Source organism: Streptomyces sp. NPDC045026 (assembly GCF_056432625.1).
Genome location: NZ_JBWKIS010000034.1, coordinates 1 through 55,689, shown reverse-complemented (window position 1 = coordinate 55,689; position 55,689 = coordinate 1). Strand labels below are relative to the sequence as shown.

Below are 55,689 nucleotides of genomic sequence, written 5' to 3'. Positions count from 1 at the left end.
ACCTGATCGAGGAGTTCGGGCGACGGCTCGGCGTCGTACTGGAAGGCGCGCACATGCGCGTACAGGATGCGCCACGCCGACCACACGTCCTCCTCGCCGGGTGACCTGAAGGCGAGCCCGAAGGCCTGGGCGGCGAGTCCGAGATCCTCCGCGTCCGGTGCCAGCAGGTGGATGCGGTAGCTGAGTTCACCGGCCTCGGCGCACAGCGCCGGGGTGTCCGGGTCGTCGGCGGACATCGCGGCGAGCGTGTCGAGGAGGGTGTCGCGCTCGGCACGCAGAACTTCGGCGGTCACTTCGTCGTCGGCCACGGCACGTTCTTTCGGGGAGCGTTCTTCCGGGAGCGTTCTTCCGGGAGGTGTTCTTTCAGGGGGCGAGCTGTACGTAGTACGGCTGGAGCAGCGAGTTGAGCCACTCCCTGCCGTCGTCGGTGGAGAAGTCGACGGCGTCCTCCTCGACCGTGTGCAGCGGGCCGTCCGGGCAGCGGTCGCCGAACAGGACGACGGTGCGGTCGGCGGGCTCCCGCTTGGACGACCAGACGAGGCCCTGCGCCCAGGGTGCTGTGTGCAGGCGGATCCAGTGGGCCCAGTCGCGGGTGTACGCGTAGTCGTGGGACTCGGTGTGCACCAGCCAGCTGTCCTGGTGCACGGCCGCGAGTTCCTGCGCGGACAGCAGCGGTACGACGGCGACGTCCGCGGTCAGCCGGACGGTGCTGAGGCGGCGCCCCTCGACGGCCGCGCGGGGCAGCAGGCGCGGCCCGCCCGACGGGTCGAAGGGCAGGGAGCGCAGCAGCGTCTCGCAGACGGCGGCGGCGGGGGTGAGGCCGGCGTACAGGTAGCCGTACGGGTCGCAGGACGTGCCGTCGAAGCGGCCGCCTCCGTAGAGGCAGTGCGCCGGCCGCGGGTTGAAGTCGCGGGCGGCGCGGTGGGATCCGTGGACGCGGTACAGGAGGGTGCCGCGGGTGAAGACGGCCTTGCCGGGGGTTCCGGTCATGGTGTCGGGCGGACGGTAGTTGGGCACTGCGGTTACTCACCCTCCATCAGGAACCGCGCGGTGTCGGCGAGTTGCCGGTCGCGCCCGGAGCCGAGCAGGGCGGCGGGGCTCGTGCCGCCGAGCCAGCTGTTGGCGGAGAGCCACCAGTCGGCGGCGCCCCACGGGTCGCGGTCGGCGGTGAGGACGGCGTTCACTTCGAGGACGACCAGCCAGGGCAGGGTGTCCTCGGAGAACTGGAACCGGGGAAGCCGGAGTTGGCCGCCCGCGCCGCGCAGCCGGATCAGCTCGGGCGCGAAGGGGGAACCGCCGCCCTGCAGCACGGCCTCGGCGTCGAGCGCGGGCTCGGCGAGCAGCCGCCTGCGTACGGGGCCGAGGACGGGGCCGACCATGCGGTGGCCGTCGCTGAGCAGAACGGCAAGGTCATCGGCGGCGTAGCCGTGCACGGTGAGGCCGGGGCCGGTGAGTTCGGATGCGGTGGGGTCGGGCCGGGTGAGGGTGGCGTCGGGGGCGAGCCGGGCCGTCTGCTCCGTGCCGAACTCGGCGGGAATCTCCTGGGCGAGCAGTTCGGCGGCCGCTCGGGCGGCGGCGTCCCCGGCGGGCCCGCTCCCGGTGCTGTGGCCGGCGTCCGGGCGTCGCACCGCGGCCAGCAGCTCGGCCAGCCGGTCGCGCGCGTCGGGGCCGATCCGAGCCGCCACCCGGTCCCAGCGCGAGGCGGCCGCCGCCAGTACGGCGTACGGGTTCATCGGGGCTCCCTGTCGTCGGCCGGTCGGTCGAGGAGGCGTTCCAGCAGGTCCGCGCGGGCGTGGCGGCGCACGACGAAGTGCACGTCCCACTCGGCGTCGCGCGCCAGTTCCGCCTCCACCGCCGCCCATACCGCGCCGAAGCTCTCCAGCGGGGTGAGGCCGCCGCGGCCGGCGCCGAGGAGGGGCAGGCAGAGGGAGCGCAGGGGCGGGTCGTGCCGCGCGGACTCCTGGGCGAGCAGGGCGAAGGCGCGGGCGACCCCCCGGGTCACGTCGGCGGGCTGGACGTCGTAGTCGTTCGTGCCGGGCCTCGGGACAGCCACCGCGACGTGGTAGATGCGGCGCACGCCCTGCGCGGTGAGGGCGCCCGACGACGTGGTGGCGACGGTGCCGGGGTGGGCGGCCCGCGCGGGCACCCCGTGCCGGTCGGCCCACTGCCGCAACTCGTCGTGGACGTGGTCCTCCACGAGTCCCCCGGCCGGGTCCCGGCGCGCGCCCGCGCGGCGCAGTGTCGCCGAGACGGACGACTTGTAGGGCGCGGGCAGCGTGAAGTACGTGTTGGTGGGCGAGACCACGACGTCCACGTCCCGCAGGAGGTCCACGGAGTGGACGTGCAGGGTGACGGGGACGGTGCGGTGGTGAACGCGCGGCCGCAGCACGCGGTGCGCGGCCGGGAAGCCGCCCTCGGCAGCGTCGGGTTCCGCTGCCGGTAAGGGAATTGCGGACGTTCCTGTGGCCGCCACGGCAACTATCTGCTCGGCGACCTGTCCGAGCACCATCAGCTCGTGGTGCTTGCGGAATCGTTCGACGCTCACCCCGTAGACCTGCGCGGCCCGCCGGCGCCGGTCGGCGGCCGGCCAGTCGCGGGTGCCCTGGGCGAGGCCGAGGCTGTACTCGGCGGCGGTCTGCAGGGTGCCGCCGCCCATGCGGGAGACAGCGAGCCGCAGCACCCGTTCCACAGGTCCCCCGGGCAACTCGCCGTCTCCCTCCGGAAGTTCACGGGAGACCTCGGCGAGTGCCGGCACATCGAGCTCACGCAGTCTGACGACTCCGGCTCGTCGCACCTTCCGTACCTCCGCGAGGACCGATCCGTGATCGGGCAGGTGGGGTCGCGGCGGCATGGCGATCAGCATCGCACCGGCGCCACGGGCCCCACAAGCCCGTTTCCGTTGTTCCATTGGACCGCGCCCTGCGGGCGCGGTCCGGTCGGAAACGGGTCGCTTGCGGGTTGTCGCGTGCGGGTTGCCGTGCGGACGGCCTGGTCCGGACGGAGGACCCTAGACGAACAGGCTCACGACGCCTGCCACCGCGAATCCCGCGACGGACAGGACCGATTCGAGGACCGTCCACGTCTTGAGGGTGTCGCGTTCCGAGATGCCGAAGTATTTCGCGACCATCCAGAAGCCGCCGTCGTTGACGTGCGAGGCGAAGATGGAACCCGCCGAGATGGCCATGATGACGAGGGCCGTGAACGGCTGGGAGTAGTGGCCCGCCTCGATGAGGGGCAGGACGATGCCCGCCGTCGTGACGATCGCGACCGTGGCCGAGCCCTGGGCGACGCGCAGGACCAGGGAGATCAGGTAGGCGAGGACGATGACGGGCAGACCCACGTCGTTGAACGTGTCGGAGAGGGCCTGGGCGACGCCGCTGCCCTTGAGGACCGCGCCGAAGATGCCGCCCGCGCCGACCACCAGGAGGATGTTGGCGACCGGCTTCAGGGAAGCCGTGGACACCGTCTCCAGGGACTTGCGGGACCAGCCGCGGCGGATGCCCAGCAGGTAGTAGGCCAGGAGCAGGGCGATCGTCAGGGCGACGAAGGGGTGGCCGAAGAACTCGATGACCGAGCGGACCGTGGAGGGGTCGAGGGCGATCGAGGAGAACGTGGCCAGGAGGATCAGGACGAGCGGGGTGCCGATGATCGCCAGGACGGTGCCGAGCGGGACCGGGCTCTCGGTCGGCTTCACGCCGGCCTTGCGCTGCTCCTCGATGAGCGCGGCCTTCGCCTCGTCGGCGGCCTCGACCATGTCCTGCGGGACGGGCACGAAGATGCGCTTGCCGATCCACGCGGACCAGGCCCAGGCGGCGAGCACGGCGGGGATGCCGCAGATGATGCCCATGAGGATGACCCAGCCGAGCTGCACGTGGAGCAGTCCGGCGGCGGCGACGGGGCCGGGGTGCGGGGGCAGGAACGCGTGGGTCATCGACAGGCCGGCGAGCAGCGGCATGGCGTAGAGGACGATCGACTTGCCGCCGCGCTTGGCGGCCGCGTAGACGATCGGCGCGAGGACGAAGATGCCGACGTCGAAGAAGACCGGGATACCGAAGATGAGGCCGGTGAGGCCCATGGCGAGGGGGGCGCGCTTCTCGCCGAAGAGGTTCAGGAGGCGGGACGCCAACACCTCGGCGCCGCCGGAGACTTCGAGCACCGCGCCGAGCATGGTGCCGAGTCCGATGATGATCGCCACGTGGCCGAGGGTGCCGCCCATGCCGGACTCGATGAGGGAGACGGCGTCGGACTTCTGGACGGTGCCGAAGAGTTCGGTGACGGAGAGGCCGGCCGCGAGGCCGACGGCTATGGAGACCGTCAGGAGGGCCAGGAAGGGCTGGAGCCTGACCTTGATGATCAGGAAGAGCAGCAGGACGATGCCGAGCGCGGCGCAGGTGAGCAGGCCCGCGGTGCCGCCGATGATCGTCAGGAGGCCGCCGGTGTGGGGTGGCGCTGGGGCGGGGGCGGTCGCGGCGAGCGGTATGAGGGACATGAGGGGGGACCTCGTAATTCCATGAAACTTTCAGGATCAGGGCAGGGGGGATCGCGGTGCGGCGCCCGGGGGGTGGGCGCCGCACCGTGACGACGTACGGGTTACGGGTGTCGCGGAAGCGTCAGCTCAGGACGGCGAGCGCGTCGATCTCGATGAGGAGGCCCTTGGGGAGACCGACGTAGACGGTGGTGCGGGCGGAGGCGGGGGCCTTGAGGCCCTGCTCCTCGAAGTACGCGTTGTAGATCGCGTTCATCTCGGCGAAGTGGTCGACGTCCGTGAGGTAGACGCGCATCATCATGACGTCGTCCCAGGTGGCGCCGCCCTCTTCGAGGATCGCCTTGACGTTGGCGAAGGTCTGGAGGGTCTGCTCACGCAGGGTCGGGCCCGCGGGGGTGGGGGCCTGGCCCTCGACGGCCGGCAGGAAGCCGACCTGGCCCGCGACCTGAAGGATGTTGCCCTTCTTGACACCGTGCGAGAACTTCGCGGGCGGGGTCGTGTGCGTGGCGGGGGTGAGCGCGGTCTTCTCGGTCATCGTGAAGTGACTTCCTTTGTGGGGGCTTCTTTGCCGGCGGCCTTGGTGGGGGCCTCTTTGGAGACGGGTACGGCTCCGGAGTACTCCCTGCTGATGGCGTCGGCCGTGCGGCGCACCAGGGGGAGCAGGGTGAGGAGTTCCTCGGCGGTGACGACCACGTTCGGTGCGGAGACCGACATGGCGGCGACGACGCGCCCGTCAGCGCCCCGGATGGGCGCTCCGATGCAGTTGATGGACTCCTCGTGGCCACCGAGGTCGGTGGCCCAGCCCTGTTCGCGGACGACGGCGAGTTCCTTGAGGAACGCGCCGGCGTTCGGGGTCGAACGGGCCGTGTACGTGGGGTAGTCGAGCTTCTCTGCGATGGCGCGGCGCTCGGCTTCGGAGAGGTCGGCGAGGAGGAGCTTGGCGACGGCGGCGACCGTGATGGCCACCGGCTTCCCGATGCGCGAGTACATGCGGACCGGGTAGCGGCTCTCCACCTTGTCGATGTAGAGGACCTCGTTCTCCTCGTACACGGCGAGGTGGACCGTGTGGCCGCACTTCTCGTTGAGCGCGGTGAGGTGGGGGTGGGCGATCTCGCGGACGTCGAGGTTCTCAACGGCTTCCTGGGCGAGGGCGAACAGGCGCGCGCCGAGGCGGTAGCGCTGGTCGGACTGGCGGTAGACCAGGCCGTGTTCGTGGAGGGTGCGCAGCAGGCGCAGGGCCGTGGACTTGTGGACGCCGAGGCGGTCGGCGACCTGGCCCAGGTCGGCGGGCCCCTCGGCGAGCAGCGGCAGGATGCTCAGTGCTCGGTCGACTGTCTGGCTCATGGCGTACGTACCTCCTCCGCGGCCCCTTCGGCGGTCCAGCCGGGGCCGAGGTGCAGTGTCCCCCAGGAGGCGTCGTCGAGGTCGGCGAGCCGGTCGGCGTGGGCGCGGCTCGGGGGTGCGGCGAGGTCGCCGGGGGTGGTGAGGGCGGCGGCGGCCATGAGGTGGCCGTGGCGCAGGCGGGCGGGTACGGGCAGGCCGCGCAGGGCGCCGGAGAGGTAGCCGGCGGCGAAGGCGTCGCCGGCGCCGACGGCGGCGACGACGTCCACGCGGGGGGCGGGCTCGGTGTGGCGTACGCCGTGTTCGTCGTAGGCGACCGCGCCGTCGGCGCCGCGCTTGACGACAAGGGTCGCGGGTTCGGGGAGGGCGGCGCGGATGGCGTCGGGGCCGCCGGTGATGCCCCAGGCGTCCTCGGCCTCGTCCTCGCCGACGAAGACGAGGTCGGCGCCGCGGGCCAGGTCGAGCAGGACGCGGGCGTCGTCGGGGCGGGGCCACAGGCCGGGGCGGTGGTTGACGTCGAAGGAGACGACGGGCCGGCCGGCGGGGATGCGGGCGGTGAGGTCCGCGGTGAGGTCGAGACAGCCGGCGGAGAGCGCGGGCGTGATCCCGGACAGGTGCAGGACGCGGCCGGAGCGGATCGCGGCCAGGTCCATGTTCTGGCTGCTCATCGCGGAGGCGGCGGATCCGGCGCGGTAGTAGGCGACCTCGTGGGCGTCGGTGGCGCGGTCGCCCGCGGTGCGGAAGTAGATGCCGGTGGGGCGGGCGGGGTCGCGGCGTACGGCGGAGGTGTCGACGCCGTACGCGGCGATGGTGTCGACCAGGTGGTCGCCGAAGCCGTCGGCGCCGACGCGGCTGACCCAGCGGACGGTGTGCCCGGCGGCGGCGAGCACGCACGCCACGTTGGACTCGGCTCCGCCGATGCCGCGGTCGAAGGACGGTACGTCGGCGAGGCGCCCGGGTACGGAGGGCACGAAGGTGACCATGGACTCGCCGAGCGTGATGACATCCACGGGTGCGTGGTGCGCGGGGGCGGCAGGTCCGGTGGCGGTCACGGTGCTTCGGGCTCCTCGGGGGATCTGGGCTCATGCCCGGGAGGGTCAACAGCTCCGTTGACCCGGCGTTGGCTCGGATGTTAGACAGCAGTAAGCGACATACGCAATGACCGTTGCATTATTTGCAACGGCCTTCTTACGAGGAGGCTCCATGGCCGCCGACAGCGCCGTCAACGCCGCAGCCCGTCTCAGGGATCTGGATCTCGAGCGGGTCGACCACCGCTTCAAGGGGCTGCCCCCGGACGCGGACGGCCTGACCGTCGGCGAACTCGCGGCCGAGCGCCGCAACCTCTTCACCGGCGGCTTCACGACCCCGGTCCTCGCCCTCTCCGCCGAGCGCCTCGAGCACAACCTCGCGCTCATGGAGACATACGCCACTCGCCACGGCCTGGCCTTCGCGCCGCACGGCAAGACGTCGATGGCACCGCAGCTCTTCCACCGCCAGATCGAGCACGGCGCGTGGGGCATCACCCTCGCCGTCCCGCACCAGGTGCGGGTCGCCCGCGCCTTCGGCATCCAGCGGATCTTCCTCGCGAACGAGCTCGTCGACCCGGCGGCCCTGCGCTGGCTCGCGGGCGAACTCGACAGCGACCCCGACTTCCGCTTCATCTGTTACGTCGACTCGGTGCGCGCCGTCGAGCTGATGGACGCCGCCCTCGCCGAGGCGGGGGCCACGCGGCCGGTCGACCTGGTCGTGGAGCTCGGTGCGGGCGACGGCGCGCGCACGGGCGTACGGACCGAGGCCGAGTGCTTCGACATCGCCAACGCGGTCGCCGCGGCGGACACGCTGCGCCTGGTCGGGTTCGCCGGTTACGAGGGCGAGGTGCCGGGCGCGTCGCCCGAGGCCGTGGGAGCGTGGCTGCGCCGCCTGACCGCGCTCGTCGTCGAGTTCGACAAGGCGAACCGTTTCGCGGACCTGGACGAGATCGTGGTCAGCGCGGGCGGCAGCGCCTGGTTCGACACGGTGGCGGAGGTGTTCGCCGAACTGCCCGAACTCTCGGCGCCGGTACTGAAGCTGCTGCGCTCGGGCGCGTACATCTCGCACGACGACGGCCACTACAAGCACCTCACGCCGTTCAACCGCGTCCCGGAGGAGGGTGCCCTGCACCCGGCGTTCCGGCTGTGGGCGCAGGTCGTGTCGCGCCCGACGGCAGAGCAGGCGTTCACGAACGCGGGCAAGCGCGACGCGGCGTACGACCTGGACCTGCCCGAGGCTCAGGTCGTACGGGACGCCCGTACGGGCGAGGTGCGCGAGGCCACCGGCGTGACGGTGACGGGGCTTTCCGACCAGCACGGCTGGGTGCGCACGGAGGGGGGCGAGGACCTGGCGGTGGGCGACTGGCTCGGCATGGGCCTGTCGCACCCGTGCACGTCCTTCGACAAGTGGCAGCTGATTCCTCTCGTCGAGGCGGACGGCACGGTCGTGGACTACGTCCGGACGTACTTCTAAGTCTTCTGCGGCTCCGTGGGGCTGGTCGCGCAGTTCCCCGCGCCCCTGAGATGCGCACTTCGTGCGGCATCTCATCGGGGAAGGCTGCGCGCAGCGCATGCCTTCAGGGGCGCGGGGCCCTATCCATCAGCGGCTCCGCCGCGGGGCGCGGCCAGCCCCCACGCACCCGCACCCGAACAACCGCACCCAAGAGAGGCACCCCCATGGACCTGGTCATCCGCGAAGCGCACGTCATCGACGGCTCCGGAGGTGCCTCCTACCGCGCCGACGTCGGCATCCAGGACGGCCGCGTCACCACGATCCACCGGGAGGGGGCCGGAGGCCCCCGCCCCTCGGCCCGGCGAACGCTGGAAGCGTCCGGTCTCGCCCTGTCCCCCGGCTTCATCGACATGCACGCCCACAGCGACCTGGCGCTGCTGCGCGACCCGGACCACAGCGCGAAGGCCGCGCAGGGCGTCACGCTCGAAGTCCTCGGCCAGGACGGCCTCTCGTACGCGCCCGTCGACGACCGCACCCTCGCCGAGGTCCGCCGCGCGATCACCGGCTGGAACGGTGACGGATCCGACATCGACTTCGACTGGCGCACGGTCGGCGAGTACCTGGACCGCCTCGACCGCGGCATCGCGGTCAACGCCGCGTACCTGATCCCGCAGGGCACCGTCCGGATGTACGCGGTCGGCTGGGACGACCGGGACGCGACGCCCGAGGAGCTCGACCTCATGCGCCGGCTCGTCGCCGAGGGCATGGAGCAGGGCGCCGTCGGCATGTCGTCCGGCCTCACCTACACGCCCGGCATGTACGCGAAGGACGCCGAACTCACCGAACTGTGCCGGGTGGTGGCCTCGTACGACGGTTACTACTGTCCGCACCACCGCTCGTACGGCGCCGGGGCGCTCGACGCGTACCGGGAGATGGTGGAGCTCACCCGGGAGGCGGGCTGCCCCCTCCATCTCGCGCACGCCACCATGAACTTCGGCGTGAACAAGGGCAAGGCGCCCGACCTGATCTCCCTGCTCGACGCCGCGCTCGCCGACGGCGCCGACATCTCGCTCGACACGTACCCGTACACGCCCGGCAGCACGACGCTCGTCGCGATGCTGCCGAGCTGGGCGAGCGAGGGCGGCCCCGACGAGATCATGAAGCGGCTGCAGGACGACGCGACCGCCGAGAAGATCCGGCACCACATGGAGGTCATCGGGGCGGACGGCTGCCACGGTGTGCCCATCGAGTGGGACGCGATCGAGATCTCCGGCGTGTCCGACCCGGGGCTCGCGTCCTGCGTCGGCAAGACGGTCCAGGAGTCGGCCGACGCGCGCGGCGAGGCGCCGTGGGTGACGGCGCGCCGTCTGCTCATCAACGACAAGCTGGGCTCGACGATCCTCCAGCACGTCGGCCACGAGGAGAACGTGCGGGCGATCATGCAGCACCCCGTGCACACGGGCGGCAGCGACGGCATCCTCCAGGGCTTCAAGCCGCACCCGCGCGCGTACGGCACGTTCCCGCACTACCTCGGCCGCTACGTGCGTGAGCTCGGCATCATGTCGCTGGAGGAGACGGTCGCCCACCTCACGTCGCGTCCCGCGGCCCGGCTGCGCCTGCCCGACCGCGGCCTGGTCCGCGAGGGCTACCGCGCCGACCTGGTCCTCTTCGACCCGGAGACGGTCGCGGCGGGCTCCACCTTCGAGGCCCCGCGCACGCTGCCCGTGGGCATCCCGCACGTCCTGATCGACGGGAAGTTCGTGATGGAGGACGGGCGCCGCACGGACGTGCTCGCGGGCCGTTCGGTGCGCCGGACGCCGTCAGCCTCCTGAACCGGCCGGCGTGATCCGGACCCGGTGCTCACCGGGTCCGGAACTCACCGTCAGGACACGGGACTCGGCGTCCCAGGACGTCACGGAAACGGACCCGGAACCGCCCGCGATGCGGCCCCCGTCCGGGAAGTACCGCGCGGGCAGATACAACTGCGTCCCGCTCCCGCTCCCGCCACCGCCTCGCCAACTCACCTTGAGTGTCCGGGACTTGGCGTCCCATCCGTAGGCCAGAGGGGTGCCCGCGACGGCGAGCGGTGCGGGCCGGTCGAGCACGGCCGCCAGCTTCGTCGCGCGCAGCGCCCCGCTCTTCGTCCGCTCCCACGGGGACCAGGTGCCGGGGTCGCTGGACCAGTACGCGGTCCCGGCGCCCAACTCGTCGGCGATGCGCCGCACTTCGCGTACGTACTCCAAGGCGCCCGGCAGTGTCGCGTCCAGGCCGTACTCGCCGATGACGACCGGCGCGTTCAGTCGCCGCGCCGTCCGCTCGGTCTGCGCCCGCCACGACCCGAGCGTCCGCTTCACCCACGCCTTGGTGTCCCCGCTGTAGCCGCCGCCGAGGTCCATGGGCAGCGGGTAGAGGTGCGGGGTGTACGCGATCCGGGCCTTCTCGCCGTCGCCGCGCGGGTCCTTCAGATACGGAAGCCCGCTGGGCAGGCCCCAGTTGGTGCTGACGGCCTCCGGTTCGACGAAGATCCAGGAGTCGCGGTCGACGCCCCGGATCGCGGTGATCGTGCGCCGGTAGAGGGCGGCCAGCGGGCCCGCCTCGAAGGCCGGGCCCTGGACGGAGCCGCCCCAGGGCTCGTTCATCAGGTCGTAGCCGATGACGGCCGGGTCGTCCGCGAACCGCTCGGCGACGTGCGCCCACGCCTGCGCGTACCGGGCGCGCAGGTCCCGGCTCGCCTCCTTCGTCCCCCAGAAGTGGTCGAAGGCGCGCAGCGTGCCCGGCTCGACGTACTTGAGCTCCCACTGCTCCTGTTCGGTGACCCCGAGCCCGTCGGTCTCGGTGGCCCAGGCGGGCGCACCGTTGCCCTTGGTCCTCGGCCCGTAGACGTCCTGGTGCATGTCGAGCATGACGTGATAGCCGCGCTCGCCGTACCAGCGCACGCGCGCCGCGACATCGTCGAGATAACCCTCGTCGTAGGCGCCCGGAAGCGGCTCGACATTGCGCCACTGGATGAGGAACCGCACGAAGTTCGTGCCGAGTCGTTCCTTCTCGCGCGCGACGTCGGCCGCCTTGATCCAGGGCATGCCGTCGGGCTCGGACTTGGCGCTGGAGGCGGTGTTGAGTCCGTTGAGGACGAGGGCGCGCCCCTGGTCGTCGGTGATCCAGCGGCGCCCGCCACCGTCGGCAGTGTCCGGTCCGACAGCGACGAGCAGCGCGGCGGCGACCGCGACGGCGGCCGAACATGCCACCCACGTACGCCACTTGACGCGCATTCCGGCGATCGCAGCTGGGGCCATGGCGCGTCACTGTAAGCGCGGAACAGGCCCTCGCAACAGACCTGAGCATTGTTCAACTTTTCCGCTCCCGCCCCCTGTCGCGAAGCCCGCCGCCCACCTACAGTGACGCGCCATGCCGCCCATGACCCGCTGGACCGCGACCACGTCCGTGCTCTGCGGCTGCCTGCTGCTCGTCCTCGCGGGCGGCTTCGGGCCGTTGCTGACGTACGTCACCGCACACGCGGGCCTGAGCGTCGTGCCGAGCGCGCTGGGGGTGCCGCTCGGCCTGCCCGGGCTGCGCGCGACGCCCCTCGGTGACACCACCTGGGCCTGGCAGCTGACCGAGGACTTCGGCGCGCTGGCGCTTCTGGCCGTCGCCGCGCTCCGGGTCCGCCGCCATGTGCGGCGGCGCCCGGACAGCGGCCGCGGGCGCCGCCTGCTCGCCGGCTGGACCGCACTGATCGCGGGAGCGGCCGTCGCCGGAGCGTGGCGCGGCCTCGTCACGGCACGGATGGTGGAAGCGGGGTTCGCCGGCTGGCTCGGCTACGCCGCCGCCGGCGCGCTGTTCGGCGCGCTGTGGGGTGCGGCGCTCGGCTGGCTCCCGGGCGCGGGGGCCGCGTTCAGTGCACCCCGTGCGGCCGGAACCGCACGCTGATCCGGGGCCTGGCGCCCCCTGAAGCACGGATCCAGCGTAGGGAATGAATAGAACAAACGCTCGAATTAGGCGCCGCACCCCTCGTACTCACATGGCCACGGCAGAAAGACCGGCGACGCCGGACAAGGTCCCGCGCCCGGCCGCCCAGCCGGTCCACCGACGCCATTCGTGGCCCATCTCACCCTGCGCCCCGACCCCACCCCATCCAAGCCCCGCACCCACCGGCACCCCGCATTCCGGAGGTCGGCGGTGCGGTCGGCCGGGACATCCCAGACCGGCCCCGTCCGGCCCCACCCACGAGGGCGTGGACAGTGCGCGCCATCCCGAAGCACGGTCGTAAAGTCTGACCATGCAGCTCATCCAGTCGACCAAGCTCGCCAACGTCTGCTACGAGATCCGGGGCCCGGTACTCGAGGAGGCGATGCGGCTGGAGGCGGCGGGCCACCGCATCCTCAAGCTCAACACCGGCAACCCGGCCGCCTTCGGCTTCGAGTGCCCGCCCGAGATCCTCGAGGACATGCTCCGCAACCTCGGCGACGCGCACGGCTACGGGGACGCGAAGGGCCTGCTCGCGGCCCGCCGCGCGGTGATGATGCACTACCAGACCCTCGGCGTGGAGACGGACGTCGAGAACGTCTTCATCGGCAACGGCGTCTCCGAGCTGATCGTGATGGCGATGCAGGGGCTCCTCGACGACGGGGACGAGGTCCTGGTCCCGGCGCCGGACTACCCGCTGTGGACGGCCGCGGTCTCGCTCTCCGGCGGCACCGCCGTGCACTACCGCTGCGACGAGCAGTCCGACTGGATGCCCGATCTCGCCGACGTGGAGCGCAAGGTCACCGACCGCACCAAGGCGATCGTGATCATCAACCCGAACAATCCGACGGGCGCCGTCTACAGCGACGACATGCTGCGCGGCCTCACCGACATCGCCCGCCGCCACAACCTCCTGATCTGCTCGGACGAGATCTACGACAAGATCCTCTACGACGGCGCGACCCACACGCCGACCGCCGCCATCGCCCCCGACCTGCTGACCCTCACCTTCAACGGCATGTCGAAGGCGTACCGCGTGGCCGGCTACCGCGTGGGCTGGATGGCGATCTCCGGGCCGCGCGCGCACGCCGAGTCGTACATCGAGGGCCTCACGATCCTGGCGAACATGCGCCTGTGCGCGAACATGCCGGGCCAGCACGGCGTCGTCGCGGCGCTCAGTGGACGCCAGACGGTCAACGACCTGGTTCTCCCCGGCGGCCGCCTGAAGGAGCAGCGGGACACCGCGTACGAGCTGCTGACGCAGATCCCGGGCGTGACGTGCGTGAAGCCGAAGGGTGCGCTGTACCTCTTCCCGCGGCTCGACCCGAAGGTGTTCAAGGTCAAGGACGACCGGCAGATGGTCCTCGACCTGCTGCGCACCGAGAAGATCATGGTCGTGCACGGCACGGGGTTCAACTGGCCGGAGCCGGATCACTTCCGGGTCGTCACGCTGCCGACCACCGGTCAGCTCACGGAGGCCGTGACGCGCATCGGCCGCTTCCTGGACGGCTACAGCCAGCCCTGAGGGCCGCCCACCCCACTCGGGGGCAAGACTCAACTTTAGACTAAATCTAAGCTAGGATGGCCTTCAAGCTACCCGCCTGGAGGCCGTCCCATGTACGAACCGATCCGCACCAAGTCGGTCCATGCCATGGCCGACCCCGGCGACTTCCCGCACCGCTCCCGCGAGGAGGAGCTCGACATCCAGCTCGCGGGGCATCTGGCGGCCCTGCTCGCTCTCACGGACGAGCTGCGCACCCTCACCGCCGACCCGGATCTCGACGCCGCGGCCGACGCCCTCGCGCACCAGGTCGCCCGGCTGCGCGGAGGCCTGCCGCCGGCCCGCGCGTCCGTGGCCGACGCGATCCACGAGCCCCGCATCGCCGCCCTGCACCAGCGCGCGCACGCCCTCGCGGGCCGCGCCCTGGTCGTCGCGGCGTCCCGCGCCGACACGGCCGTCGCGATCCTCGCCGCGCGCCGCATGGAGGCGCACGCCGCGGCCGGTCAGCTGGTCGCCTCCTGACGGCGGTTGACGCGCCACCCTCGAGGCCGCGCGTCAACCGCCCACCAACGGCACACACACGTGACAGGGCCCCGCACGCCGTTGTGCGGGGCCCTGTCACGTGTCTTGCTCCGGAGGGCGTCAGCCCAGGCGCTTCACCAGGGCCCGGTACTCGTCCCACAGCTCCTTCGGCGTGTGGTCACCGAAGGTGTTGAGGTGCTCGGGAACCAGGGAGGCCTCGTCGCGCCACACCTCCTTGTCGACCGTCAGCAGGAAGTCGAGGTCGGCGTCGGCCAGGTCGAGGCCGTCCGTGTCGAGGGAGTCACGCGTCGGCAGGACGCCGATCGGCGACTCCACGCCCTCGGCCTTGCCCTCCAGGCGCTCGACGATCCACTTCAGGACGCGGCTGTTCTCACCGAAGCCGGGCCACACGAACTTGCCCGCGTCGTTCTTGCGGAACCAGTTCACGTAGTAGATCTTCGGCAGCTTCGCCTGGTCCTTGTCCTTGGCCACGTCGATCCAGTGGGCCATGTAGTCGCCCATGTTGTAGCCGCAGAACGGGAGCATCGCGAACGGGTCGCGGCGCAGCTCGCCGACCTTGCCCTCGGCGGCGGCGGTCTTCTCGGAGGCGACGTTCGCGCCGAGGAACACGCCGTGGTTCCAGTCGAAGGACTCGGTCACCAGCGGCACGGCGGAGGCGCGGCGGCCGCCGAAGAGGATCGCCGAGATCGGCACGCCCTTCGGGTCCTCCCACTCGGGCGCGATGATCGGGCACTGCGAGGCGGGGGTGGTGAAGCGCGCGTTCGGGTGCGCGGCGGGGACGCCGGACTCGGGCGTCCAGTCGTTGCCCTTCCAGTCGGTGAGGTGCGCCGGAGTCTCCTCCGTCATGCCCTCCCACCAGACGTCGTTGTCGTCGGTGAGCGCGACGTTCGTGAAGACGGAGTTGCCCCACAGCGTCTTCATGGCGTTGGCGTTGGTGTGCTCGCCGGTGCCGGGCGCGACGCCGAAGAAGCCGGCCTCGGGGTTGATCGCGTAGAGGCGGCCGTCCTCGCCGAACCGCATCCAGGCGATGTCGTCGCCGATGGTCTCGACGGTCCAGCCGGAGATCGTGGGCTCCAGCATGGCGAGGTTCGTCTTGCCGCACGCGCTCGGGAAGGCGGCGGCGACGTACTTCGACTCACCGTGCGGCGGCGTCAGCTTGAGGATGAGCATGTGCTCGGCGAGCCAGCCCTCGTCGCGCGCCATGACGGACGCGATGCGCAGGGCGTAGCACTTCTTGCCGAGCAGGGCGTTGCCGCCGTAGCCGGAGCCGTACGACCAGATCTCGCGGCTCTCGGGGAAGTGCGAGATGTACTTGGTGGAGTTGCAGGGCCACGGCACGTCCTCCTGGCCCTCCTCCAGCGGCGCGCCCAGGGTGTGGACGGCCTTCACGAAGAAGCCGTCGGTGCCGAGCTCGTCGAGAACGGGCTGCCCCATGCGCGTCATGGTGCGCATGGAGACGGCGACGTACGCGGAGTCGGTGATCTCGACGCCGATGGCGGAGAGCTCCGAGCCGAGCGGGCCCATGCAGAACGGGACGACGTACATCGTCCGGCCCTTCATCGAGCCGCGGAAGATGCCGCCGTCGCCCCCGCTGCCCTGGAAGATCTCACGCATCTCCGCGGGGGCTTTCCAGTGGTTGGTGGGGCCGGCGTCCTGCTCCTCCTCGGAGCAGATGAACGTCCGGTCCTCGACGCGTGCGACGTCGGTCGGGTCGGAGGCGGCGTAGTACGAGTTCGGGCGCTTGATCGGGTCGAGCTTCTTGAACGTTCCCTTGTCGACCAGTTCCTCGGCGAGGCGCTCGTACTCGGCCTCTGACCCGTCGCACCAGACCACACGGGCCGGCTGCGTCAGTTCAGCGATCTCGTTGACCCACGAGATCAGTTCCTGGTGCTTGGTGGGGACAGTGCCCAAGGAAACGGGAGCCGCGATGTCGCGCGCCACGATTGCTCCTAAATGAGGGGTTTTTGTGTTGTTGCCCCTTGGGGGCTGCGACCCGGATGCTTCACGTGTTGATCCCTCTGGCGCTCATCCGGTGCCGACCGCACTCATATGATCATCCGACGCGGGCGCGCATATGTCCAGAGGGCCTCACACCTGAGCAGAGTGAGGATCGCCACTCGCGTTCACCCCTGCTCGTCACTCGTATTCGTTACTGCCCGTCACTCGGATTCGTTACTTACGGCCCCGTAGGTACGATGCGGCTTATGACTGCCGCCACGCCACCCGAAGTGACCGCGACAGAGTCCGTTCCGGTGAAACCACGGCTGCGCGGCTGGCTGCACGCGGGAATGTTCCCCGCGGTCGTCATCTCCGGCCTCGTGCTGACCGCCCTCGCGGACTCCCCCCGCGGCCGGATCGCCTGCGGGATCTACGTCCTCACGGCCTGCCTGCTCTTCGGCGTGAGCGCGCTCTACCACCGGGGCAACTGGGGCCCGCGCGCCGACGGCGTACTGCGCCGCCTCGACCACGCGAACATCTTCCTGATCATCGCGGGCACCTACACGCCGCTGACGATGCTGCTGCTCCCCGAGGCCAAGGGCCAGTGGCTGATGTGGGGCATCTGGGCCGCGGCCACAGCCGGCATCGTCTTCCGCGTCTTCTGGGTCGGCGCCCCGCGCTGGCTCTACACGCCGTGCTACATCGCGATGGGCTGGGCAGCGGTCTTCTTCCTGCCCGACTTCCTGCACGCGGGCGGCACGGCCGTGCTCGTCTGCGTGATCGTCGGCGGACTGCTCTACAGCGCGGGCGGCGTGATCTACGGGATCAAGCGCCCGAACCCGTCACCGCGCTGGTTCGGCTTCCACGAGGTCTTCCACTCGCTCACGCTCGCGGCGTTCGTCGTGCACTACGTCGGCATCTCGCTGGTGGCGTACCAGCACGCCTGACCTCGCCTTCCACCCCTTTCGGCCGCGGCTTTCGAGCCGCGGCCATTTTTTGTGCCCTGATCCAGCCCTGGTCCAGCCCTGACCCATGGATTGACAGTGACAACTTTTTGAGAGTTACTCTCATTTCATGGTTACTGTCACCAAGCAGGACTCACCGCAGGACAGCGTGCAGCGCGACAGGCGCCGCTGGTGGGCGCTCGGCGCCCTGGTCGCGAGCATGCTCGTGCTCGGTTTCGACATGACGATCCTCAACGTGGCGCTGCCGACGATGGCCGCCGATCTCGGCGCGGACACCGGTCAGCAGCAGTGGATGGCGGACTCGTACGTCGTCGTCTTCGCCGCCCTGATGCTTCCGTCCGGACTGCTCGGCGACCGGTTCGGGCGGCGCCGGATGCTCATCGTCGGCCTCGGCGTCTTCCTCGCGGGCTCGCTCGTGGGGGCGCTCGCGAGCGACGTCGTCTGGGTGATCGGCGCCCGCGCGCTGATGGGCGTCGGCGCCGCGCTCGTCATGCCGCTCGCCCTGTCCGTGCTGCCCTCGCTCTTCGCACCCGACGAGCGCACCAAGGCCGTCGGCATCATCTCCGCGGCCTCGGCGGTCGGCATGCCGCTCGGCCCGATCCTCGGCGGCTGGCTCCTCGACCACTTCTGGTGGGGCTCGGTCTTCCTGATCAACATCCCGATGGTCGCCATCGGCATCACGGCCTGCCTGTTCCTGCTGCCGGAGACCCGCGATCCCGCCTCACCGCGGGTCGACGTCGTCTCCACCGCACTCACGGCGGCTGGCCTCGGCGCCCTGATCTACGCGATCATCGAGGCGCCGCACCGCGGCTGGACCGACCCGGTGGTGCTGGTCCTGTTCGCGGCCTCCGTCGCCCTGGTCACCGCCCTCGTCCTGCGCGAACGGCGCAGCGAGCGGCCGCTCCTCGACCTCACCCTGCTGGCCCGCCGCGGCTTCCTGCTCAACACGCTCGCGGCCACCCTCGGCATGTTCGTCCTGTCGGGCCTGATGTTCGTGCTGCCGCAGTACCTCCAGGCCGTCCTCGGCAACGACGCGCTCGGCACCGGCGTACGGCTGCTGCCGATGATGGCCGGGATGCTGGTGGCCGCGAAGTGCGCGCAGCCCCTGGTCACCAGGTTCGGGCCGCCCGCGGTGATCAGCGCGGCGCTCACGGTCCTGGCGTTCGCCGCGTTCCTCGGCAGCCGCACCACGGCCGACTCCGGTTACGGGTTCACCGCGCTGTGGCTGGGCATCGCCGGGGTCGGCTTCTCCTTCGCGCTCGTCCCCGCGATGGGCGCCGCGCTGTCGGCGCTGCCCGCGGACCGGGCGGGCAGCGGCTCGGGCCTCCTGATGACGGTGCGGCAGGTGGGCGGCGCGCTCGGTATCGCCCTGCTCGGCGCGCTCCTCGCCGGGACCTACGGCAACCACCTCGACACCGCCGGCCTGCCCGGTCCCGCGGCGGACACCGCCCAGGACTCCGTGATGGCCGCCCACGCGGTGGCCACGAAGCTCGGGGACCACGCCCTCGCCTCGTCGGCGAACACCGCGTACCTCCACGGGATGAACGTGGTGCTCCTCGTCGTGGGCATCGCGTCGCTGGTCACCGCCCTGCTCGCGGCCGCCCTGCTCCCCCGTACCGCGCCGTCCGCCGGCGTGGCCCCGGCCCCAGGTGATGCCCGAGAATGAGCCCCATGGCCGCCTCCGCACGCTCCACCCCCGCCGCCGACCGCCCCGGGATGGGCCTACGCGAACGCAAGAAGCTCAAGACCCGGATCGCGATCAGGGACGCGACGTACCGCCTGATCACCGAGCAGGGGTACGACGCGACGACGGTCGAGCAGATCGCCGAGGCCGCCGAGGTGTCGCCGTCCACGGTGTTCCGGTACTTCCCGACCAAGGAGGACATCGTCCTCACGGACGAGTACGACGCGATGCTGGAGGCCGAGCTGCGGGCGCGGCCCTCGGACGAGTCGATCGTCGACTCGCTGAAGCATGTGATCGCGCAGGCCGTGCACCTCGGGTTCGACGACGATCCCGAGGTGTCACGGCTGCGGACCCGGCTCCAGGTCGAGGTGCCCGCGGTGCGCTCCCGGATGATGGAGTCCATGTCCGTCACCGGGCAACTGCTGTGCCGGGTGATCGGCGAGCGCACCGGCCGCGACGCGGACAGCCTCGAGGTCCGCGTCTACGCGATGGCGCTGGTCGGCGCGCTCATGGAGACCACGCTGTTCTGGGCCGAGCACGGCCACCAGGAGGAGCTGCGCGACCTGGTGGACCGGACGCTGGAGACGTTCAGGAACGGCCTCTAGGGGGTGTCCGGCGGGGTCCGACGGCGTCCGGCTCGTTTCATTCCTGCAGCTTCACCGCGAGCTCCTGGGCGTCGGTGACGGGTGCGTCGCAGGTGAAGTTGCGGCACACGTACGCGGCCGGGCGGCCGTCCAGGAGCGGCCGGTCCGCCAGCAACGGCAGTTCACCGGAGCCCACTTTCCCCGCCGCGACGACCGCGCCCGGCGCCGTGCCGAGCAGCGCCGTGCGGTGGAGTTCCCCGCCGACCTCGCCGACCACGGCGACTTCCTTCGGCCCGTCGAGCAGCGCCTCCGCGACCGCGAGTCCGTGCCCGATGAAGCGCGGCGCGCGCGGCCCCAGCGCCCGCACCACGCCCAACGCCCGCTCGGCGGCGGTGCGATGAGGCTCCGACCCGGTCTGCGCCGCGTACGAGAGCAGCGCGCCTGCCGCCGCGCTCCAGCCCGAGGGCGTGGCGTTGTCGGTCGGGTCCTGCGGCCTGCGGATCAGCTGCTCGGCGTCCGCCGCCGTGTCGTAGAGCGCGCCGGACTCCGGGTCGGTGAACTGGTCGAGGACGTGGTCGAGGAGGAACCCGGCGAACTCCAGCCAGACCCCCTCGCCGGTCACGGACGCCAGTGCGAGGAAGCCCTCGGCGACATCCGCATAGTCCTCGAGAACACCGGCGTTCGCGCCGGCCCGGCCGTCCTTGCTGGTACGGGCGATGCGCGCCCGCGCGTCCATGTGGAGGCGTACGAGCAGGTCGGCGGCGGCGAGCGCGGCCTGCACCAGGTCCGGCCGGTCGAAGTACGCGCCGGTCTCCGCGAGCGCGGCGATCGCCAGCCCGTTCCACGCGGCGACGACCTTGTCGTCCCGCCCGGGTGCCGGCCGTTCGGCGCGCGCGGCGAACAGCCTGCGCCGTACGTCCGAGACCCGCTCCACGTCGAACTCGACGTCCCTTCGCAGGAGTTGGAGGACCGACGCACCCTCCTCGAAGGTGCCCTCCTGTGTCACTCCGAAGCACTGGGCGGCCATCTCGGCGTCGGCGTCCCCGAGCACCTCGCGCAACTGCTCGGGCGTCCACACGTAGAAGGCGCCCTCGACATGGCGCCCCTCGGCGTCCTCGCTGTCCGCGTCCAGCGCGGACGCGAACCCGCCCTCGTTCGTCCGCAGCTCCCGCACCATGAAGTCCGCGGTCTCCAGCGCGACCCGCCTGGCCGTCTCCGAACCGGTGGCCCGCCACAGGTGCGCGTAGGCGCGGCACAGCAGGGCGTTGTCGTAGAGCATCTTCTCGAAGTGGGGCACGACCCATTCGCGGTCGACGGAGTAGCGCGCGAAGCCGCCGCCCAGCTGGTCGTAGATCCCGCCGCGCGCCATCCGCTCGCAGGTGTCGTCGGCCATCTGGAGCGCGCCCTCGGCGCCGGTGCGGGCGTAGTGGCGCAGCAGGAACTCGATCACCATCGACGGCGGGAACTTGGGGGCGCCGCCGAATCCGCCGTTCGCCTCGTCGTACTCGCGGGTCAGACCGAGGAGCGCCTGCGCGAGCTCGCCCTCGCCGGGGATCTGCGTGTCCCCGTAGGTCAGCTCGCGCCCGGCCAGATCGCCCACGATCTTCGCGGCGACCTCGGCGACCTCGTCCCTGCGCTCCGCCCACGCCTGCGCCACACCCCCCAGGACCTGCGGGAAGGACGCCATTCCGTGCCGGGGCTCGGGCGGGAAGTAGGTGCCGAAGTAGAACGGCTCGGCCTCGGGCGTGAGGAACACGGTCATGGGCCAGCCGCCCTGGCCGGTGGCGGCCTGCACGGCCTCCATGTAGACGGCGTCGACGTCGGGGCGCTCCTCGCGGTCGACCTTGATGTTGACGAAGCGTTCGTTCATGAGGGCGGCGGTCGCCTCGTCCTCGAAGGACTCGTGCGCCATGACGTGGCACCAGTGACAGCTGGAGTACCCGACGCTGAGCAGCACCGGGACCCCGCGCCGCCGCGCCTCCTCGAAGGCGTCGGCCGACCAGGGCCACCAGTCGACGGGGTTGTCGGCGTGCTGGAGGAGGTAGGGGGACGTCTCATGGGCCAGTCGGTTCGGCATGCGCCCCATCCTCGCGCACGCCGGTCGACGATCGGCCCTTTGATCCCCGGCCTCTCGCGCCGTAGCCCCATACGCAGCACACTTGACGCGGAACCGTTGCTGCCGGAGGGGGACCTGAAATGCGAGACAGCCATCGGGCGGAAGCCGAGGGGCTGTTGGCCCGTGCCGTGGAGGAGGAAGTGCGGCGTTCGGGCGGGCGCACGGACGGCGGGGTGCTGCTGTCGCGTGCGCGCGGTGCGCTCGACGCCATGGCGGAGACCGCCGCCGAGGAGTACGCGCAGTTCACGCACGCCCTGGACGAGGCCGAGGCCGGGCAGATGTCGTTCGGGCAGCGCTTCACCCAGGAGCGCGGGTCGACTCCCCTGCTGGTCACGGCCGTTGCCGCGGTCGGTGCCTGCCTGGCCGACCTGCTCCTTGGTACGGGCGCGGGGACCGCGGTCGGCGCGGGCGCGACCGTCGCCGTGCTGGGCGCCGCCACGACCGTCGCGAAGGTGACGGCCTCCCATGTGCCCGCCGCGAGCCGCCGCGCGGGGGCGCGGAGCCAGCCCGGCGGGCCCGAACAGCTGAGACTGCAGTGGCTGACGGCGCTCGACGTGCGGGGGATCCGGCCGTTCCTCGACCAGCAGCGCGTCCTCGCCGCCACCGCGGGGACCGGCGCGAAGAAGCCGACGCCGCAGTTGCGCCGTACGGACAAGAGCGCGGCGGCCAGGCGGCGCAGCGTCCTGGAGCAGTCTTTCGGCCAACTCCCGGAGCCACAGGGCCCGTTCGCGGGCCGCAGGGTGCAGATGCAGCGGATCGCGCAGTGGGTGCACGCGGCGCGCGCGAGCACCGAGACCCGGCCCACCGTCGTCGTGCTGCACGGCGCGCCCGGCTCGGGCCGTACGACGCTCGCGGTGCGGGCGGCACACGAGCTGCGCGACCAGTTCCGCGGGGCGTGCGTCGTGGACCTGCGGGGCGACGCGCCCGAGGCCCCGCTGTCGACCCGGGACGCGCTGCTCCATCTGCTGAACCGGCTCGGCGCGCCGCGCGAGCAGCTCCTCTTCCGTGAGCGTTCCTCGCCGGAGCAGCAGGTGCGGCGGCTCAGCGAGCTGTACCACCAGCATCTGACGGGCCTTCCGGTCACGATCGTCCTCGACGACGCGGGCGACGCGGAGCAGGTGCGCACGCTGATCCCCGAGCGGTCCGACAGCCTCGTCCTGGTGACGGCGCGCAAGCCGCTCGACCTGCCGGCGGACGTGCCCGCGTGGGTGCACCAGGTGCCGGTGGACGCGCTGGACGCCGCGGGCGCGGAGGAGCTCCTGCGCGAGTCCGCGGAGGACGCGTCGGGGCCCTACGACTCCGAATCGTCCGATGCCGTAAGGGAGTTGTGCGGTGGCCTGCCGCTGGCGCTGCGCATCGCGGGGTCCGCGATCGGGCCGCGCACGACGCGCGGGCTGGCGTCCGACCTGGGCGCGTACGGGCCCGTGGAGCCGGTCGAGCGCGTCCTGTGGCTGCGCTACACCGACCAGCCGGAGGCCGCCCGGCGGCTGCTTCGGCGGCTCGCGCTGGCCGGGCGGGCCTCGCTGGGCGCGGCAGCGGCGGCCGCGCTGCTCGCGACGGACGAGTCGGAGGCCACCCGCCATCTGACGGCGCTGTCACGGGCCGGGCTGATCGACCACGTCCGGGGCAGCCGGTACCGGCTGCACGATCTCGTGCGCTCCTTCGCGCAGGCCCGCCTCCTCGACGAGGAGGAGCCGGCCGAGCGGACGGCCGCGCAGGAACGCCTCATCCAGAGCTACGCGGAGCTCGCGGACTCGGTGATCCGGCTCGTCGACGGCAACAAGTCGACGCGCGCCGGGCAGATCGGCCCGCACGGCTTCACGTCACTGGACTCCGCGCTGCGCTGGCTCGACGACGAGTCCAGCTTCATCACGGCGACGCTGCGGGGCGCGGAAGGCGTCGACCAGGCGGCCGTGCTCAATCTGCTCGGCGCCCTGTGCGACTACTGCCTGCTGCGCGGCGACCTCTACCGCCTAGGCGAGATCAGCGAGCTGACGCAGGCCGTCGACCAGGGGCTTCTCGTGCGCTCGGTCCAGTGGCGCACGGGTATCGCGGCGCGCCAGCTCGGCGAGCTCGACAAGGCGCGTACGACGCTGGCGTCCGTGGTGGACCTGTACTTCGAGGCGCACCACAACGCGGGCGCGGCCCGCGCCCTGTGTTCGCTTGGCATCACGCTGCACCACCAGGGGCAGCTCAAGGAGGCGTCGGCGAAGCTCCGCGAGGCCCTCGACCTGCAGACCACGGACGAGACGGCCGGCGACCGGGGCTGGACGATGCACGCGCTCGCCGCGGTGGAGCGCGACCAGGCCCATGTGCAGGAGGCGCTCGATCTGCTGACCGCGGCGCTGGCCCTGCACCGCGAGAACGAGTCCGTGCACGGCGAGGCGTGGGCGCACTTCCAGCTGGGGCAGCTGTGTGTGCGGATGGGCGACGTGCCGGGCGCGGAGCGTGAGCTGGGCGCCGCCCTCGACCTGTACAGCCGTACGCGCGACAGCCGGGGCGAGGCGTGGGCGCTGACCCAGCTGGCGCGGACCCGCCTGGTGGACGGCGACGCGTCGGCGGCCGTCGACGGGCTGCGCCAGGCCACCTCGCGCCACCGCGACAACGAGGACGCGCGCGGCGAGGCCTGGACGCTCTACTACCTGGGCCAGGCCCTGGAGGAGAGCGGCAACCTCGACCAGGCGGTACGCGAGCTGGAGCGCTCCCGCACGATGTTCTCGCGGATGCGCGACGTGTACGGGCTCGCCTGCGCCCGCCATCACTCGGCCCGGGTCACGCGTGACCAGCGGGCCGCGCAGACGGGCTCGCTGCGCAACTCCGGCTTCGCGCGCCAGCTCCTGGTCGACGCCCGCGCCGACTTCCAGCGCATCGGCGTCGCGCACGGCGAGGGGTGGACCTGCCTGGAACTGGCGGTGGTGGACGCGGGCAACGGTCGCGCGGCCCAGGCCCTAACCCTGTGCGAGGAGGCGGCCGCGCTGTTCGCGTCGTACGGCGACCGGCGCGGCGAGGACTGGGCGAACTTCCTGCGCTGCACGTTGCTGCCGTACGCGTCACCGGGCGGCTCCGAGATCGGCACGGCCGTGGCGCAGGAGGAACTGTCCCAGCTCGCCCGCGCCACGCACGCCGGCCGGGACAGCAGGCTCGACGACTACGTGGAGGCCTACCAACTCCTCCTGGAGCGGGGCGCGGACCTGGAGGCGGGCTGGCAGGCCTGGCGCCTCGGCATGGTCCCGAAGCGGCACGCCCGGGACGTGATGGGCGTGGAGGTGAGCGCGGGGCGCTGAGGACGCAGCACGACGGCGCTCGGCGCGGCGTGTGCCGTGCCGAGCGGTCCCGTGCGGCGGGGCGTCAGCCCTTGGCGGGCGAGGCCGGGGTGGAGCCGGTTCCGCTCGCGGAGTCCGCGGCGGTGTCCGACTTCTCCTTGAAGTCGACCTTGCCCATGTGGCGGTTCATCGACTTCATCAGGCCCCAGACGGCGACGGCCATCACCGCGAAGACGATGAAACCGAGGACGCCCGGGGTCACCTTGTTCTCGTCGACCTCCTTGGCGAGGGGGACGAGATGCGTCATTGCCAGGCTTGCGCTTGCGCTCATGTCAGGCATTGTCGCGGATGCCCGCAAAGAGGTCGTCCTCGGGGAGGGAGGTATCGACGAGAGACTTCGCGAGCTCGTACTCCTCGGTCGGCCACACCGCCTTCTGGAGCTCCATCGGAACCCGGAACCAGCCCCCGTCGGGGTCGATCTGCGTGGCGTGCGCGATGAGCGCCTTGTCGCGGATCTCATAGAACTCGGCGCACGGGATGTGCGTGGTCAGCGTCCGCTCGACCCGCTCGAACTCGTCCCAGCGCTTGAGCCACTCCGCGTACGGCGACTCCAGGCCGCGGTCGAGCATCGCCTGGTGCAGCGCCTCGGTGCGCGGCCGGTTGAAGCCCTGGTTGTAGTAGAGCTTCTGCGGCTGGTAGGCCGGGCCGAACTCGGACTCCGGGTACTTCTCGGTGTCCGCCGCGCCCTCGAACGCCACCATCGAGATCTTGTGGGTCATGATGTGGTCGGGGTGCGGGTAGCCGCCGTTCTCGTCGTACGTCGTGACGACCTGCGGACGGAACGAGCGGATCTGCTTCACCAGCTCCCCCGCCGCCTTGTCGACGTCCTCGAGCGCGAAGCAACCGTCGGGCAGCGGCGGCATGGGGTCGCCCTCGGGCAGGCCCGAGTCGACGAAGCCCAGCCAGTCCTGCTTGACCCCGAGGATCTCGCGGGCCTCGTCCATCTCCTTCCTGCGTACCTCGTGGATGTGCTCCTCGATGTACGTGTCGCCCTGGAGCTTCGGATTGAGGATGGAGCCTCGCTCCCCGCCCGTGCAGGTCACGACATGCACGTCCACCCCCTCGGACACGTACTTGGCCATGGTGGCCGCGCCCTTCGACGACTCGTCGTCGGGGTGGGCGTGAACGGCCATCAGTCGCAGCTGCTCAGTCAAGACAAGATCCTCAGTGAATGACTCGGTGATTAAGGCGCCCTCGGTCATACAGCGCATTGGGCGGCTTCTATAGTGACCGAACCGGGGGGCGGAAAATTCCGGCAGTCTGTCCGGGGCCGGTCCTCGACCCGCCCCGCGCGAGAGGATCGATCATGAGTGCGGTGAGTGAGCAGCTCCCCGACGGCCGCTACGGCCGTTCCCGCTCCGCCGACGAACGCGCGGACCGCACCCTGAAGACCGTCGGGGCCGTGCTCGGCGCCCTGCTCGTCGTCCTGATCGGCTGGTTCGGCTACCACTACGTCTTCGATACGAAGATCAGCGCCGAGGTCATCACCTTCAAGACCTCCGACGCGGCGGTCAAGGTGCACCTCGAGGTCCGTAAGGACACCGACGCGAAGGGTTACTGCACCATCCGGTCGCAGTCCGCCGACGGCGCCGAGGTGGGCCGCGCCGACTTCCGCTTCGACCAGCGCGAGAGCCGGATCGACAAGGTAGTGACACTGCGCACAACGGCCCACGGCACCAGCGCGGAGCTGCTGGGCTGCCACGCGGGCTGACCGCACGGCGGCCAACCCGCACGACGACCGGCCGCGCCGCGGCGCACACCGCCGTCCGTACAGGGTTTCGGCACCTGACCTGCGGCGACGAATTCTTGATGGCATATGTCCTCCCCCTTCGGCGCCTGAATTGTTAGGCTCGTGGTTTCGCCCACCCGTGAAAGCACATGCTTCTGGGTAGGGCGATGCTTTGTATTCCCAGTACCTACGAGGAGCACCTGTGACCCAGACCAGCGAAGACGTCACCTGGCTCACGCAGGAGGCGTACACCAAGCTCAAGGACGAGCTGGAGTACCTGTCTGGTCCCGCGCGCGCCGAGATCACCGTGAAGATCGCGGCGGCACGCGAGGAGGGCGACCTGCGCGAGAACGGCGGGTACCACGCGGCCAAGGAGGAGCAGGGCAAGCAGGAGCTCCGCATCCGCCAGCTGACCCAGCTCCTGGAGAGGGCCAAGGTCGGCGAGGCGCCCGCCGCGGCCGGGGTTGCCGCGCCCGGCATGGTCGTCACGATCGCCTTCGACGGCGACGAGGACGACACCATGACGTTCCTGCTCGCCTCGCGCGAGTACGCGAGCGCCGAAATCGAGACGTACTCGCCGCAGTCCCCGCTTGGCTCCGGCGTGAACGGCAAGAAGATCGGCGAGGACGCCCAGTACGAGCTGCCGAACGGCAAGCTCGCCTCGGTGAAGATCCTCGCGGCGAAGCCCTACAGCGGCTGAACCGGCCGTATGACGAAGGCCCCCGGCGCTTGCTGCGCCGGGGGCCTTCGCGTGCTCGCGCTCGGGGCCGTAGCCCTCAGGCCGTCGCGTTGCGGTACTTGCGGACGGAGAGTGCCCGGAAGGCGACGATGATCAGGACGGACCAGATCAGCGAGGCCCACACGGCGTGCTGCATGGGCCAGGCCGGGGAATCGGAGACGCCCGGGTTGCCGAACAGCTCGCGGCAGGCCTGCACCGTGGCGCTGAACGGGTTCCAGTCGGCGATGTGGCGCAGCCAGGGCGTCATCTGGCTGGAGTCCACGAACGCGTTCGAGATGAACGTGACCGGGAAGAGCCAGACCAGTCCGCCCGAGGTGGCGGCTTCCGGGGTGCGTACGGACAGGCCGATGAGCGCGCCGATCCACGTGAACGCGTATCCGAGGAGGAGCAGCAGGCCGAAGGCGCCGAGGGCCTTCGGGACGCCCTCGTGGATGCGCCAGCCGACCAGGAGGGCGACGATCGCGAGGACGAGCAGGGTCAGGGCCGTCTGCACGAGGTCCGCGAGGGTGCGTCCGGTGAGGACGGCGCCGCGGGACATGGGCAGCGACCTGAAGCGGTCGATGAGGCCCTTGTGCATGTCGTCGGCGATGCCCGCGCCCGCGCCCGCCGTGGCGAACGTGACGGTCTGGGCGAAGATGCCGGCCATCAGGAACTCGCGGTAGACCGCCGGGTCGGTGGTGCCCCCGATGTTCATCGAGCCGCCGAACACGTAGCTGAACAGCACTACGAACATGATCGGCTGGATCAGCCCGAAGATGACGACCTCGGGGATGCGCGTCATCCGGATCAGATTGCGCTTGGCGACGACGAGGGAGTCCCTCACTGACTGCACGGGGCCGCCCGCGGGGCGCGGGGCGAGGGTCTGGGTGACGGCGCTCACTTGTCGGCCTCCTGCTTGCGCTTGGACTGCTTGGCGGCGCCCGTGGCCGTGCCGTTCTCGTCGGCCTTCTCCTCGGCCGCGTGGCCGGTCAGGGAGATGAAGACGTCGTCGAGGGTGGGCCGGCGCAGACCGATGTCATCGATCTCGATACCGCGGGTGTCCAGCTCCCTGATGACCTCGGCGAGGAGCTTGGCGCCGCCGGAGACGGGGACGGTCAGCTTGCGGGTGTGCTGCTCGACCGTCGTCTCGCCCTTGCCCAATCCGGCGAGACTGTATTTCTCCAAGATGGCGGCGGCGGGCGTCATGTGCTCCCGCTCGTGCACCACGAGTTCGACGCGCTCGCCGCCGGTCTGGGCCTTGAGCTGGTCGGAGGTGCCACGCGCGATGACGCGGCCGTGGTCGATGACGCAGATGTCGTGCGCCAGGTGGTCGGCCTCTTCGAGGTACTGGGTGGTCAGCAGCAGGGTCGTGCCGCCGGCGACCAGCTCCTGGATGACCTCCCACAACTGCAGCCTGTTGCGCGGGTCGAGTCCCGTCGTCGGCTCGTCCATGAACATCACAGGCGGCGAGACGACGAGCGCGGCCGCCAGGTCGAGCCGGCGGCGCATGCCTCCGGAGTACGTCTTCGAGGTCCGGTCGGCGGCGTCCGCGAGGTTGAACCGCTCCAGCAGCTCGGACGCCCGCGCCTTCGCCTCCTTGGCCTTCATCTGGTACAACTGGCCGACCATTTGCAGGTTCTCACGACCCGTCAGATACTCGTCGACCGCGGCGAACTGGCCTGAGAGTCCGATCGAGCGCCGCACCTCGTTCGGATGCTTGAGAACGTCGATGCCCGCGACGACAGCCTTTCCGCTGTCCGGCGTGAGCAGCGTCGTCAGACAGCGCACGGCAGTGGTCTTCCCCGCCCCGTTCGGACCGAGCAGGCCGAGGACCGTGCCCTCCGGGACATCGAGATCGACGCCGTCCAGAGCCCTGACGTCGCCGAAGGTCTTCACCAGCCCTTCGGCATAGATGGCGCCTGGCATGTGGCTTCCCCCATGGGTTGTGGGTGACCTGTTCAGTTGCCTTGCTCAGGAAAAGCTTAGGGATGTCCGTCCGGGCACGCCCGACGGATTGGTGACGTGAACCACACGGTATCGCGATACATCGCGTCTCATCAACCGGTTTTCCGCAATCTCCCGGCGGGCCGGTGATACCGCGGCCGGCGGTCAGTCGATGACGAGGTAACCCGCGTCCCGCAGCGCCGCGCCCACCTCGGCGCAGTGCACCGGTCCCTTCGTCTCCAGGTGCAGCTCGACCTCGGCCTCCGTGAGCCCGAGGCGCGGATCGGTGCGCACGTGGCTCACGTCGAGGACGTTGGCGTCGACCACCGACAGCACGCCGAGAAGCGTGGCCAGCGCGCCGGGACGGTCCGTCAGACGCAGCCGCAGCGACAGGTAACGACCGGCGGCGGCCATGCCGTGGCGCAGGATCCGCTGCATCAGGAGCGGGTCCACGTTGCCGCCCGACAGGAGCGCCACGACCGGGCCCTCGAAGGAACGCGGGTCGCTCAGGAGCGCCGCGACCGGGCTCGCCCCGGCCGGTTCGACGACCAGCTTGGCCCGCTCCAGGCAGAGCAGCAGCGCGCTCGACAGCTCGTCCTCCGAGACCGTACGGACCTCGTCGACCAGCTCCTCGACCAGCTGGAACGGCACGTCACCGGGACGCCCCACCCTGATGCCGTCGGCCATCGTCGCCGGATACGGGATCGACACCGGCCGCCCCGCCGCCAGCGAGGGCGGGTACGCCGCCGCGCCCGCCGCCTGCACTCCGATCACCTTCACATCGGGACGCAGCGCCTTGACCGCCACCGCGACGCCCGCGGCAAGACCGCCGCCGCCGATGCCCACGACGATCGTGCGCGCCTCGGGGCACTGCTCCAGGATCTCCAGGCCGACCGTGCCCTGCCCGGCGATGATGTCCGGGTGGTCGAAGGGGTGGATGAACACGGCGCCCGTCTCGTGCGCGTACTCCTGCGCCGCCGCCAGCGTCTCGTCCACGACCTGCCCGTGCAGCCGCACCTCCGCGCCGTAGTCACGGGTCGCCGCGACCTTCGGCAGGGGCGCGCCGACCGGCATGAAGACCGTGGAACGTACGCCGAGAAGAGAAGACGCGTGCGCTACACCCTGCGCATGGTTCCCGGCACTCGCGGCGACCACGCCGGCGGCCCGTTCCTCGGGAAGCAGGCCCGCGATCCTGACGTACGCGCCGCGCAGCTTGAAGGAGCCCGTCCGCTGGAGGTTCTCGCACTTGAGGTGCACCGGCGCCCCGACCAGCCCCGAGAGGTACCGGCTGCCTTCCATCGCCGTCATCCGCGCGACCCCCGAGAGCATCTTCTGCGCGCCGCGCACATCGTCCAGGGTCACCGTCGGCAAGGAGTCAGCCGTGCTGTAGCTCATGACGGCAAGTCTCGCAGCTCACGCCGTACGGCTCCTGGCGTGACCACGGTCCGAGACTGGTTTGCGCAGCGTCGGTACGGCCCGCCTTCCGGCCGCGTACCCTGTCCCCCAACCCACCACCCACGCATGAAGTGAGCCCCCGGCCATGCCCACACCACCGGAAACGATGGACATGACGACCGCCGGCGACACCGGCCTCCTCGAAACGCTGCAGCACGAGGTGGCGGTCTTCGCCCGCCGTGCCGAACAGACCCGGCTCGGCGGGGTCGGGCAGGTACGCAACTCGATGGACCGAGCCGCGTATCTGCTGCTCAACCGCCTGGACAAGGAAGGCCCGATGGGCGTCAAGGCGCTCGCCGCGAGCATGGGCATCGACTCGTCGACGGTGACGCGCCAGGTCGCACCCCTCGTCGACACGGGCCTCGTCAAGCGGACGTCCCACCCGGAGGACGGACGCGCGGTCGTCCTCCAGCTGTCGCCGCGCGGCCTCGCCCGCCTCGACGAGGTACGCACGTCCAGGCGGTCCCTGATGGCCGAGTTGACGCAGGAGTGGACCCCGCAGGAGCGCGAACAGTTCTGTGCGCTCCTCACGCGCTTCAACACCGCGCTGTCCGCGCGGCAGACGGGCCAGCCCGCCCCGTCCGGGGAAGCCGCTCCCGGCTCTTGACCCGGGGACCGTACCTGCCCTCATATGAGACCGGGCCCCTGTCGCATGCGGCCGGGGCCCGTCCCGTCCCAGCGACCGGCCGCGGAGCGGCCCGGCTGGAGGTGCGGTGCGAGAACGGCGCGCGTTCCAGGACGCCCGCCGGGCCCGGGAGTTCGAGGCGTTCGTCGCGGGCGCGGCAGGGCGGCTGCTCCATGCCGCGACCCTGCTCACCACCGAGCCGGCCGACGACAACCCGCGCGCGCGGAAGCTGCTCGTCGCGGCGCTCGCGCAGACGTACGCCTCATGGGACCGGCTGCGCGGCGAGGACCCCTACGACCGCGCCCGCGAGAAGCTCGCCCTGAGCTTCGCCCGCGCGGCCTGGCATCAGCACCGCGGCCACGGCGGCGTGCTGCGCCACCTCGGCCCGCAGGAGCGGCTGATCCTGGTGCTGCGCCTCTACGAGGGGGTCGGCGAGGAGCAGGTGGCCGCGCTGCTCGGGCTCCCCATGGAGCGCGTGCACGCCATCCACGCGCGCGCCATGGCGCTCGTCCTGCACCCGCCGCGCGGGCCCGCCCCTGCGCTTCAGGACGCACCGCCCCTGGAGAAGGTGCCGTCGTGAACGCTCAGGCCCGCAGGGAACGTGAGGTCCGCGCGATCCTGGAGGCCACCCAGGGAGCGCTCCCGCCCGAGATCCACGCCGAGGCGGTGCGCCGGGGCGGGCGGATCCTGCGCCGCAGGAGAGTGCTGCGCCGTCTGATGTGGCTGGCGCTGTGCCTGGCGTCGATCGCGTTCTTCGTATGGGCCCTGCTGGCCAGGCCCTGGGTGGAGCCGCCCTCCGGGACGACTCCACCACTCACGGGCTGGTGACCGCGCGCCTCCTGGAGGAGGCCATGCGCAGGATCAGCCGAGCGCCTGCTGGAGGTCGGCGAGCAGGTCGTCGGCGGACTCGATGCCCACGGAGAGGCGTACGAGGTCGGCGGGCACCTCAAGGGCCGAGCCCGCCACCGAGGCGTGCGTCATGCGCCCCGGGTGCTCGATCAGGGACTCCACACCGCCCAGGGACTCGCCCAGGGTGAACAGCTTCGCCCGGTCGCAGACCGCGACGGCGGCCTCCTCGCCGCCCTCGACCTGGAACGACACCATGCCGCCGAACGCCTTCATCTGCTTGGCGGCGACCTCGTGACCAGGGTGCTCCGGAAGGCCCGGGTACAGGACACGCGTCACGCGCGCGTGCCGGGACAGCATGTCGGCGACCTTCGTCGCGTTCTCACTGTGCCGGTCCATGCGCACGGGCAGCGTCTTGATGCCGCGCAGCACGAGCCACGCGTCCATCGGCCCGGCGACGGCGCCCATCGCGTTCTGGTGGTACGCCAGCTCGTCGCCCAGCGCCGGGTCGGCGACGATCAGCGCGCCGCCGACGACGTCCGAGTGACCGCCCATGTACTTGGTCAGCGAGTGCACGACGACGTCTGCGCCGAGCGCCAGCGGCTGCTGGAGGTACGGGCTCGCGAACGTGTTGTCGACGACGAGCCGCGCCCCCGCCTCCCGCGCGACCTGCGCGACGGCGGCGATGTCGGTGATCCCGAGCAGCGGGTTCGACGGCGTCTCGACCCAGATGACCTTGGTCTTCGGCGTGAGCGCGGCGCGCACGGAGGCCGGGTCGCTGGTGTCGGCGACCGACCACTCCACGCCCCACCGCGAGACGACCTTCGCGAACAGCCGGAACGTGCCGCCGTACGCGTCGTTCGGGATGACCACGTGATCGCCGGGGGTGAGCAGCGTACGGAGCAGGCAGTCCTCGGCGGCGAGCCCGGAGGCGAACGCGAGGCCGCGGCGGCCGCCTTCGAGGGCGGCGAGGTTCTCCTCCAGGGCGGTCCTGGTCGGGTTGGCGCTGCGGCTGTACTCATAGCCGCCACGCAGCCCGCCCACGCCGTCCTGCTTGTACGTGGAGACCTGGTAGATCGGGGGGACCACGGCGCCCGTCAGGGGGTCGGCCGTGTTGCCCGCGTGAATGGCCACGGTCTCGAACCCGTGGTCGCCGTGGGCGTTCTGGCTGTTGTGCATGTCGCTCATGCGGCCAGAGCGTAGTGCGCACACGGGCCGCGCGGCGGCCCTACCGGGCCTGGTTCGCCAATTGTCCGACCCTTCTGGTTCGCTTGTACGCATGGGAATTCTCTGGGTCCTGATGGCAGTGGTCATGTTGGGGGCGGTGCTCGGCCCGTACCTGCTGCGCAGGCGCGGCGGGATACGCCAGGTCGCGCCCGGTTCGCCGGACGCGGCGGACCCGGCGGAGTACGGCTTCATGCGCCAGGAGGACCTCGACGTGCGGCTCCCGGGCCCCGACCAGGACCTGCTGAACGTGATGTCGGTGGTCCAGCGCAACCAGGACTTCACCGCCGCCAAGCAGCTCCTCGCCGGCACGGGCAAGGAGAGCGAGCAGCGCTGGGAGCGCGTGCAGGCCATCGCCGGGGCCGCCGCCCTGGAGCTGGCGCAGACGCCGCGGCTCGGTGCCGGCTGGCTCCACGCGTGGCGTGCCCAGGACCCCAAGGACCCGGGCGGGGCACAGGTGTTCGCGGAGTTCCTGGTCCAGCAGGCCTGGCGGAACGCGGGCGGTGAGGCCCAGGCCGACGAGCGTCGGATCATCCTGGAGGAGGCCAGGTCGGCCTGCGAGGACGCGGCGCTCCTGGCCCCCGGCGACCCCGTCCCCCACATCACGCATCTCGCCGTGGCCCGCGGCCTCGGATACTCCCAGCACGACTTCGAGCAGCTCTGGCTCAAGATCCTCGACACGGCGCCCGGCCACATGGGCGCCCACCTGGCGGGCCTGAGGTACTGGTGCGAGAAGTGGCACGGCTCGCGCGAGCTCGCCTTCTCCTTCGCCGAGGCCGCCGCCGCGCGCGCCCCGCGCGGCTCCCTCCTCGCCGCGCTCCCCCTCTTCGCTCTCTACGAGCACCTGCCCGACGTCAATCTGGTGCGCAGCTTCTACCAGAGCGAGGTCGTCACCAAGTCGATCCACGGCGCGCTCTTCGCCGTCCAGGCCGCCCGCCCGGACGACCCGATGCTCGCCCACGTCCGCCACCTCCTGGTGTTCTTCCTGGTCCGCTGCGAGCGCTGGGCCGAGGCGATGGAGCAGCTGCTCCACGTCGACGGTCACGTCGGCGCGCTCCCCTGGACGACGGGCTCGGACCCGGCGGCGGACTACGCGGTGTACCGCGCGCTGGCGGTCGCGGGCTACGAGGCGAACGGCGGGAGCCCGGCGACGCTGCGCCACTGACCGCCCCCGCCCGGCGACGGAATTCCGGACCCCTCTCGTACCTCGACGAGTCCACAGCGGGGCACCCCCAACCCCGCAAGCGCAAGCACGGCCCGGCTGCGGAGCCTCGGCCAGCCGGCCTCCGCCTTCCGCGGGGCCGCCTCGCGGTCAGCCCTCCGCGCGGGCGGGCAGCCGCCATCCCGGGCGCGGGAAGTGGCAGGTGTAGCCGTCCGGGTAACGCTGCAGATAGTCCTGATGCTCGGGCTCGGCCTCCCAGAAGGGGCCGACCGGCTCTACCTCGGTGACGACTTTGCCCGGCCACAGTCCGGAGGCGTCCACATCCGCGATCGTGTCCTCGGCGATCCGCTTCTGTTCGTCATCCACGTAGTAGATCGCCGAGCGGTAGCTGAGACCGATGTCGTTGCCCTGGCGGTTCTTGGTGCTCGGGTCGTGGATCTGGAAGAAGAACTCCAGGATCGCGCGGAAGTCGGTCCTCTCGGGGTCGAAAAGGACCTCAATGGCCTCCGCGTGAGTGCCGTGGTTACGGTACGTCGCGTTCGGCACGTCACCCCCGGTGTATCCGACCCGGGTCGCCGTCACGCCCGGGAGTCGGCGGACCAGGTCCTCCATCCCCCAGAAGCATCCGCCCGCCAGCACGGCCCTCTGCGTCTGCCCAGCCATTTCGACCCCTCCAATATCTGTCAGCTCGGTCACTCGGGGTACTCGGCTCGCACACCGCCGGCATCCCATGACTCGCTCAACGCGCGAGGGCTCCAAGCGATTCCGCGCCACTCCAACCGTCGCTGCCCGGATGGGTCACATGGCAGCACAGGCGCGCCGGGTCAGGGGTCTCCTGCCCGATCGAGGTCGCGCCGGCCGAGGGGTGACAGGCGACCTGCCGGGCAGACGTGCCCGGCGCAGTGTGTCCGGGGCCGGACACCGCCGTTCGGATCACCTGAGGCGGCCCCCTTCAGGTGATGGCCGGACGGATCACGGGCCGGGCAGCCGGCGCGGGGGTACGACGTCTCAGCAGAGACGAACCCGGAACTCCCGTGAGGAGCTTGGCGATGTACGCAGCGGTCCGGCGGTACGAAGGGGTGACCGATCCGGCCGAGGCGGGACGCCTCGTGAACGAGGGGTTCGTGGCGCTCATGCGTCAGGTCTCCGGCTTCGTGGCCTACTACTGGGTCGATGCCGGGGACGGAGTGATGGTTTCGACCAGCGTCTTCCAGGACCGGGCCGGTGCCGACGAATCGATCGCGAGGGCTGCGGACTTCGTACGGGACAACCTTGCGTCGCTGCTCCCCAACCCTCCCCAGGTAACGGCCGGGGAGGTCGTGGCTTCCGCATGACAGCGTTCAACGGCGCCGGGCAGGTGGTCCGGGCGGCGAGCAGGCGTCGCCCGCCGGCCGTTGGATGATCACTTTCGGTCAAGGTTCATCCCGGGCCGCATGACAGCACCGCTCGCTTGCCACGATTTCCCTCATGGCGACTTCGGGGGCAAAGAGCGGGCGACTCGGCGGACTGGACCAGTGGTGGGGCGTCCTGGCCGGCGCCCTTCTGATCGCCGCGTGGATCAACTCCGCCGCTGGTCCGGCGGTGGTCATCGCGCTCTCCGCTGCCGTACTCGTGTGGTGCTTCTTCCAGGCCCCCGTGACGTGCGGCGCACCCGTGCGAGGACGAGCGGACGGCTGCCGCAACAACGCTTCGGGTCTACTGCTCGGCTGCCACATCCACCAGCACCGCTGGCAGAAACTCAAGATGTTGATCCTGCGCCGACAGGTGCGCGCGTTCTGTTCCGGCCTGTTCTCGGACGGCAAGGCGGCGATCGTCACGCTGGCCGGCGTGGGCAGTTTCATCTCGGGCCTGGCCGCTCTGGTCCCTGGCGTCATCGTCAAATGACGGGCCCCGCTCCCGAACTCTCTCCTCCGTCACCGTCCCTGTCACCGTCCCGGTCATCGGGTGGTCAAAGGGTGGCCAGGTCGTGGCCAAGCCGCCGTATGCGTTCGACATGTGGCCCCTACGGCGGGTGACATAGCCGGATTTGCCCTTTCCCTTGCTGGCTAGTGTGACGGTCTCGTCGCCGGTACGGCCATCACCGCCGGCCTGGTGGCGGCCGCGCCCTTCGACGTCCCCGTGGCCGTGGTGGCCGGGGTCGGCGGCGCAGTCGTGATCGGCGCGACCGGCGTCATCGACCACGCCTTCCACGAGCACTGGAGCGAGGACATCCACAAGGACGGCGTGGTGGGCGGTGTGCTGCACGGCAGCGGCCATGTCCTCTCCCAGACCGGGGACGACTTCAAGCGACTTGGGAAGGATGTCTGGGGTGGCATCAAGAGCATCTTCTGAGGTTCCCGCCGCGGGGGCCTCGCCCGTGCCGGGCGATGGACGGATTCCGGTGCTACCCGGGCTCGGGACCAGTTGGTACGAGCGTGGGGTGCGGTACTGGATGCGGCGTACCGGGACCGGTGTGCTGTGGCTGGTCGTGCTGGCGTTCTTCTGTTTCGTCTCCCTGAGCCTCTACTCCGGGTTCCGTGAGGTGCTGCCGTCCGGCGTGCGCACCGTGTGGGACGTGGCGCAGGCCGTCGCGGCCTGCGTGGCTGTCGTGTGGGGCTGGATCGTGCAGCGGCGGGCGCACCGCAGGGATCTTCTGGACCCGCCCAGTCCCGGGCGGGCCCGTGCCAGGCGGCGGGCCTCCGCCGGGCGCTCCACCGGTCTGGCCGTCCTCGGCCGTGGCCTCGTGGTGATCGCCGCTCCCGTCATGCCGGCGTTCGCCGCGTTCTGTGTGGGCTGGAGCGTCGCCGCGCTCACCGTCCGCGAATATCCGACCGAGGTCGGCGCGCGGCGGGCGCTGCAGGGATAGGACCACTCGCACCGAGGCGGCGTCCTCAGGCCGCGAGGCGTACCTCGCCCTGGCGCGGGGCGGCCCGGCGGACGGTGTGGCCGGCGGGCGGAGTCGCGAGGCGGAGCAGTTCGGACTGGCCGAGGGCCAGGACGTCGGCGAGACCGAGGCCCAGGGCGCGGGCCGCGGCCGCCAGGACCTCGGACGACGCCTCCTTGAGGCCGCGCTCGATCTCGGAGAGGTATGGCAGGGAGATCCGGGCCGCGTCGGCGACGTCCTTCAGCGTGCGTTCCTGGGCGAGGCGCTCGCGGCGCAGGACATCGCCCACGATGTCGCGCCAGAGCGGTTCCTTGGGCGGCACCCCCGCGGGCTCCGCCGGGACCGGGCGCAGGGCCGGGTGCAGAGGGATGACGCCGGCCTGGTGGGACGCGTGGCTGCTCACGGGTTCAGCGTAGGAGCGGCGCACGCCGTGCGACACAGCGTTCTGCCCGCGGCAGAAAACGACGCCCCACTGTTCTGCATACGTCATACGCCCCGGCAGGATCGGTTCGATGACCCGATCCTGCCGGGGGACGGACGGACCGTCGACGACGCCTCGGTCAATGCCCGAGGGATCAGATCGTCGCCGTGTCGATCACGAACCGGTACCGCACGTCGCTCGCGAGCACGCGCTCGTACGCCTCGTTGATCTGGCTCGCCTCGATCAGCTCGATCTCGGAGCCGAGGCCGTGCTCGGCGCAGAAGTCGAGCATCTCCTGGGTCTCCTGGATGCCGCCGATGCCGGAGCCGGAGAGGGACTTGCGGCCCGCGATCACGGAGAACAGGTTGATGGAGATGGGCTCCTCGGGGGCGCCCACGTTCACCAGGGCGCCGTCCGTCTTCAGGAGCGAGAGGAACGCGCCGAAGTCGAGCGGGGCAGAGACCGTCGACAGGATGATGTCGAAGGTGCCGGCCAGCTCCTCGAAGGTCTTCGGGTCGCTGGTCGCGTAGTAGTGGTCGGCGCCCAGCTTGAAGCCGTCCTCCTGCTTGCGCAGGGACTGCGACAGGACGGTCACCTCGGCGCCGAGCGCGTGCGCGATCTTGACGCCCATGTGGCCGAGGCCGCCCATTCCGAGGATGGCGACCTTCTTGCCGGGGCCGGCGTTCCAGTGCTTGAGCGGGGAGTACGTGGTGATGCCCGCGCACAGCAGCGGCGCGGCCTCGTCGAGGGCGAGGCCCTCGGGGATGCCGACCGTGTAGTTCTCGTCGACGACGATGTGGGTGGAGTAGCCGCCGTAGGTGGGCTCGCCGTTCTTGTCGAGGGCGTTGTACGTGCCGACGTTGCCCTTGGCGCAGTACTGCTCGAGGCCCGCCTTGCAGTTGTCGCACTCACGGCAGGAGTCGACCATGCAGCCGACGCCGACGCGGTCGCCGACGGCGAACTTGGTGACGCCGGTTCCCACCTCGGTGACGATGCCGGCGATCTCGTGGCCGGGGACCATCGGGAAGATGCCCTCGCCCCAGCCGTCGCGGGCCTGGTGGATGTCGGAGTGGCAGATGCCGGCGAACTTGATGTCGATCAGGACGTCGAACTCGCCCACCGGGCGGCGCGGAATGGTGGTGCGCTCCAGCGGGGCCTTCGCGGAGGGTGCGGCGTAGGCGCTGACGGTGGTGTTCTCTGAGGTCATACGTCCAGCGTGCCCCAGCCGGAGGCATCCTTCGAGCTCAGGGCCTTGCCCCGCTTTGCGTACGCCCACTGGTCCTACTACTGGCGGGGTCAGGAACACCTTCGTACGACTGTGGCCGCCCGGCGATACTTGGAGCATGGACGATGAGGGCACCCCCGCCACCCCGCCCGTCGGTGAGCCGCTGGACCGGCGGGCCGAGCTGAGCGAGTTCCTGCGCACCCGGCGGGCCCGGCTGAAGCCGCAGGACGTGGGGCTGCCGGACTTCGGCAGGCACCGGCGGGTGCCGGGCCTGCGCCGCGAGGAGCTGGCGCAGCTGGCCGGGGTGTCGGTGGCGTACTACACGCGCCTGGAGCAGGGGAACGGGCGGAACGTGTCGGCGGAGGTGCTCGACGCGATCGCGCGCGCCCTGCGCCTGACGGACGCGGAGCACGCGCATCTGACGCATCTCGCGAAGCCCAAGCAGCACAAGAAGTCGAAGCGGTCCACCAGGCCCCATCAGGTGCGGGTCGCGCTGAATCAGCTCCTGGACACGCTGGACGGCGTCCCGGCGTACATCGGCGGGCCGCGCTCGGAGATCCTGGCGTGGAACCGGATGGCAGCGGCGCTCTTCGGTGACTGGGGCGAACTGCCGCCGCCCGAGCGGAACTGGGCGCGGCTCGTCTTCCTCGACCCCTCCTACCGCGACCTGTTCCTGGAGTGGGAGTCCAAGGCGTCCGACATGGTCAGCTATCTGCGCCTGTACGCGGGCTGTCACCCCGACGACCCGGAGCTTTCGGCCCTGGTCGGTGAACTCTCCGTCAAGAGCGAGGAGTTCAGGCGGCTGTGGGCGACGCACGACGTCAAGGAGAAGGGTCACGGCGTGAAGCGGATGCGGCATCCGCTCGTCGGTGACCTGGCGCTGATGTACGAGACGCTGCACCTGCCGGACGACGAGGAGCAGTTCCTGGTCGTGTACCACGCGGAACCGGGCTCCCCGTCGGCCGAGGCGCTGCGCCTCCTCGCGAGCTGGGGCACGGACGCGGTGCGGGCGGGCCAGGGACAGAGCCACACCCAGGACTGAGCTACGGCTGATAGGGGGGCGCGGCCCCCCAGTTCCACTGCGGTACGGGCTGTTCGGCGGGCCGGGCCGCGTCGGGTCCCGAGAAGTACACGGCGAGCCGGGTGCCCCACTCGACGTAGGCGCTGAACGCCGAGCGGAACTCGGCGTCGGCCGGCAGGCCCGCCTCGTCCGCCGCGTCCTGCATCAGATTGACCCAGCGTCGGCGCTGGGGCTCCGTGATGTGCTTGCCGACGTGCTTGGCGACCATGTGGCTGTGCCCGCCCTGCTGTTCGGAGTAGGCGGCGGGGCCGCCGAAGACCTCGCCGATCCACAGGGCGACGTGGCCGGCGTGCTCGGGCGGGAGGCCGGCGAAGAGGGGGCCGAGCAGGTCGTCCTTGAGGACCTTGGCGTAGAAGACGTCGGTGAGCCGTGCGAAGGCCTCGGCGCCGCCGGCCCAGTCGTGCAGCGAGGGCACGGACGCGCCGGTGCCGCGTACGGACGTCGGCTTGTAGTGGCGCATCTCGTCGATGTTCCCGACGTACGGCCTGATCTCGGCGAGGAAGTCCTGGAAGAGCTCGGACTTGCGGAAGCCCTCGGTGTGGTCCTCGGTCGAGGTCCAGGTGATGCGGAGGATGAAGTGTTCGAAGTCCTCCTCGCAGCGCGCCAGTTCGTAGTCGACGCAACTTGGCGCGGCGGCGAGCCGGGTGGCGGCGCGCGTGTAGGCCGCGAGGAACTCGGCGGACCGGTCCTCGGGGATCCGGTAGCGGATGTACTCGACTGTCTGCGACGTCATGGCAGTCATCACAGCACGGGTGGCCCGCCCCGGCCATGAGGTCGGGACGGGCCACCTGGGCCGTCAGCGCCGGGCGTAACGGGCCGTGCCCGTCACTACGCCTGCGGGCGTAGCGCGCCTACGCCACGCGCCGCGCGCACCGCGGCTACTTGCCGTAGTACGCGTTGTAGACCGAGATCGTCGACTTGTTGCCCTTCTTGTCGGCGATCTTGGCGTGGAAGGAGACGGCCTTGCCCTTGGCCGGGTTCTTCACGGTGACCTTGCCGTTCTTGACGTCCAGCTTCTTCCACGTCTGGCCGTAGTCGTAGGAGACGTACACGGCCAGCGACTTGAGGTTGCTGCCCGCGGCCGCGCCCTGGACCGTGACGGGGACCGACTGGGTCTTGTCGGCGGGGGCGGTGCTGTCGAGGCCGACGGCCGCGTCGAAGCGGGCCGTGGACAGCGGCAGCCTGGCCGACTCGGCCGACGAGGCCGGCTTCTTCGAGCGGAACGTCCAGCTGGCGTCGACGCGGGTGGAGGCCGCGGCGATCTTGACGCTGCGCTTGATGGACGTCGACAGCTTGTACTCGGCGTCGCCGGACGTGACCTTGAAGGGCTTCTCGCCGACCAGCGGGTCATCGTTCTCGCCGACCTTGGTGCTGCCCTTGTAGAGGGTGGTCTTCACCGAGAGGTACTGCGAGTAGCCGGCGTGGGTCTTGCCGTCGGCGTACATCGGCAGGTTGCCGTAGATCTCGTTGCCGTCGCGGAAGACGCCGTAGTCACCGCCGATACGGGGACCGAAGACGCCGGTGTTGAACGTCTTCTCGTACGCCTTGCCGCCCTGGAACGACTGGGGCGCACCCAGCGTGTAGGAGGCCTCCTCGGTCGGGAAGCCGTCGCTGTCCTCGGGGCCGTTCTGCGAGAACTCCAGGCCCCACTTCACCTTGTCGCCGGTGGACAGGTGCACGGTGCGGGTGCCGGGGAGCTTCTGGTCGACGGCGGTCGACCAGCCGCCGGAGCTGACGGGCAGCATGCCGATCGCGCCGAGGGAGCCGGTCTTGTCCTTGGCCGCCCCGCCGAGGCCGACCTTGACCGTGGCCAGGTCGCTCGGCTTGTAGTTCTTGGTGTAGCCGGTGGCGAGCTTCTTGACGGCGCCGCCGGAGACGGTGTCGTACTCGGTGTCGGCGCCCTTCGTCCACGCGCCGGTCCACTGCTGCTGGAGCTTGACGCCGGTCGGCTCCGGGCCGAGGCCGGCGGTGCGGAAGTTGGCGTACGAGTCCAGGAGCCAGCCGAAGCTGGACGAGGAGTTGGCCGTGTCGACGGTGAATTCGGGCGCGGCCAGGATGCCTTCGGCGTCGGCGTCGGGGACGGTCACGGACACGGGCTTGGTGGTGCGGGCGTCGAGCGTGACCGTCGTGTTCTTCGTGACGTCCAGCTTCGGCTGCGCCAGCCAGTCGGCGCCCTTGGAGAAGTCCTCGGGGTCGGCCGCCAGGAACTCGTTCAGAATGTAACTGCCCTTGGGGACACGGACCTTGACGGTCCCCGAGTCCGGGTCGTACGCGCCGAAGACCTCACCCTCCGAGGCGCCGGTCAGGGCGGACAGGGACGTCTCGTAGCCCTGGGCGTCCTTGCCGTCGCGCCCGATGTGCTTGAGCGTCACGTCGTACGACTCGACCTCGCGCTGCACGGCGGCCGCGGTGCGCACGGACTGGCCGCCGCCCGTCGCCACGACGTACGCGGAGTACGCCCCGTCGACCGTGCCGCCGAGCTTGGTGTCCGCGGTCAGGTCCACGGAGGCGGTGCCGCCCGCGGGGACGGTCACCTTCGTCGCGCCGAGCTTGAAGAAGCCGGCCGGGGCGGCCTGCCCCTTGGGGTTCGTGCCGGTGGCCGTCAGGTCGAGGGTGACGTCCTTGGTACCGGTGTTCCGGTACGTCACCTTCTTGGTGATCGCGGTGTCGTCGGTGTGCGGCCACTGCGCGATGCCGAAGCTCACGGAGACGGGCTCGGCGAACACGGTCTGCTCGATGGCCTTGTCGACCTGGATGCGGCCCGAACCCTGCTCGAAGGGCGTGTACTTGCCGCCCTTGGTGGAACCGGTGAGGACGCCCTTGAGCTGGGCGGACTTCCAGTCCGGGTGCTCCTGCTTGAGGATCGCGGCGGCGCCCGCGACGTGCGGCGTCGCCATCGACGTACCGGAGATCGTGAGGTAGCCCTCGGGGTTCTCGCCGACCTCCTTGTCGATGACGCTGCCCGGGGCGGCGGCGGCCGTGATGTCGACGCCGGGGGCGGTGACGTCCGGCTTGACGGCGCCGTCGCCGATGCGCGGGCCGCGGCTGGAGAAGTCGGCCAGCTTGTCGTTGTCGTCGACCGCGCCGACGGTCAGGGCGGCGTCCGCGCTGCCCGGGGAGCCGACGGTCGAATCGCCGAACTCGCCGTCGTTGCCCGCGGCGATGGCGAACAGGATGCCCTTCTCGGCGGACAGCTTGTTGACCTCGGCCTCAAGGGGGTCGATCTCGGGGGTGTCGCCGCCGCCGAGGCTGAGGTTGACGACGTCGGCACCCTGGTCGGCGGCCCACTCCATGCCGGCGAGGATGCCGGAGTCGTCGCCGAAGCCTTCGTCGTCGAGGACCTTGCCGTTGAGCAGCTTCGCTCCGGGAGCCACGCCCTTGAACTTGCCGCCGGATTTGGCCCCCGTACCGGCCGCGATGGACGCGACGTGCGTGCCGTGGCCGAAACGGTCCACCGCGTCGGCGGCGGTGGAGAAGTTCTTCTCGCCGACGACCTGGCCCTTGAGGTCGGGGTGGGTCGCGTCGACGCCCGTGTCCAGGACGGCGATCTTGACGCCCTTGCCGTCGTAGCCGGCCGCCCACGCCTTGGGGGCGCCGATCTGCGGGACCGACTTGTCCAGGCTGGCCTTGCGCACACCGTCGAGCCAGATGCGGCTGATGCCGGAGGCGGCGGTGCCCCGGGAGGTCGTGACGGCGTCCCAGAGGCGGGTGGCGTCCTGCTTGGGCGTGGTGACGGCGTCCGCGTTCAGGGACTTGAGCGTCCTGCGGACCGTGGTGTCACCGGCGTCGCGCACGTCGGCTCGGGCGGCGGTCGCGGTGCCCTTGTAGCCGACGATCACCTTGAGGCCGTGCTTCTGGGCCTTGCGGTTGGCCGATTTGGAGAGCTCGGTGACGTCGAAGAGCCGCTGGTCGAGCTTGCCGCTCGCGACCAGGCGCTGCGCGTCGGCCGGCACCACGAGGGTGTGGCCGCCGACGGTGCGCGTCTGCGCGGGGATGTGCTCGCGGCCCTTGGCGTGCTGGTAGCCGGCCGGCTTCCCCTTCGCGTCGAGGGTGACGCGGTCGCCGGTGATGAGCGTGATGTGCTGCTTGGGCGCGGCCTTCGCGGCTTCGCCGGACTGCGCCGCAGGGGCGGCGGCCACGGCCGGGGCGGTCAGACCCGCGGTGAGGACGAAGGCCGCCGCGGCGGCCACCGTCGTGGCGCTCAGTCTCTTCGAGGTTATTCGTGCCTGTCTGTGCAACTTTCCCCCTGGTGACGGTAGTTCACCGGTGGGAGACCCAAGCGGCCCCCCTGCAAAGAGATGATGCAGGGGAGCCACGGGTTGTGCACTGAAGCGATCGAAATCAGACAGCTTTTGAGTTTTCCGTGATGGTGATCCGGCCCTTGCGGATGGTCGCGAGCCGGGGCGCCCTGCGGGCGATCGACGAGTCGTGCGTGACCATGATGAAGGTCAGCCCGTGCTCCTTCCACATGGTCTCGAGCACGTCCATGATCTCGTCGCGCATGGACTCGTCGAGGTTGCCGGTGGGCTCGTCGGCGAGCAGCACCTTGGGGTTCTTGACGAGGGCGCGGGCGATGGCGACGCGCTGCTGCTGGCCGCCGGACATCTCCCCGGGCAGATGGCCGAGCCGTTCGCCGAGGCCGACCGAGTTCAGGGCCTGCGCGGCGCGTTCGCGGCGGTCGGCGGCCTTGAGGCCGAGCGGCACGAGGGCCGTCTCGACGTTCTCCTGGGCGTTCAGCGTCGGGATCAGGTTGAAGCTCTGGAAGACGAACCCGATGGACTCGGCGCGGAACTTGGTGAGCCGCGCCTCCGGGAGCTTCGCCAGGTCGACGCCGTCGAGCTCGATGCTGCCCGCGGTCGGCCGGTCGAGTCCGCCGAGCATCTGGAGGAGGGTGGACTTGCCGCCGCCGGTGGGGCCCTGGATGACGAGCCGGTCGCCGTCTCCGATGGTCAGGTCCACCCCGGCGAGCGCGTCGACGGTGTCCTTGCCGCGCCGGTACTGCTTGGTGACGCCTCTCAGCTGATACATGGTGCAACTCCTGCGGTACGTAGAGGTGTTCGGGAGGCCGCGCGGTGCGGCTACTCGACGCGGCGCAGGGCGTCGGCCGGGCGAAGGCGGGAGGCGCGCCAGCCTCCGAAGGCGCCGGCGATCAGGCCTCCGGCGACGGCGAGGCCGACGGCGAGCGTGATGGTGGTGGCGCTGACGGGCGCGCTGAGGGCGATGTCGAGGGTCTTGCCGGCCGCCTGGCGCATGCCGGGGCCGCCCATGGCCAGGCCGCCGGCCCGTCCGCCGCCGGCTGCGCCGGAGCCGAGTTCGGCAGTGAGGGTGGGGCTGATCGCGGTGACGGCGTAGGCGCCCGCGAGGCCGACGGCGATACCGAGGACGCCGCCGACGAGCCCGTTGACGACGGCCTCGCCGACGACCTGGCGGGTGACGCGTCCGGACTTCCAGCCGAGCGCCTTGAGGGTGCCGAACTCCCGTACGCGGCGGGAGACCGCCGACGAGGTGAGCAGCCCCGCGACCAGGAACGCGGCCACGAGTACGGCGATGGAGAGCCACTTGCCGACGTTCGCCGCGAGGTCGGAGGCGGTGGACAGCGAGCCGGAGACGGTGTCGGCGAGATCGGCCGAAGTGGTCACCGTCGTGCCGGAGATGTTCTTCTGGATGGCGGACTTGACCGCGGAGATCTGCTGCGAGTCGGTCGCCTTCACATAGACCGTGGTGATCTTGTCCTTGGCGTCGGCGAGGGTCTGCGCCTGCTTCAGCGGTACGTACAGGTTGGCGGCCGCGTCACCGGTGTCCGGCGTCGCGATGCCGATGAGCTTGTACTTGACGCCCTTGATCTTGACGGTGCCGCCGAGGGCGAGCTTCTTCTCCTTGGCGTACGACGCGTCGGCCACGGCGACCTTGGCATCGGTCTCGGACGTCTTGAACGTACGCCCCTTGGTGACCTTGGAGGAGGTGAGCGGGCCGAGGCCCTGCTTGGCCACGTCCGTGCCGTACACGCTGTAGGAGTTGACGTCGAAGGAGGCGCCGCCGCCCTCGACCCGGCCCTGCGGCTGGCCGCCGGAGCCGCCCGGTCCGCCCTGGCGGGTGGTGGCGCCGCCCTGGTCCTGCTTGAACTGGCCGCGCTTGAACTCGCCGTTGACCTTCATCACCTGGAGGCTGAGGCCGCCCACCGAGTCGGCGACGCCCTTCTGCCCGGCGACCTTGGTGACGGTCGACGAGGCGAGGGTCTGGAAGCCCTGCACCATGACGCGGTCGCTGCTCTGCTCCTCGCCGTCGTCCTTGGCGCCGAACTCGAACCGCGGCCGCCCGGTCTCCCCGCTCTTGGGCGCTTCGGCGGCCTTGGTGACGGTCATGTCGGTGCCGAGGCCGTACAGGGACTGGAGAACCTTGTCCTGGGCCTGGCTCATGCCGGAGGACACGGAGTTGACCACGATGACCAGCGCGATGCCGAGCGCGAGCCCGGAGGCGACGACGAGGGCCGCCTTTCTGCGGCGGCGCAGTTCGCGCCTCAGGTAGGTGAAGAACATGCCGTGAAGCTAGGGACACACCGTGATGATCGGATAAGCCCGGGATAAGAGGCGGATGAGAACTCGCTGGAAAGCCCGAAGGCCCGCACCCTGTCGCCAGGGTGCGGGCCTTCCGCGAGGACTGCCGGACGAAAGGACCGTCAGACGGCCGAACCGGCCGTCCACTGCGCCCAGTCCAGGTTCCAGCCGTTGAGGCCGTTGTCCGGCTGGATGGTCTTGTCGCCGGTGTTCTTCACGACGACGACGTCACCGACCATGGAGTTGTTGTAGAACCAGGCACCCGGCGTGTTCGGGTCATTGGCACCCTTGGCGTCGGACAGGCCGACGCAGCCGTGGCTCGTGTTGGCGCCACCGAAGATCGACTTGGCGCCCCAATAGTTGCCGTGGATGAAGGTGCCGGAGGCCGACAGACGCATCGCGTGCGGCACGTCCTTGATGTCGTACTCGCCCTTGCCGTCGGTGCCCTTGAAGCCGACCGTCGAGCCGTCCATCCGGGTCTCCTTGAACTTCTCGGAGATCACCATCTGGCCCTGGTACGTCTTGTTCTCCGGCGAACCGGCGGAGATCGGGATGGTCTTGACGACCTTGCCGTCCCGCGTGACCGTCATGGTCTTGGTCGCCGCGTCGACGGTCGAGACCTGGTTGCGGCCGACCTTGAAGGTGACCGACTTCTGCTGCACGCCGTAGACGCCGTTCGCACCCTCGACGCCGTCGAGGTTCAGCTTCAGCGTGACCGTGGAGCCGCCCGTCCAGTAGTCCTGGGGGCGCAGGTCGAGGCGCTGGTTGCCGAACCAGTGGCCGACGACCTGCTGGCCGCTGCTGGAGGTCACGGTGATGCCCTTCTGGACATCGGCCTTGTTCGTGATCGCCTTGTCGAAGTTGATCGAGACCGGCATGCCGACGCCGACGGTGGAGCCGTCCTCGGGCGTGAAGTTGCCGATGAAGCTGTTGGCCTGCGAGACCGTGGTGAACGAGGCGTTCTCGTGGGCGGCGCGGCCGCTGGAGTCCTTGGCCTCGGCGGCGATCTTGTAGACAGTGGCGCGCTCGAGCTGGCCGGCAGGCTTCCAGCTCTTCTTGTCAGCGGATATCTGCCCCTGGACCGCCGCGCCCTCGGCGGTCGTCATCGTCACGTTCGTGAGCGAACCCTTGCTCACGGTGACGGCTGCGGCGTTGTTGATGCTGGCGTTGTCGGAGCCGTTCTTCGGCGCGATCTTGATCAGCGCCTCCGACGTCTTCTTGGCAGCGGCCTCGTCGACGGCGGCCTGTGACTTCGTGCCGCCGCCATCGGCACCGCGGGCCTCGCTGCCACTTCCGCTGCACGCGGAGAGCACCAGCACTCCTCCGACCAGAGCGGACGCGGCCATCAGACCCTTGCGCCGCTTACTGTCCGTCATCACACGCATCTCCATCGTCGCCGATTTCCCAACAACCCCGAAGGCCCTGCGGGCCCCGATCCCCGCCGAGCGGGAATCCCCATCAGCCCATGTAACGCCATGACCGGTTCGTCCCGTTCCAATTCCGTCCCCGATGTGGGGGATGACACGTCCGACTGCCGTGACCAGGCATGCACCAGTGGTAACGGAACCCTCCTGGTGCCCCCTGTGGGACGGGAAAACCCCGGCCGGCGGTTGCCACCCGGGGTTCCCGAGTCCGTGCGCTCCTGCCCGGCCCCGCATCCCGCCCTAGTCGTCCGCGTCGAGAGCGTCGCCGGCTTCGTCATCATCCACGTCGAGGTCCCAGTCGGGCGAATCGGGATCGTAGTCGACCTGTTCGCTGGACCAGGAGGCCTGCACGAGGTCCGTCCCGGGCACCTCGCCGACCAGGTCGAACGGGTCGACGAGATAGGCGAGTGCCTCTGCCTCGTCCTCGTTGACGGCGGCCTCGGCGTGGGCCCGCTCGTCGGCCGGCATGTCCTCGTCCTCGGCGATGCGCTGCAACGCCGCTCCGGTGACGGCGGCGGTGTCCTCGATTTCCAGGACCAAATCAACGCGGAGCCGAACAAATCGTGATGCCTCAGGGGTGCTCATACGACGGAGCGTATGCCTCACCCCACCCGTGACTTTCCTGTGACCCGCACCTTTCACTAACATCGCCTCACACGGCCAATTCGCCAGCTCCACAAGGGGGATCGATTCCGTGTCCGTCGCACGACGATCGCTGCTCACCGCCACTGCCGCCGGGACACTCCTGGCTGCTCTGTGGTTCGTTCCGTCCGCCACCGCGACGCCCGAGAAGACAGCGGAGGCAGATCAGCAGCAGACCGCGACAGCGGTACACGCGCAGTCCGAGGGCCAACTGCGCCTGGCCGACACGGGAACGGTCGACACCACGCCGTACGTGATCGGCGGGTCGGCGTTCCTCGGCATAGGCGCCGGCTTCCTGACGTACTCGGCCAGGAAAAGCCGCATGACCGCCTACTGAGCAACGCAGGGGCGGGCCGCACCCCTATGGGTGCGGCCCGCCCGTGTTCTCCGTAACTCCTAGGCCAGCGGCCCCGTGACGGGCTCCACGGCCGCCACCAGATGCCCGCCGCGCACAAAGGCGTCCGCGGCCGCGAGGTCGGGCGCGAGGAAGCGGTCGGGGCCCGGACCCTGAACTCCCGCCGCCCGCACGGCATCGATCACCGCACGGGAAGCCGGGGCCGGCGCAAGGCCCTCGCGCAGCTCGATGCCGCGCGTGGCCGCGTACAGCTCGACGGCGACGATCCGCGTCAGGTTGTCGATCGCGGTACGCAGCTTGCGCGCGGCGGACCAGCCCATGGACACGTGGTCCTCCTGCATCGCGGAGGACGGGATGGAGTCCGCGGAGGCGGGCACGGCCAGCCGCTTCATCTCGCTGACCAGGGCGGCCTGCGTGTACTGGGCGATCATCAGGCCGGAGTCGACGCCCGCGTCGTCGGCGAGGAACGGCGGCAGCCCGTGGGACCGGTTCTTGTCGAGCAGGCGGTCGGTGCGCCGCTCGGCGATCGACCCGAGGTCGGCGGCGGCGATGGCGAGGAAGTCGAGCACGTAAGCGACGGGCGCGCCATGGAAGTTGCCGTTGGACTCGACGCGCCCGTCAGGCAGCACGACAGGGTTGTCCACGGCGGACGCCAGCTCGCGCTCGGCGACGAGCCGCGCGTGGGCCATGGTGTCCCGCCCGGCACCGGCGACCTGCGGGGCGCAGCGCACGGAGTACGCGTCCTGCACGCGCGGCGCGTCGTCCTGGAGGTGCCCGGTGAGCTCCGAACCCTTCAGCACGGCCAGCATGTTGGCCGCGCTGGCACCCTGCCCGGGGTGCGGCCGGATCGCATGCAGCTCAGGTGCGAGGACCTTCTCGGTCCCCAACAAGGCCTCGAGCGACAAGGCGGCGGTGATGTCTGCGGACTTGTACAGGTTCTCCAGATCGGCGAGCGCCATGACGAGCATGCCGAGCATGCCGTCGGTCCCGTTCAGGAGAGCGAGCCCCTCCTTCTCCCGCAGCTCGACAGGCGCGATGCCATGGGCGGCGAGCAGCTCGCCTGCAGGAGCAAGAACACCGTCGGGCCCTTCGGCGTCGCCCTCCCCCATCAACGTAAGAGCGCAGTGGCTGAGCGGCGCGAGGTCGCCGGAGCACCCGAGGGACCCGTACTCGTGCACGACGGGCGTGATCCCCGCATTGAGGACGTCGGCCATGGTCTGCGCGACCTCGGGCCGCACGCCGGTGTGCCCGGAGCAGACGGTCTTCAGCCGCAGGAACATGAGCGCGCGCACGACTTCCCGCTCGACGCGCGGGCCCATTCCCGCCGCGTGCGAGCGGACGATGTTCCGCTGCAACTGGGCCCGCAGGTCCTGGCTGATGTGCCGGGTGGCGAGCGCGCCGAACCCGGTGGAGACCCCGTACACGGGTTCGGGCTTCGCGGCCAGCGCGTCCACGATCGCGCGGGCCGAGGCAAGGGCGGCCACCGCCTCTTCGGAGAGCTCGATCCGGGCATCCGCCCGCGCCACGGCGACGACATCGGCCGCGCTGACGCCGGACGTCCCCACCACCACAGTGTGCATATCCATATTCAGGAGCGTACGAGGTGAAGAGCCCAATGTCACGACCGAGTTCGGGATGGACCCCTTACGCCCCCGCGTCCCGCCCCCGGAGCCGGCGCCGCTCACCGTCACCGACGGCGGGCGGAGGCGAGTCGGCAAGGCGCACGACGGGATCGTCGGGACCGTCCCGCCCGGCCACCACGGGCTTCACGGCCCGCAGCGCCTTGGCCCGGTACTGGGCGGCATCGGCAAGCCGGAAGAGCCGCCGCGCGCTGAGCACCTCACCGATCGGATCACCGGTGGAGGCAATCCCGCAGGCGACGCCCTCCCCCAGCTCCAACTCGGAGGCGCGCAGGCACAGTTCCTCGCCCGCCCGCACCACGTCATCGGCGTCGGGCCCCACCGCCACCAGACAGAACTCGTCGCCCCCCAGCCGAGCGGCCAGGGTCCCCGGCAACATCGCGCCGCACAAAGAGAGAACGGATCCGAACCGCTCCAGCAACCGGTCCCCGACGGCATGCCCCAAGGAGTCGTTGACGCGCTTGAGCCCGTTCAAGTCACACACGACAAGAGAAACAACGTCACCCCCGACCCGGTGCCGCTCGATCGCCTCGTCGAGCCGCATATCGACGGCACGCCGATTGGCAAGTCCGGTCAGGGCGTCGGTGAAGGCGAGCCGCCGAGCCTCCTCGAGCCGCTCGGTCTGAGCGATACCGGCAGCGGCAACAGCGGCAAGAACGGTGGCGAAGGCGGCATCGTGGGCGCCGAAGACCTCGGCGCCCGCGGGCCGGGCGACGTACAACTCGCCCCAGGCGCGCCCGTGGAGAACAATCGGCGCGACAACGCAACACCCACGCCCCCGCCGGCGCAGGGCGGCAACGCGCTGATGGCAGTAGCCGCCCCCCTCCACGGTCCCGGCGGCGGTCTCGACCCAGGCGCGCGGAGCACCCCCGCCCACCCACTGCTCGTGCAGGAACTCGGTGATCTCCGGGAACTGGTGCACGGGATAGGCCTCGTCCTCGGGGAACTCGACCTCACCCTCGGCGCGCTCCCCCACGTTCACGAGGACGCGCAGCCTCCCGCGCTCGCGCTCCCACACGGACAGAGCCGCGAAGGTACCGGACAGAGCGCGGCAGGCCCCGAGGGCGGCGGCCCGCCAGGACTCACGCGGAGACTGCGCCGCGGCCATCCCCTGCGCCATCGCGACCACGGCCCGCAACCGGACTTCCTCTCCCATAGGCCAAGATTAGGAAAGAAAAGCCCAAGTCGATACATTCAAGACCCATACGAGGCCAGGAATAGTCATTCACCGGGCCACTGAGGCGCCCGCTTCTCGTTGAAGGCGGCGACACCTTCCGCCCGGTCGCCGGAGAAGGCGACGGATCGCCAGGCGGCGTCCTCGACCTCGAGCCCGGCACGCAGATCGAGCCCGTACCCCACCCTCAGAGCGCGCTTGGCAGCACGAAGCCCCACAGGCGAATTGGCGGCGATGCGACCGGCAAGCTCAAGCGCAGCCTCGCGATCGCCCCCCGCCCCCACCACCGAATCGACGAGCCCCATCTCCAGGGCCTCCCGAGCCTCGACGCGCCGCGCCGAGAAGATCAGCTCCGCGGCCTTCGCGGCCCCCACGCGCCTCGGCAGCAACTGCGTACCGCCCCCGCCGGGAATCACACCCACAGACACCTCGGGCAGCCCCACGACGGCGGTCTCGTCGGCCACGATCAGATCGCAGGCCAGAGCGAGCTCGAACCCGCCGCCGAGAGCGAACCCGTGCACAGCGGCGATGACAGGCATAGGGAGCTCAAGAACACCGCCGTAGGCCCCCCGGGTCAAAGGCCGCTGCCGAAGAAGCTCGGCATCGGAAAAGGAGTTCCGCTCCTTCAGGTCGGCCCCGACACAAAAAGCACGAGAGGCAGACGAGGAAAGAACAACAACGCGCACGCCACCATCACCCGCCAGAGAGACACAAGCCTCCCCGACACTCACCGCCATGGCGCTGGACACGGCGTTCATGGCCTTGGGCCGATCGAGAACGAGCTCGGCGACAAAACCGTGCCGACACACCTCGACGAACTCTCCGAACCGCTCGCTCACAGACCCTCCCGGTTAACGACAGTTAACAACGGCAGAATCCTAGAGCGGCCGCCGCGTCAGAAGCCAGGGCTCGATGACACCGAGCCCACGCACGGGCCGCTGCCACATGGGCTGCAGAGCAAAGCGGTACGAGGGCGCGTCCTCGCCCTCCTTCTCGGCTAGCGCGGCGGCCTCGGCCTCGGAAACGGGCGCCTCACCGGTCCGCTGCAGCTCCTCCGCGAACGCACCGTCGACCAGCACCGCGTCCCGAGGAGCTATCGAGGTGAGCCGACTCGCCAGATTCACGGTCGTCCCGAAGACATCACCCATCCGGGTCGTCACGGTCCCGAAGGCCATCCCCACCCGCACCTCGGGCATGGTCTCGTCATTGGCCATGGTCTCGATGAGCCGCAGAGCGATCTCGGCGGCGATCCCCGAGTCGTCGGCGGCGTACAGCACCTCATCGCCCAGAGTCTTGATCAACCGCCCGCCGTTGGCGGCAACAAGATCGGCGGCCGTGGTCTCAAAGGCCTCGACGAGCTCCCCGAGCTCCTCTTCCTCCATACGCCGGGTGAGCCGCGTGAAGCCGACGAGGTCGGCGAACCCGACGGCAAGCCGCCGGTCCACCATCTCCTCATCGTCAGCGGCCTGCACCACACGCCCGGTGGCCGCGGCCAACTGCCGCCGCCACACGTAGACGAGAAACTCCTCCAGCTCGGGCAGGAGCAGCTCCATCAGGGGATACGTGACTTCGGTACGGGTCATCCCGGGCTCGGGAGGCTCGGTGAGCCCCTCCAAGAAGGAATCGATCTGCCACTCGGCAAGCCGGGCGGTGGTCTGCCCGGTGGACCGGGCGACCTGCACGGCCATGGCCTCGCTGAGCAGCCCGGCCTCGACAAGCCCGGCAAGCCGCCGCAGGGCGAGCACATCGGCCTCGGTCAGCGCCTTGGCCTGCCCGATGTCGGCAAACCCCATGGCCCGCCAGAACCGGGAGGCGAGCTCCATGGAAACACCGGCGCTTCGCGCGGCCTGAAACGGCGTATACCGCCGCTCCGCACCGAGAATGAGCCCCTCGAGCCGGAGGGCAAGCGGATCCTCACCGCCGGCACCGTCCTCGACAGACTCGATGTCGGATGGGGTGCCCGCGCCGGAGCCCGAGTCGTCGACGGTCACGCCTGCTGCCCTTCCGATCTGCCACGGTCATATATCGACCGGCCTCAACTTTACGGCAGGTGTGCCGCAGCTCACTCCCCCAGCACACACGAGTCCTGACCCCCACCCAAGTACAACGGAAAGAACGCCCCCACGACGGATCAGCCGGGTACGAGACAAGATCCGCCGACGGGGGAATGGAGAGCCCACCGGGCAGTCGGCCGCGTACGAGACGGGAGGGGCCGTGGGGGCATGTGCGCGCGGAGCCACCAGCACCACGTACAGCCAATTTGGTTAGGCAGCGATGCCCCATAGAACAGCGAGCACGTACATGCCCCCACGGCCCCGCACCCAAAAACGCACCTGAGCAGCCCACACCGAGCCGGCACCCGAAAGCACACCTGAGCAGCCCACACCGAGCCCGCACCCGACGACGCACCACCTCAGGAAGCCGCACCCGAAAAGCCAAGGCGCCCCTCAGTCTCCCGCCCGCAGATGAACGATGTCCCCCGCCCCCACAGGCTGCTGCACACCGTCCTCGGAGGCGATGACGAGCCGCCCGTCCCCGTCCACGGCAACCGCCTCCCCCACAAGCTCCTGCCCCCCAGGAAGCTCCGCCCGCACCTTCCGCCCAAGCGTCGCGCACCCCGCCGCATAGGTCTCCTGAAGCCGCGACACGGCAGGATCCCCACCCGCGGCCCGCCACTCGACGAACCGCTCCTCCAGCGACCGGAGAACGGCCCGCAGCAGCGGGTCCCGGTCGGTGGAAACGGCCCCGGCCAGGGCGAGCGACCCGGCCCGCGGCACAGGCAGCTCGTCGGCGCGCAGCGAGACGTTGAGCCCGATCCCCACCACCACACCGTCCCCAGCCCGCTCGGCAAGGATGCCCCCGGCCTTGCGCTCCTCGCCGTCCACATTCACCAGCAGGTCGTTGGGCCACTTGAGGGCGGTGTCGACCCCAGCCGCGCGCGCGAGCCCCGTGGCGACGGCCACCCCGGTGAGCAGCGGCAGCCACCCCCACCGCTCCACGGGCACATCGGCGCCGGGCTTCAGGAAGACGGAGAAGAAGAGCCCGGACCGCGCAGGAGCGGTCCACTGCCGGTCGAGCCGCCCGCGCCCGGCGCTCTGCGACTCGGCGACGAGGACGGCCCCTTCCTCGGCCTTGCCGCTCAAGGCGAGGGCGACGAGATCGGAGTTGGTGGACCCGGTGGCGGGAACAACGTCGACGGAGGACCACAGCCCGCCACGCACAAGGGCGCGCCGCAGGGCGGTGGCGTTCAACGGCGGCCGGTCCAGGTCCGACCACTGCTGACCGTCGTTCGCGTCGGAAGGATCGTCTGATGCATTTCGGGGCGTCATGCAACCCACCCTAGGTGTGGTAAACGCCGCACTGCTGAACGGTATCCACGCCACTACGCTACGAGCCAGTAGCACCAGGGCCAGGTGCCAAGCAGACCCAAACCCTGCCGCACCACACCGCACCACACCACGAGCGTCACCGCACCCCGCACCGCACCCCCGCGCCACCTCGCCCACCCCCGTCCTCACGTCCCCATTGAGCAGCCAGGGAGCCGCATCCCGATGTCCGTTCCGGAAGAGCCCAACGTGTCCAGCGCCATCGACATCCACACGACCGCGGGAAAGCTCGCGGACCTGCAGCGCCGGATCGACGAGGCCACGCACGCCGGCTCCGCGCGCGCGGTGGAGAAGCA

52 protein-coding genes (1 of these 52 only partly in view) are annotated in these 55,689 nt (G+C 70.8%); 21 read left to right on the top strand and 31 right to left on the bottom strand.

Going from position 1 to position 55,689, the window contains the following annotated elements:
• The 8 genes from AC07EJ_RS40455 to AC07EJ_RS40420 all read right to left on the bottom strand — a co-directional run.
• Window positions 1-308, bottom strand: partial view of a CHAT domain-containing protein gene (locus AC07EJ_RS40455; RefSeq protein ID WP_478886109.1) — the 5' portion only. Its footprint begins 3,844 nt before the window's first position; 308 of the gene's 4,152 nt are visible here — the first part of the coding sequence; the start codon lies at window positions 306-308; its stop codon lies beyond the left edge, outside the window.
• Between the two features lie 55 nt (window positions 309-363).
• Complete coding sequence (locus AC07EJ_RS40450; RefSeq protein WP_478886108.1) at window positions 364-1,017, bottom strand: RES family NAD+ phosphorylase; 654 nt, start codon at window positions 1,015-1,017, stop codon at window positions 364-366.
• 5 nt (window positions 1,018-1,022) lie between these two features.
• Window positions 1,023-1,733, bottom strand: coding sequence for a hypothetical protein (locus AC07EJ_RS40445; protein ID WP_389485010.1), 711 nt, complete (start codon window positions 1,731-1,733; stop codon window positions 1,023-1,025).
• Window positions 1,730-2,851, bottom strand: coding sequence for a macro domain-containing protein (locus AC07EJ_RS40440; protein WP_389485008.1), 1,122 nt, complete (start codon window positions 2,849-2,851; stop codon window positions 1,730-1,732). Before AC07EJ_RS40440 ends, AC07EJ_RS40445 begins: the two co-directional genes overlap by 4 nt.
• Window positions 2,852-3,007: 156 nt before the next feature.
• Complete coding sequence (locus AC07EJ_RS40435) at window positions 3,008-4,489, bottom strand: GntP family permease (protein WP_389485006.1); 1,482 nt, start codon at window positions 4,487-4,489, stop codon at window positions 3,008-3,010.
• A gap of 121 nt (window positions 4,490-4,610) precedes the next feature.
• Window positions 4,611-5,021: a RidA family protein gene (locus AC07EJ_RS40430; protein ID WP_100598214.1), complete on the bottom strand. Its 411-nt coding sequence runs from the start codon at window positions 5,019-5,021 to the stop codon at window positions 4,611-4,613.
• Window positions 5,018-5,830, bottom strand: coding sequence for an IclR family transcriptional regulator (locus AC07EJ_RS40425; RefSeq protein WP_389485003.1), 813 nt, complete (start codon window positions 5,828-5,830; stop codon window positions 5,018-5,020). The genes AC07EJ_RS40430 and AC07EJ_RS40425 overlap by 4 nt, the downstream gene beginning before the upstream one ends.
• Window positions 5,827-6,879 (bottom strand): sugar kinase, encoded by a 1,053-nt coding sequence (locus AC07EJ_RS40420; RefSeq protein WP_478886107.1) that lies wholly within the window; start codon window positions 6,877-6,879, stop codon window positions 5,827-5,829. Before AC07EJ_RS40420 ends, AC07EJ_RS40425 begins: the two co-directional genes overlap by 4 nt.
• Window positions 6,880-7,030: 151 nt before the next feature.
• On the opposite strand from AC07EJ_RS40420, the gene AC07EJ_RS40415 reads away from it, so the two are divergent.
• The gene (locus AC07EJ_RS40415; protein ID WP_389485000.1) at window positions 7,031-8,329 is read left to right on the top strand and encodes an amino acid deaminase; all 1,299 of its coding nucleotides are present in this window, start codon (window positions 7,031-7,033) and stop codon (window positions 8,327-8,329) included.
• 203 nt (window positions 8,330-8,532) lie between these two features.
• Window positions 8,533-10,140, top strand: a complete 1,608-nt coding sequence (locus AC07EJ_RS40410) for an N-acyl-D-amino-acid deacylase family protein (RefSeq protein ID WP_389484998.1) — start codon at window positions 8,533-8,535, stop codon at window positions 10,138-10,140.
• Here the strand turns inward: AC07EJ_RS40410 and AC07EJ_RS40405 are convergent.
• On the bottom strand, window positions 10,129-11,601 hold the full coding sequence (locus AC07EJ_RS40405) for a cellulase family glycosylhydrolase (RefSeq protein ID WP_478886106.1): 1,473 nt from the start codon (window positions 11,599-11,601) through the stop codon (window positions 10,129-10,131). The genes AC07EJ_RS40410 and AC07EJ_RS40405 overlap by 12 nt on opposite strands.
• A 112-nt stretch (window positions 11,602-11,713) precedes the next feature.
• On the opposite strand from AC07EJ_RS40405, the gene AC07EJ_RS40400 reads away from it, so the two are divergent.
• The 3 genes from AC07EJ_RS40400 (at window position 11,714) to AC07EJ_RS40390 (ending at window position 14,294) form a co-directional block, all read left to right on the top strand.
• Complete coding sequence (locus tag AC07EJ_RS40400) at window positions 11,714-12,235, top strand: hypothetical protein (protein WP_389484993.1); 522 nt, start codon at window positions 11,714-11,716, stop codon at window positions 12,233-12,235.
• 349 nt (window positions 12,236-12,584) lie between these two features.
• Complete coding sequence (locus AC07EJ_RS40395; protein ID WP_393584750.1) at window positions 12,585-13,796, top strand: pyridoxal phosphate-dependent aminotransferase; 1,212 nt, start codon at window positions 12,585-12,587, stop codon at window positions 13,794-13,796.
• Window positions 13,797-13,886: 90 nt separating this feature from the next.
• The gene (locus tag AC07EJ_RS40390) at window positions 13,887-14,294 is read left to right on the top strand and encodes an SCO4983 family protein (protein WP_389484990.1); all 408 of its coding nucleotides are present in this window, start codon (window positions 13,887-13,889) and stop codon (window positions 14,292-14,294) included.
• A gap of 120 nt (window positions 14,295-14,414) precedes the next feature.
• On the opposite strand, the gene AC07EJ_RS40385 is transcribed toward AC07EJ_RS40390, so the two are convergent.
• A complete protein-coding gene (locus tag AC07EJ_RS40385) occupies window positions 14,415-16,256 on the bottom strand; it encodes a phosphoenolpyruvate carboxykinase (GTP) (protein WP_389484989.1) in 1,842 nt (613 codons plus the stop codon).
• A 254-nt stretch (window positions 16,257-16,510) separates the two neighbouring features.
• On the opposite strand from AC07EJ_RS40385, the gene trhA reads away from it, so the two are divergent.
• From trhA to AC07EJ_RS40370, 3 genes are all read left to right on the top strand, one after another.
• Entirely contained in the window at window positions 16,511-17,200 is a 690-nt protein-coding gene (trhA, locus tag AC07EJ_RS40380) for a PAQR family membrane homeostasis protein TrhA (RefSeq protein ID WP_389484987.1), read from the top strand.
• A gap of 127 nt (window positions 17,201-17,327) precedes the next feature.
• On the top strand, window positions 17,328-18,884 hold the full coding sequence (locus AC07EJ_RS40375) for a DHA2 family efflux MFS transporter permease subunit (protein ID WP_478886105.1): 1,557 nt from the start codon (window positions 17,328-17,330) through the stop codon (window positions 18,882-18,884).
• 5 nt (window positions 18,885-18,889) lie between these two features.
• The gene (locus tag AC07EJ_RS40370) at window positions 18,890-19,507 is read left to right on the top strand and encodes a TetR/AcrR family transcriptional regulator (protein WP_393584753.1); all 618 of its coding nucleotides are present in this window, start codon (window positions 18,890-18,892) and stop codon (window positions 19,505-19,507) included.
• A gap of 37 nt (window positions 19,508-19,544) precedes the next feature.
• Here the strand turns inward: AC07EJ_RS40370 and AC07EJ_RS40365 are convergent, their stop codons facing one another.
• On the bottom strand, window positions 19,545-21,563 hold the full coding sequence (locus tag AC07EJ_RS40365) for a thioredoxin domain-containing protein (protein ID WP_478886104.1): 2,019 nt from the start codon (window positions 21,561-21,563) through the stop codon (window positions 19,545-19,547).
• Between the two features lie 119 nt (window positions 21,564-21,682).
• On the opposite strand from AC07EJ_RS40365, the gene AC07EJ_RS40360 reads away from it, so the two are divergent.
• On the top strand, window positions 21,683-24,886 hold the full coding sequence (locus tag AC07EJ_RS40360) for a tetratricopeptide repeat protein (protein ID WP_389484978.1): 3,204 nt from the start codon (window positions 21,683-21,685) through the stop codon (window positions 24,884-24,886).
• Between the two features lie 64 nt (window positions 24,887-24,950).
• Here AC07EJ_RS40360 and AC07EJ_RS40355 read toward each other — a convergent pair whose 3' ends face one another.
• Both AC07EJ_RS40355 and mca read right to left on the bottom strand, forming a co-directional pair.
• The gene (locus AC07EJ_RS40355) at window positions 24,951-25,205 is read right to left on the bottom strand and encodes a hypothetical protein (RefSeq protein WP_389484976.1); all 255 of its coding nucleotides are present in this window, start codon (window positions 25,203-25,205) and stop codon (window positions 24,951-24,953) included.
• Window positions 25,198-26,058, bottom strand: coding sequence for a mycothiol conjugate amidase Mca (gene mca, locus AC07EJ_RS40350; protein ID WP_389485125.1), 861 nt, complete (start codon window positions 26,056-26,058; stop codon window positions 25,198-25,200). Before mca ends, AC07EJ_RS40355 begins: the two co-directional genes overlap by 8 nt.
• A gap of 173 nt (window positions 26,059-26,231) precedes the next feature.
• Here mca and AC07EJ_RS40345 point away from each other — a divergent pair, with 173 nt between their 5' ends.
• Window positions 26,232-26,636: a DUF4307 domain-containing protein gene (locus tag AC07EJ_RS40345; RefSeq protein ID WP_389484973.1), complete on the top strand. Its 405-nt coding sequence runs from the start codon at window positions 26,232-26,234 to the stop codon at window positions 26,634-26,636.
• 220 nt (window positions 26,637-26,856) lie between these two features.
• Window positions 26,857-27,354, top strand: a complete 498-nt coding sequence (gene greA / locus AC07EJ_RS40340; protein ID WP_478886103.1) for a transcription elongation factor GreA — start codon at window positions 26,857-26,859, stop codon at window positions 27,352-27,354.
• Window positions 27,355-27,430: 76 nt separating this feature from the next.
• Here the strand turns inward: greA and AC07EJ_RS40335 are convergent, their stop codons facing one another.
• The 3 genes from AC07EJ_RS40335 to ilvA all read right to left on the bottom strand — a co-directional run bounded on the left by AC07EJ_RS40335 (window position 27,431) and on the right by ilvA (window position 30,711).
• Window positions 27,431-28,273: an ABC transporter permease gene (locus tag AC07EJ_RS40335; protein WP_478886102.1), complete on the bottom strand. Its 843-nt coding sequence runs from the start codon at window positions 28,271-28,273 to the stop codon at window positions 27,431-27,433.
• Window positions 28,270-29,298, bottom strand: coding sequence for an ATP-binding cassette domain-containing protein (locus AC07EJ_RS40330; protein WP_389484965.1), 1,029 nt, complete (start codon window positions 29,296-29,298; stop codon window positions 28,270-28,272). Before AC07EJ_RS40330 ends, AC07EJ_RS40335 begins: the two co-directional genes overlap by 4 nt.
• A gap of 183 nt (window positions 29,299-29,481) precedes the next feature.
• Window positions 29,482-30,711: a threonine ammonia-lyase gene (gene ilvA / locus AC07EJ_RS40325; protein WP_389484963.1), complete on the bottom strand. Its 1,230-nt coding sequence runs from the start codon at window positions 30,709-30,711 to the stop codon at window positions 29,482-29,484.
• 166 nt (window positions 30,712-30,877) lie between these two features.
• Here ilvA and AC07EJ_RS40320 point away from each other — a divergent pair, with 166 nt between their 5' ends.
• The 3 genes from AC07EJ_RS40320 to AC07EJ_RS40310 all read left to right on the top strand — a co-directional run bounded on the left by AC07EJ_RS40320 (window position 30,878) and on the right by AC07EJ_RS40310 (window position 32,224).
• On the top strand, window positions 30,878-31,378 hold the full coding sequence (locus tag AC07EJ_RS40320) for a MarR family winged helix-turn-helix transcriptional regulator (protein WP_478886125.1): 501 nt from the start codon (window positions 30,878-30,880) through the stop codon (window positions 31,376-31,378).
• A 106-nt stretch (window positions 31,379-31,484) separates the two neighbouring features.
• A complete protein-coding gene (locus AC07EJ_RS40315; protein WP_389484961.1) occupies window positions 31,485-31,976 on the top strand; it encodes a sigma factor-like helix-turn-helix DNA-binding protein in 492 nt (163 codons plus the stop codon).
• Complete coding sequence (locus tag AC07EJ_RS40310) at window positions 31,973-32,224, top strand: hypothetical protein (RefSeq protein WP_478886101.1); 252 nt, start codon at window positions 31,973-31,975, stop codon at window positions 32,222-32,224. Before AC07EJ_RS40315 ends, AC07EJ_RS40310 begins: the two co-directional genes overlap by 4 nt.
• 33 nt (window positions 32,225-32,257) lie before the next feature.
• On the opposite strand, the gene AC07EJ_RS40305 is transcribed toward AC07EJ_RS40310, so the two are convergent.
• The gene (locus AC07EJ_RS40305) at window positions 32,258-33,430 is read right to left on the bottom strand and encodes a cystathionine gamma-synthase (RefSeq protein ID WP_389484956.1); all 1,173 of its coding nucleotides are present in this window, start codon (window positions 33,428-33,430) and stop codon (window positions 32,258-32,260) included.
• A 91-nt stretch (window positions 33,431-33,521) separates the two neighbouring features.
• On the opposite strand from AC07EJ_RS40305, the gene AC07EJ_RS40300 reads away from it, so the two are divergent.
• Window positions 33,522-34,631 (top strand): hypothetical protein, encoded by a 1,110-nt coding sequence (locus tag AC07EJ_RS40300; RefSeq protein ID WP_329570839.1) that lies wholly within the window; start codon window positions 33,522-33,524, stop codon window positions 34,629-34,631.
• A gap of 147 nt (window positions 34,632-34,778) precedes the next feature.
• Here AC07EJ_RS40300 and msrA read toward each other — a convergent pair whose 3' ends face one another.
• A complete protein-coding gene (msrA, locus tag AC07EJ_RS40295) occupies window positions 34,779-35,291 on the bottom strand; it encodes a peptide-methionine (S)-S-oxide reductase MsrA (RefSeq protein ID WP_478886100.1) in 513 nt (170 codons plus the stop codon).
• 386 nt (window positions 35,292-35,677) lie between these two features.
• Here msrA and AC07EJ_RS40290 point away from each other — a divergent pair, with 386 nt between their 5' ends.
• The 4 genes from AC07EJ_RS40290 to AC07EJ_RS40275 all read left to right on the top strand — a co-directional run bounded on the left by AC07EJ_RS40290 (window position 35,678) and on the right by AC07EJ_RS40275 (window position 37,473).
• The gene (locus AC07EJ_RS40290) at window positions 35,678-35,962 is read left to right on the top strand and encodes a hypothetical protein (RefSeq protein WP_389484950.1); all 285 of its coding nucleotides are present in this window, start codon (window positions 35,678-35,680) and stop codon (window positions 35,960-35,962) included.
• 133 nt (window positions 35,963-36,095) lie between these two features.
• Window positions 36,096-36,512 (top strand): hypothetical protein, encoded by a 417-nt coding sequence (locus AC07EJ_RS40285; RefSeq protein ID WP_389484947.1) that lies wholly within the window; start codon window positions 36,096-36,098, stop codon window positions 36,510-36,512.
• Window positions 36,513-36,719: 207 nt separating this feature from the next.
• Entirely contained in the window at window positions 36,720-36,959 is a 240-nt protein-coding gene (locus AC07EJ_RS40280) for a hypothetical protein (protein ID WP_389484945.1), read from the top strand.
• 100 nt (window positions 36,960-37,059) lie between these two features.
• A complete protein-coding gene (locus tag AC07EJ_RS40275) occupies window positions 37,060-37,473 on the top strand; it encodes a hypothetical protein (RefSeq protein ID WP_389484943.1) in 414 nt (137 codons plus the stop codon).
• 25 nt (window positions 37,474-37,498) lie between these two features.
• On the opposite strand, the gene AC07EJ_RS40270 is transcribed toward AC07EJ_RS40275, so the two are convergent.
• Window positions 37,499-37,894, bottom strand: a complete 396-nt coding sequence (locus AC07EJ_RS40270) for a helix-turn-helix domain-containing protein (RefSeq protein ID WP_389484941.1) — start codon at window positions 37,892-37,894, stop codon at window positions 37,499-37,501.
• A gap of 172 nt (window positions 37,895-38,066) precedes the next feature.
• Complete coding sequence (locus AC07EJ_RS40265; RefSeq protein ID WP_389484938.1) at window positions 38,067-39,119, bottom strand: NAD(P)-dependent alcohol dehydrogenase; 1,053 nt, start codon at window positions 39,117-39,119, stop codon at window positions 38,067-38,069.
• A gap of 136 nt (window positions 39,120-39,255) precedes the next feature.
• Between AC07EJ_RS40265 and AC07EJ_RS40260 the strand changes: the two genes are divergently transcribed.
• On the top strand, window positions 39,256-40,179 hold the full coding sequence (locus tag AC07EJ_RS40260; RefSeq protein WP_478886099.1) for a helix-turn-helix domain-containing protein: 924 nt from the start codon (window positions 39,256-39,258) through the stop codon (window positions 40,177-40,179).
• A 1-nt stretch (window position 40,180) separates the two neighbouring features.
• Here the strand turns inward: AC07EJ_RS40260 and AC07EJ_RS40255 are convergent, their stop codons facing one another.
• The 6 genes from AC07EJ_RS40255 to AC07EJ_RS40230 all read right to left on the bottom strand — a co-directional run bounded on the left by AC07EJ_RS40255 (window position 40,181) and on the right by AC07EJ_RS40230 (window position 48,781).
• Complete coding sequence (locus AC07EJ_RS40255) at window positions 40,181-40,951, bottom strand: group II truncated hemoglobin (RefSeq protein WP_389484933.1); 771 nt, start codon at window positions 40,949-40,951, stop codon at window positions 40,181-40,183.
• A gap of 145 nt (window positions 40,952-41,096) precedes the next feature.
• Window positions 41,097-44,408 carry a S8 family peptidase gene (locus AC07EJ_RS40250; protein WP_478886098.1) on the bottom strand — a complete coding sequence of 1,104 codons (3,312 nt, stop codon included), beginning with the start codon at window positions 44,406-44,408 and terminating at the stop codon, window positions 41,097-41,099.
• 151 nt (window positions 44,409-44,559) lie between these two features.
• Complete coding sequence (locus AC07EJ_RS40245) at window positions 44,560-45,246, bottom strand: ABC transporter ATP-binding protein (RefSeq protein WP_356289540.1); 687 nt, start codon at window positions 45,244-45,246, stop codon at window positions 44,560-44,562.
• 50 nt (window positions 45,247-45,296) lie between these two features.
• Window positions 45,297-46,754 carry an ABC transporter permease gene (locus tag AC07EJ_RS40240; RefSeq protein ID WP_389484926.1) on the bottom strand — a complete coding sequence of 486 codons (1,458 nt, stop codon included), beginning with the start codon at window positions 46,752-46,754 and terminating at the stop codon, window positions 45,297-45,299.
• A gap of 140 nt (window positions 46,755-46,894) precedes the next feature.
• The gene (locus AC07EJ_RS40235) at window positions 46,895-48,163 is read right to left on the bottom strand and encodes a L,D-transpeptidase (RefSeq protein WP_389484924.1); all 1,269 of its coding nucleotides are present in this window, start codon (window positions 48,161-48,163) and stop codon (window positions 46,895-46,897) included.
• Window positions 48,164-48,436: 273 nt separating this feature from the next.
• Window positions 48,437-48,781, bottom strand: coding sequence for a hypothetical protein (locus AC07EJ_RS40230; protein ID WP_389484921.1), 345 nt, complete (start codon window positions 48,779-48,781; stop codon window positions 48,437-48,439).
• 109 nt (window positions 48,782-48,890) lie between these two features.
• Between AC07EJ_RS40230 and AC07EJ_RS40225 the strand changes: the two genes are divergently transcribed.
• Window positions 48,891-49,175, top strand: a complete 285-nt coding sequence (locus AC07EJ_RS40225) for a hypothetical protein (protein WP_389484919.1) — start codon at window positions 48,891-48,893, stop codon at window positions 49,173-49,175.
• Between the two features lie 59 nt (window positions 49,176-49,234).
• Here the strand turns inward: AC07EJ_RS40225 and hutH are convergent, their stop codons facing one another.
• From hutH to AC07EJ_RS40200, 5 genes are all read right to left on the bottom strand, one after another.
• A complete protein-coding gene (hutH, locus tag AC07EJ_RS40220) occupies window positions 49,235-50,773 on the bottom strand; it encodes a histidine ammonia-lyase (protein WP_393589551.1) in 1,539 nt (512 codons plus the stop codon).
• A gap of 64 nt (window positions 50,774-50,837) precedes the next feature.
• Window positions 50,838-51,989 (bottom strand): GGDEF domain-containing protein, encoded by a 1,152-nt coding sequence (locus tag AC07EJ_RS40215; RefSeq protein WP_478886097.1) that lies wholly within the window; start codon window positions 51,987-51,989, stop codon window positions 50,838-50,840.
• Window positions 51,990-52,054: 65 nt separating this feature from the next.
• Window positions 52,055-52,846, bottom strand: a complete 792-nt coding sequence (locus AC07EJ_RS40210; protein ID WP_478886096.1) for an enoyl-CoA hydratase/isomerase family protein — start codon at window positions 52,844-52,846, stop codon at window positions 52,055-52,057.
• Window positions 52,847-52,885: 39 nt separating this feature from the next.
• A complete protein-coding gene (locus AC07EJ_RS40205) occupies window positions 52,886-53,998 on the bottom strand; it encodes an adenylate/guanylate cyclase domain-containing protein (RefSeq protein WP_393589549.1) in 1,113 nt (370 codons plus the stop codon).
• 456 nt (window positions 53,999-54,454) lie between these two features.
• Entirely contained in the window at window positions 54,455-55,336 is an 882-nt protein-coding gene (locus AC07EJ_RS40200) for a biotin--[acetyl-CoA-carboxylase] ligase (protein WP_389484907.1), read from the bottom strand.
• Window positions 55,337-55,689: the final 353 nt, after the last annotated feature.

What these genes read in the sequence shown, in the direction of transcription:
- AC07EJ_RS40445 (WP_389485010.1), bottom strand. Translation starts at nt 1,733, where the DNA reads ATGAACCCGTACGCCGTACTGGCGGCGGCCGCCTCGCGCTGGGACCGG.
- AC07EJ_RS40440 (WP_389485008.1), bottom strand. Translation starts at nt 2,851, where the DNA reads ATGCCGCCGCGACCCCACCTGCCCGATCACGGATCGGTCCTCGCGGAG.
- AC07EJ_RS40435 (WP_389485006.1), bottom strand. Translation starts at nt 4,489, where the DNA reads ATGTCCCTCATACCGCTCGCCGCGACCGCCCCCGCCCCAGCGCCACCC.
- AC07EJ_RS40430 (WP_100598214.1), bottom strand. Translation starts at nt 5,021, where the DNA reads ATGACCGAGAAGACCGCGCTCACCCCCGCCACGCACACGACCCCGCCC.
- AC07EJ_RS40425 (WP_389485003.1), bottom strand. Translation starts at nt 5,830, where the DNA reads ATGAGCCAGACAGTCGACCGAGCACTGAGCATCCTGCCGCTGCTCGCC.
- AC07EJ_RS40415 (WP_389485000.1), top strand. Translation starts at nt 7,031, where the DNA reads ATGGCCGCCGACAGCGCCGTCAACGCCGCAGCCCGTCTCAGGGATCTG.
- AC07EJ_RS40410 (WP_389484998.1), top strand. Translation starts at nt 8,533, where the DNA reads ATGGACCTGGTCATCCGCGAAGCGCACGTCATCGACGGCTCCGGAGGT.
- AC07EJ_RS40405 (WP_478886106.1), bottom strand. Translation starts at nt 11,601, where the DNA reads ATGGCCCCAGCTGCGATCGCCGGAATGCGCGTCAAGTGGCGTACGTGG.
- AC07EJ_RS40400 (WP_389484993.1), top strand. Translation starts at nt 11,714, where the DNA reads ATGCCGCCCATGACCCGCTGGACCGCGACCACGTCCGTGCTCTGCGGC.
- AC07EJ_RS40395 (WP_393584750.1), top strand. Translation starts at nt 12,585, where the DNA reads ATGCAGCTCATCCAGTCGACCAAGCTCGCCAACGTCTGCTACGAGATC.
- AC07EJ_RS40390 (WP_389484990.1), top strand. Translation starts at nt 13,887, where the DNA reads ATGTACGAACCGATCCGCACCAAGTCGGTCCATGCCATGGCCGACCCC.
- trhA (WP_389484987.1), top strand. Translation starts at nt 16,511, where the DNA reads ATGCGGCTTATGACTGCCGCCACGCCACCCGAAGTGACCGCGACAGAG.
- AC07EJ_RS40375 (WP_478886105.1), top strand. Translation starts at nt 17,328, where the DNA reads ATGGTTACTGTCACCAAGCAGGACTCACCGCAGGACAGCGTGCAGCGC.
- AC07EJ_RS40370 (WP_393584753.1), top strand. Translation starts at nt 18,890, where the DNA reads ATGGCCGCCTCCGCACGCTCCACCCCCGCCGCCGACCGCCCCGGGATG.
- AC07EJ_RS40365 (WP_478886104.1), bottom strand. Translation starts at nt 21,563, where the DNA reads ATGCCGAACCGACTGGCCCATGAGACGTCCCCCTACCTCCTCCAGCAC.
- AC07EJ_RS40360 (WP_389484978.1), top strand. Translation starts at nt 21,683, where the DNA reads ATGCGAGACAGCCATCGGGCGGAAGCCGAGGGGCTGTTGGCCCGTGCC.
- AC07EJ_RS40355 (WP_389484976.1), bottom strand. Translation starts at nt 25,205, where the DNA reads ATGCCTGACATGAGCGCAAGCGCAAGCCTGGCAATGACGCATCTCGTC.
- mca (WP_389485125.1), bottom strand. Translation starts at nt 26,058, where the DNA reads ATGGCCGTTCACGCCCACCCCGACGACGAGTCGTCGAAGGGCGCGGCC.
- AC07EJ_RS40345 (WP_389484973.1), top strand. Translation starts at nt 26,232, where the DNA reads ATGAGTGCGGTGAGTGAGCAGCTCCCCGACGGCCGCTACGGCCGTTCC.
- AC07EJ_RS40330 (WP_389484965.1), bottom strand. Translation starts at nt 29,298, where the DNA reads ATGCCAGGCGCCATCTATGCCGAAGGGCTGGTGAAGACCTTCGGCGAC.
- ilvA (WP_389484963.1), bottom strand. Translation starts at nt 30,711, where the DNA reads ATGAGCTACAGCACGGCTGACTCCTTGCCGACGGTGACCCTGGACGAT.
- AC07EJ_RS40320 (WP_478886125.1), top strand. Translation starts at nt 30,878, where the DNA reads ATGGACATGACGACCGCCGGCGACACCGGCCTCCTCGAAACGCTGCAG.
- AC07EJ_RS40305 (WP_389484956.1), bottom strand. Translation starts at nt 33,430, where the DNA reads ATGAGCGACATGCACAACAGCCAGAACGCCCACGGCGACCACGGGTTC.
- AC07EJ_RS40300 (WP_329570839.1), top strand. Translation starts at nt 33,522, where the DNA reads ATGGGAATTCTCTGGGTCCTGATGGCAGTGGTCATGTTGGGGGCGGTG.
- msrA (WP_478886100.1), bottom strand. Translation starts at nt 35,291, where the DNA reads ATGGCTGGGCAGACGCAGAGGGCCGTGCTGGCGGGCGGATGCTTCTGG.
- AC07EJ_RS40290 (WP_389484950.1), top strand. Translation starts at nt 35,678, where the DNA reads ATGTACGCAGCGGTCCGGCGGTACGAAGGGGTGACCGATCCGGCCGAG.
- AC07EJ_RS40285 (WP_389484947.1), top strand. Translation starts at nt 36,096, where the DNA reads ATGGCGACTTCGGGGGCAAAGAGCGGGCGACTCGGCGGACTGGACCAG.
- AC07EJ_RS40275 (WP_389484943.1), top strand. Translation starts at nt 37,060, where the DNA reads ATGCGGCGTACCGGGACCGGTGTGCTGTGGCTGGTCGTGCTGGCGTTC.
- AC07EJ_RS40265 (WP_389484938.1), bottom strand. Translation starts at nt 39,119, where the DNA reads ATGACCTCAGAGAACACCACCGTCAGCGCCTACGCCGCACCCTCCGCG.
- AC07EJ_RS40260 (WP_478886099.1), top strand. Translation starts at nt 39,256, where the DNA reads ATGGACGATGAGGGCACCCCCGCCACCCCGCCCGTCGGTGAGCCGCTG.
- AC07EJ_RS40255 (WP_389484933.1), bottom strand. Translation starts at nt 40,951, where the DNA reads ATGACGTCGCAGACAGTCGAGTACATCCGCTACCGGATCCCCGAGGAC.
- AC07EJ_RS40245 (WP_356289540.1), bottom strand. Translation starts at nt 45,246, where the DNA reads ATGTATCAGCTGAGAGGCGTCACCAAGCAGTACCGGCGCGGCAAGGAC.
- AC07EJ_RS40240 (WP_389484926.1), bottom strand. Translation starts at nt 46,754, where the DNA reads ATGTTCTTCACCTACCTGAGGCGCGAACTGCGCCGCCGCAGAAAGGCG.
- AC07EJ_RS40235 (WP_389484924.1), bottom strand. Translation starts at nt 48,163, where the DNA reads ATGGAGATGCGTGTGATGACGGACAGTAAGCGGCGCAAGGGTCTGATG.
- AC07EJ_RS40230 (WP_389484921.1), bottom strand. Translation starts at nt 48,781, where the DNA reads ATGAGCACCCCTGAGGCATCACGATTTGTTCGGCTCCGCGTTGATTTG.
- hutH (WP_393589551.1), bottom strand. Translation starts at nt 50,773, where the DNA reads ATGCACACTGTGGTGGTGGGGACGTCCGGCGTCAGCGCGGCCGATGTC.
- AC07EJ_RS40215 (WP_478886097.1), bottom strand. Translation starts at nt 51,989, where the DNA reads ATGGGAGAGGAAGTCCGGTTGCGGGCCGTGGTCGCGATGGCGCAGGGG.
- AC07EJ_RS40200 (WP_389484907.1), bottom strand. Translation starts at nt 55,336, where the DNA reads ATGACGCCCCGAAATGCATCAGACGATCCTTCCGACGCGAACGACGGT.